This window comes from Paenibacillus tengchongensis, assembly GCF_008973665.1.
GTDB lineage: Bacteria > Bacillota > Bacilli > Paenibacillales > Paenibacillaceae > Paenibacillus_AQ > Paenibacillus_AQ tengchongensis.
This window is the reverse complement of the sequence record NZ_WACP01000002.1, coordinates 576,716-634,386: the sequence shown is the minus strand read 5'-3', so window position 1 is coordinate 634,386 and position 57,671 is coordinate 576,716. Positions and strand designations below refer to the sequence as shown.

General features: G+C 52.0%; 48 protein-coding genes and 1 riboswitch (2 of these 49 running past the window's edge). Of the genes, 15 read left to right on the top strand and 33 right to left on the bottom strand.

All coding sequences use genetic code 11. From position 1 onward, the window contains the following. From F1381_RS05600 to F1381_RS05550, 11 genes are all read right to left on the bottom strand, one after another. Positions 1 to 1,907 carry the 5' portion of a glycosyltransferase family 4 protein gene (locus F1381_RS05600; protein WP_151733829.1) on the bottom strand. The gene continues 475 nt to the left of window position 1, outside the view, so the window shows 1,907 of its 2,382 coding nt (coding positions 1-1,907); the start codon lies at positions 1,905 to 1,907; its stop codon lies beyond the left edge, outside the window. Between the two features lie 9 nt (positions 1,908 to 1,916). Then, positions 1,917 to 3,116: a glycosyltransferase family 4 protein gene (locus F1381_RS05595; protein ID WP_151733828.1), complete on the bottom strand. Its 1,200-nt coding sequence runs from the start codon at positions 3,114 to 3,116 to the stop codon at positions 1,917 to 1,919. Positions 3,117 to 3,128: 12 nt separating this feature from the next. Next, entirely contained in the window at positions 3,129 to 4,592 is a 1,464-nt protein-coding gene (locus F1381_RS05590) for a class I SAM-dependent methyltransferase (RefSeq protein ID WP_151733827.1), read from the bottom strand. Positions 4,593 to 4,595: 3 nt separating this feature from the next. Beyond that, on the bottom strand, positions 4,596 to 5,846 hold the full coding sequence (locus F1381_RS05585; RefSeq protein WP_151733826.1) for an ABC transporter ATP-binding protein: 1,251 nt from the start codon (positions 5,844 to 5,846) through the stop codon (positions 4,596 to 4,598). An 11-nt stretch (positions 5,847 to 5,857) separates the two neighbouring features. Then, a complete protein-coding gene (locus F1381_RS05580; RefSeq protein WP_151733825.1) occupies positions 5,858 to 6,634 on the bottom strand; it encodes an ABC transporter permease in 777 nt (258 codons plus the stop codon). A gap of 14 nt (positions 6,635 to 6,648) precedes the next feature. Next, positions 6,649 to 7,605 (bottom strand): GDP-mannose 4,6-dehydratase, encoded by a 957-nt coding sequence (locus F1381_RS05575; protein WP_151733824.1) that lies wholly within the window; start codon positions 7,603 to 7,605, stop codon positions 6,649 to 6,651. A gap of 30 nt (positions 7,606 to 7,635) precedes the next feature. Further along, positions 7,636 to 8,604 (bottom strand): GDP-mannose 4,6-dehydratase, encoded by a 969-nt coding sequence (gmd, locus tag F1381_RS05570; protein ID WP_151733823.1) that lies wholly within the window; start codon positions 8,602 to 8,604, stop codon positions 7,636 to 7,638. A gap of 74 nt (positions 8,605 to 8,678) precedes the next feature. After that, positions 8,679 to 9,755 carry a mannose-1-phosphate guanylyltransferase gene (locus F1381_RS05565; protein ID WP_151733822.1) on the bottom strand — a complete coding sequence of 359 codons (1,077 nt, stop codon included), beginning with the start codon at positions 9,753 to 9,755 and terminating at the stop codon, positions 8,679 to 8,681. After that, positions 9,752 to 11,047 (bottom strand): glycosyltransferase, encoded by a 1,296-nt coding sequence (locus F1381_RS05560; RefSeq protein WP_151733872.1) that lies wholly within the window; start codon positions 11,045 to 11,047, stop codon positions 9,752 to 9,754. The genes F1381_RS05565 and F1381_RS05560 overlap by 4 nt, the downstream gene beginning before the upstream one ends. A gap of 575 nt (positions 11,048 to 11,622) precedes the next feature. Next, on the bottom strand, positions 11,623 to 12,510 hold the full coding sequence (gene galU / locus F1381_RS05555; protein WP_151733821.1) for a UTP--glucose-1-phosphate uridylyltransferase GalU: 888 nt from the start codon (positions 12,508 to 12,510) through the stop codon (positions 11,623 to 11,625). Between the two features lie 207 nt (positions 12,511 to 12,717). Next, a complete protein-coding gene (locus tag F1381_RS05550; RefSeq protein ID WP_151733820.1) occupies positions 12,718 to 15,237 on the bottom strand; it encodes a U32 family peptidase in 2,520 nt (839 codons plus the stop codon). A 239-nt stretch (positions 15,238 to 15,476) separates the two neighbouring features. Between F1381_RS05550 and rfbA the strand changes: the two genes are divergently transcribed. Next, positions 15,477 to 16,355 (top strand): glucose-1-phosphate thymidylyltransferase RfbA, encoded by an 879-nt coding sequence (gene rfbA / locus F1381_RS05545; protein ID WP_151733819.1) that lies wholly within the window; start codon positions 15,477 to 15,479, stop codon positions 16,353 to 16,355. A gap of 20 nt (positions 16,356 to 16,375) precedes the next feature. Beyond that, the gene (gene rfbC, locus F1381_RS05540; protein WP_151733818.1) at positions 16,376 to 16,930 is read left to right on the top strand and encodes a dTDP-4-dehydrorhamnose 3,5-epimerase; all 555 of its coding nucleotides are present in this window, start codon (positions 16,376 to 16,378) and stop codon (positions 16,928 to 16,930) included. Between the two features lie 122 nt (positions 16,931 to 17,052). On the opposite strand, the gene uvrA is transcribed toward rfbC, so the two are convergent. Together uvrA and uvrB are read right to left on the bottom strand one after the other, a co-directional pair. After that, complete coding sequence (gene uvrA, locus F1381_RS05535; RefSeq protein WP_151733817.1) at positions 17,053 to 19,926, bottom strand: excinuclease ABC subunit UvrA; 2,874 nt, start codon at positions 19,924 to 19,926, stop codon at positions 17,053 to 17,055. A 518-nt stretch (positions 19,927 to 20,444) separates the two neighbouring features. Further along, positions 20,445 to 22,436 carry an excinuclease ABC subunit UvrB gene (gene uvrB, locus F1381_RS05530; protein ID WP_151733816.1) on the bottom strand — a complete coding sequence of 664 codons (1,992 nt, stop codon included), beginning with the start codon at positions 22,434 to 22,436 and terminating at the stop codon, positions 20,445 to 20,447. Positions 22,437 to 22,616: 180 nt separating this feature from the next. On the opposite strand from uvrB, the gene F1381_RS05525 reads away from it, so the two are divergent. From F1381_RS05525 to F1381_RS05515, 3 genes are all read left to right on the top strand, one after another. After that, positions 22,617 to 23,402, top strand: coding sequence for a flagellar motor protein (locus F1381_RS05525; protein WP_151733815.1), 786 nt, complete (start codon positions 22,617 to 22,619; stop codon positions 23,400 to 23,402). Further along, on the top strand, positions 23,399 to 24,277 hold the full coding sequence (locus F1381_RS05520) for an OmpA/MotB family protein (RefSeq protein WP_151733814.1): 879 nt from the start codon (positions 23,399 to 23,401) through the stop codon (positions 24,275 to 24,277). The genes F1381_RS05525 and F1381_RS05520 overlap by 4 nt, the downstream gene beginning before the upstream one ends. Before the next feature lie 74 nt (positions 24,278 to 24,351). Beyond that, positions 24,352 to 24,993 (top strand): hypothetical protein, encoded by a 642-nt coding sequence (locus F1381_RS05515; protein WP_151733813.1) that lies wholly within the window; start codon positions 24,352 to 24,354, stop codon positions 24,991 to 24,993. A 356-nt stretch (positions 24,994 to 25,349) separates the two neighbouring features. Here the strand turns inward: F1381_RS05515 and gcvH are convergent, their stop codons facing one another. Then, positions 25,350 to 25,742 (bottom strand): glycine cleavage system protein GcvH, encoded by a 393-nt coding sequence (gene gcvH / locus F1381_RS05510; RefSeq protein WP_151733812.1) that lies wholly within the window; start codon positions 25,740 to 25,742, stop codon positions 25,350 to 25,352. A 247-nt stretch (positions 25,743 to 25,989) separates the two neighbouring features. Beyond that, positions 25,990 to 26,088, top strand: a riboswitch (glycine riboswitch). 219 nt (positions 26,089 to 26,307) lie between these two features. Here gcvH and gcvT point away from each other — a divergent pair. From gcvT to gcvPB, 3 genes are read left to right on the top strand one after another with little or no spacing between them, the layout of a single operon-like run. Next, positions 26,308 to 27,432: a glycine cleavage system aminomethyltransferase GcvT gene (gene gcvT / locus F1381_RS05505; protein ID WP_151733811.1), complete on the top strand. Its 1,125-nt coding sequence runs from the start codon at positions 26,308 to 26,310 to the stop codon at positions 27,430 to 27,432. Continuing rightward, positions 27,429 to 28,781, top strand: a complete 1,353-nt coding sequence (gcvPA, locus tag F1381_RS05500) for an aminomethyl-transferring glycine dehydrogenase subunit GcvPA (protein WP_151733810.1) — start codon at positions 27,429 to 27,431, stop codon at positions 28,779 to 28,781. Before gcvT ends, gcvPA begins: the two co-directional genes overlap by 4 nt. Beyond that, positions 28,778 to 30,238, top strand: coding sequence for an aminomethyl-transferring glycine dehydrogenase subunit GcvPB (gene gcvPB, locus F1381_RS05495; RefSeq protein ID WP_151733809.1), 1,461 nt, complete (start codon positions 28,778 to 28,780; stop codon positions 30,236 to 30,238). Before gcvPA ends, gcvPB begins: the two co-directional genes overlap by 4 nt. An 88-nt stretch (positions 30,239 to 30,326) precedes the next feature. Here gcvPB and F1381_RS05490 read toward each other — a convergent pair whose 3' ends face one another. Beyond that, a complete protein-coding gene (locus F1381_RS05490) occupies positions 30,327 to 31,112 on the bottom strand; it encodes a helix-turn-helix domain-containing protein (protein WP_151733808.1) in 786 nt (261 codons plus the stop codon). Between the two features lie 261 nt (positions 31,113 to 31,373). On the opposite strand from F1381_RS05490, the gene F1381_RS05485 reads away from it, so the two are divergent. From F1381_RS05485 to F1381_RS05475, 3 genes are read left to right on the top strand one after another with little or no spacing between them, the layout of a single operon-like run. After that, positions 31,374 to 32,426 (top strand): ABC transporter ATP-binding protein, encoded by a 1,053-nt coding sequence (locus tag F1381_RS05485; RefSeq protein ID WP_151733807.1) that lies wholly within the window; start codon positions 31,374 to 31,376, stop codon positions 32,424 to 32,426. Further along, the gene (locus F1381_RS05480; protein ID WP_151733806.1) at positions 32,407 to 33,213 is read left to right on the top strand and encodes an ABC transporter permease; all 807 of its coding nucleotides are present in this window, start codon (positions 32,407 to 32,409) and stop codon (positions 33,211 to 33,213) included. Before F1381_RS05485 ends, F1381_RS05480 begins: the two co-directional genes overlap by 20 nt. Positions 33,214 to 33,232: 19 nt before the next feature. After that, positions 33,233 to 34,030 (top strand): ABC transporter permease, encoded by a 798-nt coding sequence (locus F1381_RS05475; protein ID WP_151733805.1) that lies wholly within the window; start codon positions 33,233 to 33,235, stop codon positions 34,028 to 34,030. A 223-nt stretch (positions 34,031 to 34,253) separates the two neighbouring features. Here the strand turns inward: F1381_RS05475 and F1381_RS05470 are convergent, their stop codons facing one another. The 3 genes from F1381_RS05470 to F1381_RS05460 are packed head-to-tail and all read right to left on the bottom strand — an operon-like array spanning position 34,254 to position 37,541. Continuing rightward, entirely contained in the window at positions 34,254 to 35,417 is a 1,164-nt protein-coding gene (locus tag F1381_RS05470; protein WP_151733804.1) for an ABC transporter permease, read from the bottom strand. Further along, on the bottom strand, positions 35,410 to 36,582 hold the full coding sequence (locus tag F1381_RS05465) for an ABC transporter permease (protein ID WP_151733803.1): 1,173 nt from the start codon (positions 36,580 to 36,582) through the stop codon (positions 35,410 to 35,412). The genes F1381_RS05470 and F1381_RS05465 overlap by 8 nt, the downstream gene beginning before the upstream one ends. A 17-nt stretch (positions 36,583 to 36,599) precedes the next feature. Further along, positions 36,600 to 37,541: an ABC transporter ATP-binding protein gene (locus F1381_RS05460; protein ID WP_151733802.1), complete on the bottom strand. Its 942-nt coding sequence runs from the start codon at positions 37,539 to 37,541 to the stop codon at positions 36,600 to 36,602. Between the two features lie 174 nt (positions 37,542 to 37,715). Between F1381_RS05460 and F1381_RS05455 the strand changes: the two genes are divergently transcribed. Together F1381_RS05455 and F1381_RS05450 are read left to right on the top strand one after the other, a co-directional pair. Next, on the top strand, positions 37,716 to 38,879 hold the full coding sequence (locus F1381_RS05455; RefSeq protein WP_151733801.1) for a sensor histidine kinase: 1,164 nt from the start codon (positions 37,716 to 37,718) through the stop codon (positions 38,877 to 38,879). A gap of 96 nt (positions 38,880 to 38,975) precedes the next feature. Beyond that, on the top strand, positions 38,976 to 39,626 hold the full coding sequence (locus F1381_RS05450; protein ID WP_151733800.1) for a response regulator transcription factor: 651 nt from the start codon (positions 38,976 to 38,978) through the stop codon (positions 39,624 to 39,626). A 125-nt stretch (positions 39,627 to 39,751) separates the two neighbouring features. On the opposite strand, the gene F1381_RS05445 is transcribed toward F1381_RS05450, so the two are convergent. From F1381_RS05445 to ftsE, 6 genes are all read right to left on the bottom strand, one after another. Then, positions 39,752 to 41,968 carry a methyl-accepting chemotaxis protein gene (locus F1381_RS05445; protein ID WP_151733799.1) on the bottom strand — a complete coding sequence of 739 codons (2,217 nt, stop codon included), beginning with the start codon at positions 41,966 to 41,968 and terminating at the stop codon, positions 39,752 to 39,754. Between the two features lie 515 nt (positions 41,969 to 42,483). Then, the gene (locus F1381_RS05440) at positions 42,484 to 43,788 is read right to left on the bottom strand and encodes a PDZ domain-containing protein (RefSeq protein ID WP_187355206.1); all 1,305 of its coding nucleotides are present in this window, start codon (positions 43,786 to 43,788) and stop codon (positions 42,484 to 42,486) included. 137 nt (positions 43,789 to 43,925) lie between these two features. Beyond that, positions 43,926 to 45,392 carry a S41 family peptidase gene (locus tag F1381_RS05435; protein ID WP_151733798.1) on the bottom strand — a complete coding sequence of 489 codons (1,467 nt, stop codon included), beginning with the start codon at positions 45,390 to 45,392 and terminating at the stop codon, positions 43,926 to 43,928. A 119-nt stretch (positions 45,393 to 45,511) separates the two neighbouring features. Beyond that, positions 45,512 to 46,804, bottom strand: coding sequence for a murein hydrolase activator EnvC family protein (locus F1381_RS05430; protein WP_151733797.1), 1,293 nt, complete (start codon positions 46,802 to 46,804; stop codon positions 45,512 to 45,514). 55 nt (positions 46,805 to 46,859) lie between these two features. Then, entirely contained in the window at positions 46,860 to 47,774 is a 915-nt protein-coding gene (gene ftsX, locus F1381_RS05425; protein ID WP_151733796.1) for a permease-like cell division protein FtsX, read from the bottom strand. Beyond that, positions 47,764 to 48,450: a cell division ATP-binding protein FtsE gene (gene ftsE, locus F1381_RS05420; RefSeq protein WP_151733795.1), complete on the bottom strand. Its 687-nt coding sequence runs from the start codon at positions 48,448 to 48,450 to the stop codon at positions 47,764 to 47,766. The genes ftsX and ftsE overlap by 11 nt, the downstream gene beginning before the upstream one ends. Positions 48,451 to 48,730: 280 nt before the next feature. Between ftsE and F1381_RS05415 the strand changes: the two genes are divergently transcribed. Then, positions 48,731 to 50,158 (top strand): VanW family protein, encoded by a 1,428-nt coding sequence (locus F1381_RS05415; RefSeq protein WP_151733794.1) that lies wholly within the window; start codon positions 48,731 to 48,733, stop codon positions 50,156 to 50,158. Between the two features lie 246 nt (positions 50,159 to 50,404). Continuing rightward, on the top strand, positions 50,405 to 50,812 hold the full coding sequence (locus F1381_RS05410; protein WP_151733793.1) for a CBS domain-containing protein: 408 nt from the start codon (positions 50,405 to 50,407) through the stop codon (positions 50,810 to 50,812). Positions 50,813 to 50,837: 25 nt separating this feature from the next. On the opposite strand, the gene F1381_RS05405 is transcribed toward F1381_RS05410, so the two are convergent. The 9 genes from F1381_RS05405 to F1381_RS05365 all read right to left on the bottom strand — a co-directional run. Further along, positions 50,838 to 51,455 (bottom strand): DL-endopeptidase inhibitor IseA family protein, encoded by a 618-nt coding sequence (locus F1381_RS05405; protein ID WP_187355205.1) that lies wholly within the window; start codon positions 51,453 to 51,455, stop codon positions 50,838 to 50,840. Positions 51,456 to 51,632: 177 nt separating this feature from the next. Further along, positions 51,633 to 52,040 (bottom strand): hypothetical protein, encoded by a 408-nt coding sequence (locus F1381_RS05400; protein WP_151733791.1) that lies wholly within the window; start codon positions 52,038 to 52,040, stop codon positions 51,633 to 51,635. 3 nt (positions 52,041 to 52,043) lie between these two features. Continuing rightward, positions 52,044 to 52,427 carry a hypothetical protein gene (locus tag F1381_RS05395; protein WP_151733790.1) on the bottom strand — a complete coding sequence of 128 codons (384 nt, stop codon included), beginning with the start codon at positions 52,425 to 52,427 and terminating at the stop codon, positions 52,044 to 52,046. 243 nt (positions 52,428 to 52,670) lie between these two features. Continuing rightward, positions 52,671 to 53,318 carry a type 4a pilus biogenesis protein PilO gene (gene pilO, locus F1381_RS05390; RefSeq protein ID WP_187355204.1) on the bottom strand — a complete coding sequence of 216 codons (648 nt, stop codon included), beginning with the start codon at positions 53,316 to 53,318 and terminating at the stop codon, positions 52,671 to 52,673. Next, positions 53,296 to 54,909: a pilus assembly protein PilM gene (pilM, locus tag F1381_RS05385; protein WP_187355203.1), complete on the bottom strand. Its 1,614-nt coding sequence runs from the start codon at positions 54,907 to 54,909 to the stop codon at positions 53,296 to 53,298. Before pilM ends, pilO begins: the two co-directional genes overlap by 23 nt. A gap of 16 nt (positions 54,910 to 54,925) precedes the next feature. Further along, on the bottom strand, positions 54,926 to 55,675 hold the full coding sequence (locus tag F1381_RS05380) for a prepilin peptidase (RefSeq protein ID WP_151733787.1): 750 nt from the start codon (positions 55,673 to 55,675) through the stop codon (positions 54,926 to 54,928). Between the two features lie 160 nt (positions 55,676 to 55,835). Next, positions 55,836 to 56,300: a type II secretion system protein gene (locus F1381_RS05375; protein ID WP_151733786.1), complete on the bottom strand. Its 465-nt coding sequence runs from the start codon at positions 56,298 to 56,300 to the stop codon at positions 55,836 to 55,838. Between the two features lie 148 nt (positions 56,301 to 56,448). Then, positions 56,449 to 57,654, bottom strand: coding sequence for a type II secretion system F family protein (locus F1381_RS05370; RefSeq protein ID WP_151733785.1), 1,206 nt, complete (start codon positions 57,652 to 57,654; stop codon positions 56,449 to 56,451). After that, positions 57,641 to 57,671, bottom strand: partial view of a type IV pilus twitching motility protein PilT gene (locus F1381_RS05365; protein ID WP_151733784.1) — the 3' end only. It continues 1,031 nt past the right edge of the window; the window shows 31 of its 1,062 coding nt (coding positions 1,032-1,062); its start codon lies beyond the right edge, outside the window; it ends in the stop codon at positions 57,641 to 57,643. The genes F1381_RS05370 and F1381_RS05365 overlap by 14 nt, the downstream gene beginning before the upstream one ends.

The window sequence follows — 57,671 nt, the reverse complement described above, 5'->3', positions numbered from 1 at the left end:
ATGAAAACGACAATTTTATCATCTCCTAAACCAAGCTTCTCTTTCTGAATCTTCCGCTCTTCAGCACTGGTATATTTATTGTTAGAGAGATCAACTCCATTGGGCACAAGCAAAAATTTATTATCAAAAACATTTTCATACAATTCTTTAAATTTGAATATATCTTCATTAGAGCAGGCCAAGATATAATTACTCTTCATAAGGGCCCGCTGTTCAAGTTCAAATAATTTCTCTAATAAACCTCTTGCCACTTTACCCTTAGGAAGCATATTCTCCTTTAAAGCGTATTCGACATTGTGAGCATCATAAATTACCATTTTCGACCCGCAATAGGGTTCGATCAAGTGAAAAAAGTAAGGGTGAGAAGCAACAAGTATATCTCCATCATCTAAATATCTCTTTGAGATTTCATTATATTGGGGTGTGTATTGCGATAACCTCTCCATGGCAATATCTGTGATAGGTATTCCAACTTCTTTTTCAATCATCCACTCTTGATCTTGATGTTTCTGAGTCTTAGGCACACTTATTTCTAAGAAATCATCACTTCCAGATTGGTAATACTGCCCTTTATCGTTCAAAGAGATTATTGTGACATTATAATCGTTCTTTAAATTGTAGTATAAGTTAAATATTCTTAGCTGCCCACCATGCTGTTTTGGATACACAGGATACGTGGATAAGACGACTATTTTTTTCTTGTGGATTTTTGAGACAGACGAAGTTGAAGCAGTCAACGGTCTTTCAGCATTAAGTAGGCTATTTATTGTATTACTCCAGGTTATGTGTTTTACTGCCTCGTACCCTTGCTCCCCCAGCTTCATTGCATATGGGACATCGCCGGCGAGTCTCTCTAACTGTTCTGAGATGCTCTCTGGAATGGGGTCTGCAACCAAACCTGTCTCACCATGCTTAACAAACTCCGTCGTACCTCCAGAATCCTTGCAAGTGATTACAGCTTTTTTACATTGCATAGCTTCAATTGTTGCAAGGCCATAGTCTTCATCGTAAGGAATATATATCACAGCTAATGCATCTTTGTATAACGATGCTAATCTTTCATTGTTAATGTAGCCAATAAATTCGATATTAGTACTGTCTCCTGCAATTTCTTTTAATCTAGCTTCATCAGGACCTGTTCCAGCAATCAATAGCTTGGCATTAGGGTTTTCAACCAACTTCATTGCTTTAACTACCAACTCAACTCGCTTTGCACCATCCAGCCTTCCTACGATTAGAAAATAATTAAACGCTCCTCCACCTAAACCTTCTAAAGATGTTGGAGGATAGATAACTTCAACGTTAGCCTTAAGGGGAAAATAATCTTTTCTGTTTTTTACCGTATTTGAAATAGATGTGTATCTTTGAATTCTTGAAGTATGCAGTGCCCAACCGTCCAGAAAATGAATAATGGCTCTAATGAAAGGGCCGGGGAATAAAAATAGAGATTCAGGGTATAGATGCTTTTCTTCGTATAAACGATCCAACAGCAAAAAAAATGGTTTTAGTTCATTATTCATATTCGATGTATCATTCATGTATTCAATAATGCCATTAACAAGTTCATGTTTAGTCTTGCCTATCTTCTCAGGCATATTCATGAAATGGTAAGTATCAAATAAGCCCCTGAGATGATGAGCCATATAAATCACATGATTATGATGGTTAACCATCCACGCCGGATATTTGAAGCTGATTACCTTATCAAAATGTGAAAGGTCTAATTCATAGAAACGTTTATAACTATGAATAAGTGGCCAAAAACCATTCTCTTCTGTCGGTATTTTAAATAATTCCACTTTGTGGTCTGTTATCTTGTCTATATGATAGTAGAGTCCAAGCATAAGCTTTTCGATGCCACCCACCGCAAAGGGTTTTGGACTAGGAGAGATGATGGCAATATTCATAAAAGCCTCCTATTTATTTATGGTTTCTGAAATTGTTCTCATTGCATTGTTCCAAGAATAAGATCTGCTTGTCTCATAAGCATTCTCGCCCATCTTTTTGGCTAATTGCGGGTTATTGGCCAATTTGTGGATTGCTTTAGCGAGAGCAGTTGAATTAGGTTCGACGAGAAAACCGTTGACGCCATCTTGTATCAATTCAGCATAGCCACCACCATCGGTGCAGGCAATAACCGGCTTTTTAAAACACATTGCTTCTATCGCCGTAAGACCATAATCCTCCTCATACGCAGGGCATACTACACAAAGAGCATTGGCATACTCCCTGAATAAATCTCTTTTGGATACGCGTCCTGTAAAAATCACATTTGATTTTAGCCCACTTTTTTGAGCTTTCTCAAGCAATTCAAGATGCTCTTTTTGAAAAGATCCATTGGACATTCTTTTCCAGACAATATCATCAGATAGTTCTACGTTCTGTCCGGAAGCAAATGTCAACAACTGATCAATTCGCTTAAGATCGTCTGTACGACCACCTTCGCCAATGATTCTACCTTGATAGCCCCGTAATTTCTTCATGGCCTTTGCAAATAATTCTGGTCGTTTAGGAAACTCATGTCTCCCAACCACTATTGGAGATTGATATTTGTTGCTCCCCTCATAATTGTAGATATCATTATCAATCCCAGCGTAAAAGACATCAACATTTGAACTGAGGTCATTGTATTTCTTAATTCTATTTTTAATAGTTTTGCTTCCAGCCAAAATTGTAGACACTTTTGACAAGCTCATAGAATCAATTCCTCTGATTACTTCTTGAGCTTTTTGATGAAATGGTTGATCTAGTCCAACTTCCTGTATCAGTTCAGATAAATCATAATGCACCTTACTGTGATGGTAGAATAATGCTATATGTCTAGGATGCTGAATAGCAAAGGATGGAGGCTGAGTACTAATTACTATGTCATATTTCGATAAATCGAGCCTCATATATTTCCAAAAATGGTTTATATAATTAAAAAAATCAGGGTTTTGTTTATACTCTTGCATACTTACTGGAAATGGTATATTTTTAATATTTCTTTCTGTAGCGTCAACATATACAAGTTCTACCTGATGCCCAATTCGTTCAAGTTCAGCTTTTATATGGTTTATTACAACTTCGAAGCCACCGGTGATTTTATAATCAGGTTTGACAATTCCTATCTTCATATTACCAGTCCTTTATTTGCGCGCTATTATGGCGTAATCTTGATCACCGAACAAAAGATCGTTCACTCTATCAATAGAGTTATTGAATTCATCGATATTCAAAATATGTTCTTTAGATGATTGAATATGAGGTATTGCCATTTCTTTTTCAACTCTGCCGGAAAAGACAATTTTAGCTTCTCTAAATCCCACTGATTCAACCAAAAATTGTACAGTGAGCGGATGCACAGGTTTTACATGCGTAGGATCCATGTAAAAAGATCTATTAAAAATGGCCAGAGTTTGCGGATTCGGCGTCTCCATAATAAGGAAAGACCCCGGCATCAGCTTTTTCCAGGCAAGGTCAACGAGTTGTATAATATTTTCAAATGGTATGTGCTCAATCACTTGACCTAAAAATATGCCTCCAATAGAGTTATCCTGCTGCTGTTGCAAATAAACAAGAGCATCTTGATTCTGAACCGGCAATCCAAGATCCTGACAGTATTCCACCATTTCTTGAGTCACATCAATACCTTTAGCAGAAATATCCTTGCTCAGCAAGAGCTCTAAAAATTCTCCTCGGCCACATCCAATATCAAGAACATTTTGTTTATTCTCGAAGTAGGGCAAGTATTTCAGCTGTCTATTTCGAATATCTTCATTAGTTCCTCTAAACCTATTTTCAAATAGCAGATAATCGAAATCCGGAGCGTCAGTTAAAGCAGTTGGTTTATCCTCATTTAGATTCAGTTCCATTGGCATTGGAGTAGTATCTTTAGAATAAAGCTTTTGAATTCTCCTAATTCTATAATTTTGAAAGTTAAGCTCGGATCTGAATTGCTGCTCACTATAATGAATTCTGCCATTTAACTCATCTAACTTCGAAAAAATCAAGTTATTCAGCGCGTTATTTTGATCATTGATCAGAGCTGAGCTCTGATCAAGTCTATTCAGAACACTAATTTCCGTTTTATCAATATCTATTTTAATGTTAGATAATTTCTCTTCAAATTCTTTCTCATATTTCTTAATAATTAATTCTTTTTGAACAAGTTTCTCTTCAAGAGAGTTCACTTTGTCCATTAATTCCTTCTGAACAACTGAAATCTCTTCAAGTTTGCCTTTCGCAACCACCAATAGATTACTTGTTTCATTAAAAGAACGCGCTACTGACCCATTGAATTCTGCTTGAGATTGAAATGGGTTTGCAACATACCACCGCAAAAATTTACGTATAAGCTTTTTTCCAAAAACAATAATTTTGCCAGTCCCCTTACGGTGGGAGGTAATCGGTTGCTCTGCACTTACATTCCACAGTAAGTTATTACGCTCCACTTCTTGTTTAAATCGAGTTAAATCCATAGTTTCATTTGAAGAAACATCCCATGTGTCTGGGGCGCTTTCAAGAATTATCTCTTTACCATTTGAGTGTTGTATTATTTGATTTTTTAGATGTTCCATTAAATCTTCGGTTGTTCTGAATTTGTTACCCATAAGTTACTGTCCTCCTTTATGCATCCATTGGTGCGGCAAATAAGCTATTCCGATTTCCTCCTCATAGGATTTAACATTAAAGGTTAGCGCTCTTGTAATATAGTCATATGGAGTCCCATTTTCGTGATGACAAGCAACATCCAAATAATATTCACCAGCCACAAGATTAAGATGCTCCACATAAAATTCAACGATACCCTTATCTTCTAAAGCAATTCTTTCATGATCAATATGGGTATTGGTCCCATAACAGCAGTAGCCATCCATCCTGTAAATCCCGATCCCGAAAACAGGTTTATCAATTACATAGTTAGATGCAGAATAGTGAATAGCTATAGTTAGCGGCTTGCCCTTTTCAAAAAAGTGTTTCTCCGCTCCAGTAACATCAAGCATTCTCACCCTCACGATTTCAGCTAACTTATTTCCCCAGCGATCACCGTCCTGGAAAACTTCTTTCACCTCTGCAACCTCGTCGGATTTGACATTCAATTTTGCTTCTTCATTTAAGCGTTTTTCTTCGCTGTCATTAAGAAAATCCATATAATCTCTAATTATTCTACGCGGTTCACCATGCGCTATTAATTTCGACTCGTGTATCCAATATAATTCATCACAAAGTCTTTCCATTACCCCGTTATCATGTGATACAAAAACTATAGTTTTACCTTGGTTCTTAAAGCTTTCTATCCGGCTGATGCATTTTTTTTGGAAGGCATTATCGCCTACAGCTAATATTTCATCAATAAGGAGAATATCCGGGTCGACATGAACTGCAATAGAAAAAGCTAATCTCATATACATACCCGATGAGTATGTTCTTACCGGATTCTCAATAAATGGGCCCAACTCTGCGAAACGGATAATTTCATCGATTTTACCGTCTATTTCTTTTCGTGATAAACCAAAAATGGACGCGTTCATATATATATTCTCACGTCCAGTAAAATCCATATGAAAACCCGCCCCAAGCTCTAAAAGACTGGAGACACGCCCTTTAATTTCAACCTCACCCTTGTCCGGCTGTAAAATTCTAGTAAGTATTTTCAGCAATGTACTTTTACCTGAGCCATTTCTGCCTACAAGTCCAATCATTTTTCCTTGAGGTACATCGAACGATATGTCCCGTAATACCCACTTTTCTTGAAAGACTCCTTTGCTCCTATAAATGATACGATCCTTCAAAGTCGCAGGCTTGTCCTCAAATATTTTAAATTTTTTCGAGACATCTGACACTCTGATTGCAATGTTAGACATTAGATCCACCTCTAAATTTCTTCAATAAATCTGAACTTTAGTTTTGCAAAGATTCGTTGGGCGACAATGAGCAATACAAATGAAAATAATCCTATCATTGAAAGTGTAAACATATCAGGTGTTTGATTATAATAAAAAACATCGCGATATGAAGCCATGAGCATTGCTATAGGGTTAAAGTCAAATAGCCACCTGGCTCTCTCAGGCACCGTTGATAATGGAAATAATACTCCAGACAAATAAAACAAGGCATTAACTATTATGACCAACATATGCTCTAAATCTCTAAAGAATACAGTTAAAGAGGAAACTAAAAATGTGATAGCCAAAGTAAGTATCACTTGAATTAGTAAAATCAAAGGTAAATAAATATAATTCGTATTTGGGTAATAACCATAAATACTTAACGCAGGAATTAATATTACAAGCCCGTAGATATAATTAACCAGGCCTCCCATAACAACCGATATAGGAAGTATCTCATGCGGAAAATATATTTTCTTTATTAGGTTTCCTGAATTCACAATTATGGAGGAGCCACTTAAAATTGTAGTGGAGAAAAAGTTCCATGAAAGAAGCGTGCTGAATAAGAACAAAGGATAATTATCCACCTGCATTCTTACCACTATGGAAAAGAGTACCGAATATACTACCAACATCAGAAGTGGATTAAGAAACGTCCATAGAAATCCAAACACCGAACCTCTGTACCGGGTTCTCAAATCCTTAGAAACTGAGTTTTTCAAAAACTCCCGGTAGTTATAAACATCAATCCAGTCATTTATCATTATAATGCCTCACTCTATGTTTCATTTCTTATACTAATCAGTACATCACGGAGCGTCTCGTTCAACTTTATCGTCTGCGTCCAGCCCGTTAAGCTTTTTAGCTTAGTATTATCACCGGTAAATACAGGGATGTCCAAAGGCCTTAGTTTATTTTGATCTACTACCACTTCAATGGATGCCTCCGTTAAGGACAAGAGTGTATCCAGAATACATTGAATAGAGATAGCTTTGCCAGAACACACATTAATACTTTCTCCCCATGCCAAGTCATTTTGTTGGTTCAACAGAAGAGAATAAGCGCGAACTATATCACGTACATCCGTAAAATCTCTTTTCGCACTAAGATTACCAACAGATATAACTCCATTCTGGTTTCCCTTTTCGATTTGGACAATTTGGTTGGAAAAGTCAGAAACTACAAACCCGAGGCGCTGCCCAGGCCCGATATGATTAAAAGGTCTGGTATGAGTAACTTTAATCTGATAGGCTGAATAATAATGCCTTGCCAGCATGCTAACAGTCGCCTTGGAAATTCCATACGGTGATGTCGGCTTAAGTATGGTTTCTTCTGCAATGGGAACCCCTTTAGAATCAAAGCCCCCATACTCTTCCGAAGAGCCTACCGTTAACACTCTAACTGAGTCTCTAATCTCGCTCTGTAGGATAGCCTCCATTAAATTCATTGTGAGACGTATATTTCCATGAAAGGTGCCGACTTTATCCGTCCATGAGTCTTTAACCGAACTTTGACCAGCCAAATGATATACAAAATCTGGACGAACTTTATTTAGGAGATCCACTATAGCGGTGACATCATTGAAATCTAAGAACATTACTTTCATTTCTGGAACATTATTTATCTCACCGGCATTATTTCGAGATGTACCATAAACCTGAAGTCCTTCATCTACCAAGTAGCTTGCCAAATGCTGCCCCACGAACCCAGTTGCGCCTGTTATCAAAGCCTTCATTAGTAAGCTCCTTTAAACCAAAATTATGACTCATTTTAGTTTGGATATTCTTTCGAGATCGCTGTCAACCATCATCTTCACCAACTGCTCGAAGCCAACCTCAAGTTCCCATCCCAGCTTTTCTTTAGCTTTCGAGCAATCCCCCAGTAAAAGGTCTACTTCCGCCGGTCTAACAAACTTTTGGTCAATTACAACGTAATCTCTCCAATTCAATCCTACATGGCTAAATGCAATATCCACCAATTCTTCGATAGTATGTGTTTCCCCCGTTGATATTACATAATCGTCAGCTTTATCTTGTTGTAGCATCAGCCACATTGCCTTAACGTAATCTCCGGCAAAGCCCCAGTCCCGTTTAGCATCAAGATTCCCCATCCGCAGTTCGTTCTGGAGCCCCAGTTTAATTCGGGCAACACCATCAGTTACTTTGCGGGTAACAAATTCAATCCCGCGACGTGGAGACTCATGATTAAACAGAATACCTGAACAAGCATACATATTATAACTTTCTCTGTAATTCACAGTGATCCAGTGACCATATACTTTCGCAACGCCATACGGGCTGCGCGGATAGAATGGCGTTGTCTCTTTTTGAGGAGTTTCCATAACTTTACCGAACATCTCACTGCTTGATGCTTGGTAGAATCTAGCCTCAGGTTTGGTCAACCGGACAGCTTCCAACATATTTGTAACGCCGATACCCGTTGCTTGTCCTGTAGCAACTGGTTGAATCCATGAGGTTGCTACAAAGGATTGAGCCGCCAGATTATAGACCTCGTCAGGATCAGCAATACGAACAGCATTAATTAAAGAGCCTAGATCGAGTAGATCACCGTCAATGAACTCGATATCGTTCTGAATGTGCTCAATATTCTCCAAAATTGGCACACTCGTTCTTCTCCGCAAGCCAAAAACCTTATAGCCTTTAGAAAGTAACAACTCTGCTAAGTAAGATCCGTCTTGTCCTGTAATCCCTGTAATCAAAGCACGCTTAGTCATTTTCTGAATTCCCCTTTGTGATTGTATAAATAAAAGCAGCAAAATTAATGGATTTTTTATAGATACAGTCCAACCTACAGATACTGTTCTAACTTTTGCATTCGCAGCTCTTTAAGCAAGAGCTTGATTTCTTGAGCTTTATCTTTGGAACAAATCAATGTTACATCCTCAGTATCAACAATAATCAAATTCTCAACACCCAATGTAGCAATGAGCTTTCCATTACTTTCGATGATGCAATGTTTAGTGTCTAGATTTAAAATATTCCCCTTGATTACGTTCCCATTTTCATCAAGTTCGCTGATCCGGTCTAGAGCAGTCCAGCTTCCAACGTCATCCCAACCAAATACACAAGGAATAACATATATATTGCTAACTTTCTCCATGATTCCATAATCAATGGATTGATCAGGCATTTTCAAAAATTCGGAGCGTATAACTGCTTCACAGTCCTCCGTTCCAAATGCGGTTTTCATCGATTCTAATATGTCATGCATTTCAGGCATTAATTCTTGTATGTAGCTTCTAATTGTATTAATTTTCCAGACAAAAATGCCGCTATTCCAGTAGAAATTACCGGAATCAAGATACGATTGCGCTGTTTCAAGATTTGGTTTTTCTACGAATTTGTTCACCTTGTGAACAGACAAATCATTAAGAATACGTGACTGATTAGAGCTCTCTATGTAACCATAGCCTGTCTCCGGATAGGTTGGTTGTATACCTAAAGTCACCAAGTTACTGTTATCCTGAGCCACTTCAACTGCGGTCTGCAATATCTTAATAAATCCATCCTCATTTTCAATGATATGATCGGAAGGAATAACAACCATTGTACTATCAGGATAACGCTCTTCAATAATTATTGATGCGAGCCCAATACAAGGCGCCGTATTGCGGCCAACCGGTTCAATAATAATGTTCTCATGAGGTAAATGAGGAATCTGCGCCTTTATCAATTCGGCGTATAATTCGTTAGTGACTATAAAGATCTGACTTATATCAATTAATTTTTCCAACCGGGCTATAGATTGCTGAATCATAGATTTATTACCGGAAATATTTAAAAATTGCTTAGGAAGGTTTGTCCGGCTCTTCGGCCAGAAGCGTTCTCCTTTGCCTCCTGCCATAATCACACAAGTAATTGTCATTTTAATCCTCCGAATTTCCATAAAGATATATAATCCAATCTTTCTTTAATAAGTTCGCCCACCGCTCGTGGTGAGTAGAACCTTTTTATACGTTCTTGGCCTTTAGACGAAATTTCTTTATAAAAGTCATTATCATCATAAAGCTTATACATATACTTACTCGCGTGCTCCACATCCGGCTCAGCCCAATGTTGATATGCTTTATAGGGGCCGTGATCTTCATTTAGCTGGATCAGTGAGTATTTGACCAGACATGAGTTGCTAAAATCCATAAAATCGATATTGGAAGACCAGTTGGTAGCTATAACCGGTTTCCCCAAATACATAGCTTCAGCCAAGCCAAGCCCGAAGCCTTCGCTTCTATGTAAGGATACATAGCAGTCCACAACGGAGAGAAGTGCATTCGTATCATTTCGGGACAGGGTTTCCTCGACGAGATGTATATTTTGATAATTCCCGATGAGCTGATGGAGCTCTTCAAGCTCCTTCAATCCTGCCCTCGCGCTGTTTACTTTAATTACTAGGCCAACTGAAAGATCATCTGGCAGAAAAGTTTGCTGGAATGCTTTTATAGAAGCTTGAGGATTCTTTCTAGCCTGGTAACTTTTCAGGTCATACATTGATAAGAACAAAAATGCTTCCTTGGGCAAGTTAAAGTATTCACGGTCACGCTTGTCAGGTATATTCACCTCAATACTATGAGGAATCTTCACCACTGGAACAGGGCTTTTCTTGGCAATGGAATCAACTACAAATGTTGAGGGCGCCCAAATTTCATCTACCAAGTTAAAACTTTCTGACCACTCATCAGGAAAGTCTGGCAGTTCCCAGTGCCAGAATCCAATATTATAACGATCCTTAAATATTTCATTTCCAAATTGCGCGTATACCTCTATCATTTGCTCTGCATTGATGTGAAATATATTAACATTGTATTTTGGATCTGTAATTTCCTTATCAACCCAAGTATTATCATTCATACTTGCTGAATTTGTACCAACAAAGTTAATAATGCCAAATGGGATTTGAACAGCATCAATACTTTTTGCAGCAATTCTACAGGATTCGCCTATACCCATCTCTGCTCTGGAATACCCAATAAGGTTAATACCAGTAATATCTTTGGTTGCGATTGTTTTTGTACTCTTGTTTTCAACGGGAAATGCTGTTTTAAGAAGCCGCTTCTTTACACCCTGTCTAGTATTAAGAGGCAGTATTTTTGCCGCTAGCGGCTTCATTTTAACAGCCAAAAAATAAACCTTTTTATATAGAAACGGTCTAATACCTGCCATCGTCAACAACCAGTCTCCCATTGTATTTCATTAATTAAAGCCTCCAGCCTCCATAATGATGTTCATTACTTAATAAGGAAAAAGAATTATAAACGTATCCAAACTAGTATACGGTAAATACGCTCTACAGTCGAGAAATGTTGAAAAAATATCCATTTAAACACTCGCGTCTGTACCCCTGCCGTCTCTAGCAAAGCGTGTCTTGGCTCCGCATAAACTGACGATAAATATGCTTTTTGCCAGCGCTTATATACCGCAGTATTCATTATAGCGTTATATCTCTTGAAGCAAAAGCAACTAAATGTTGTCATTCCGGTCTTCGCGTTTACTTCATGCATCTAAATTCGTTGCCCCCGGAGTTGTGAAATGGAGACAATCGCAAACATGCAGATCAATGGTTAGCAAATAAGGCCTGCGACCTCACTGCTAAAGTGAATCCGCAGGCCATTGCTTTTGTAATTAAAACATTATAGGCGCCGGCATCTGTCTGGATCGGCTTTCGATACTCTTGCCGTCAGCTTCATACATTCGAGCTGGTAGCCATCAGAACCAGCGTTCAAAACTGTCTCGTCAGCTTACTTAGCAGCTTCTTTTGTCTCCTTCTCAATCACTTCCTGCAGATAATCCAGCAGCCCTTCCTTAAGCTCCTCATGCTGTAACGCATAATGAATGGTGGTCTGGATGAAACCCATTTTCTCCCCGACATCATGACGGTTGCCTTCAAAGTCATAGGCGATAATCCGCTCTACTTCGCTTAACCGCGCGATGGCATCGGTAAGTTGAATCTCTCCACCGACACCGACCTGCTGCTCTTCCAGCATGTCGAAAATTCGCGGAGTCAGAATATACCGGCCGAGGATGGCCAGGTTGGAAGGAGCATCCTCTCGCTTCGGCTTTTCCACCAGGCGGTTGGCCTTGTATACCCGATCTGCCAGTGGAGCACCGTCCACCAGGCCATATCTGGAGACCTCTTCCCATGGCACTTGCTGTACGCCTACGATTGAGGACTTATATTGATCGTATACTTCAATCATCTGCTTCAGGCAGGGTTTATCCGCTTCGACAATATCGTCGCCCAGCAATACTGCAAACGGCTCATCTCCGATGAACTTGCGTGCGCACCAGATAGCGTGCCCCAGGCCGCGCGGTTCTTTCTGTCGGATGTAGTGAATATCCGCCATTTCAGAGGATTTGCGTACGGACTCCAGCAGCTGCCATTTTTGTTTCTCGGCCAGGTTGAATTCCAGCTCAAATGAATTGTCAAAATGATCCTCGATGGCGCGTTTGCCTTTACCGGTAACGATAATAATATCTTCGATCCCCGATGCAACGGCTTCTTCAACAATATATTGGATGGTAGGCTTATCGACAATTGGAAGCATTTCTTTAGGCATCGCCTTAGTCGCAGGCAGAAAGCGAGTGCCTAGACCAGCTGCGGGTATAATCGCTTTACGGATTTTCATCTCATAGCTCCTTCTAATCTTCTTGTCACCATTTCCGAATCAACCAATGTAAAATGGCATAATTGTTTTAATTATAGCAGTTATCATCGGTAATTGGCAGATCATTTGTATAAATTAGTAAACGACTGATATGTACTGCCGGATATTTAAAAGCCGTGTGATTCAGGGAGTTCATCCCCCTTATCACACGGCTAATATCAACCCAAGTTATTTCGCATTCACCAGCTGCCCGCGCGTAACCCCGAGCTGATTGGTCGCCTTCAGCGTCTTCCAGACCTGTGTTCCCGAAATCTCCCCACGGAGCGCCCGTCTGTACAGGCTGATCACCTCAGCAACCTGTTCCGGAGTCTCTTCCAGGAATTCAACCCGGTAGGAGGATACGCCAAGCTCTTTGAAATTGTTCAAGTATTCCGCACCTGACTGCTCGACGGCGTTGTAGACGGTGTTGCGGCAACCTTCGTCCACACGTACCGGATGGGACATGCCGATGCGGTCCTGCAGGGAAGCGCGATGGTCTTCGCATGGACGGCCGCAGTTCGTGTAATCTGTACCTTCACTGAGGAAGGTGCAGTAGACACAGTGTTCGGTGTGGAACATCGGCAGATGCTGATGGATGACAACCTCCATCCGCGAGGTGTCACTATGTCCCAGCAGATCGACCATCTGTTGAATGTTCAGATCGTAGGACGGCGTAACCATATCGCAGCCGGCCTCCAGGAACAGATCGACCGCCTTATGGTTGGCGATATTCAGCGAGAAGTCGCCGATCAGGCGCGGATGTACGGCATCCGGCTGCTCCTGGCGGCGGCGCAGGTAATAATACAGCGCGCCGGTATTGCGTACCAGCACGGCATCCGGCTGCAAACGCAGGATGTTCGCGTGGTAGCCATTCTCGCCGGGCATATGAATCCGTGGCGTCGCCAGCGCGATTGAAGCGCCGGCCGCCCGTACGGCGTCCACCGCCGCCGGGAACTGCTTGATGAACTCGAAGTCGGCGTAGATGCTCTTCACGCCGGCCTCGAGCGCAGCCTGCACCTGCGGCAGGCTGCGGCACAGCGCGGTGAGCTCTGCTTCACCGCGCACGGCGGCGGCGCCCCGGTGGGCAGCGTCGCCGTACACCTCAGCCGCCCGTTTCACGTAGACGGGCGGCTTCGGGCGCTCGCCCGCAAGCAGCTCCACCGCGCGGCGGCGGATGCTGTTCAGCTCGCGCATCGGCACGATCACGTCACCTTCCAGCTCCGACGTAAGTCCCTCGAGCTGGAATATCGTGCCGCCGAGGCGGCCGAACTGCTCTTCCAGCAGAACGGCATCCATCGGACGCTTCTGCGCAGTATCCAACGGCAGCTCCGAGTCGACCTGGACCGTAATGCCCTTCTGCACATCGGTCCACCACGTGGACAGCGGCTCGCCGGCCCGGCCGGAGACCTGGACATGCACCGGGAAGACGCGGTACGGCTTCTCGGTCTCAAAGGTCTGGCGCAGCGCCTTATCCAGCGCCGGGTCATTCGTCTTCCAGATGCGGTCCCCGACATGCAAGCGGCGCAGGTCAACGTCATTGCGGCCAGGCACAATGTCAATGATCCAGCCTTCTCCGGCTTCGCCTTCCAGCTTCACGCCTTTGCGGCGCAGATCGTACACGCGGCCGCCTTCTTCCTTCTTGGTCGGATCGCCGGCGTCAAACACAATACCGTCGCCCCGCTTCAGCGGCGCATTGATTTTGCAGACAACACCGTCGCGGAGAATCTGCTCAACTGTGCCCAGATAGACGCCCCGGCTTTTCGGGAAGCTCCCGTCCACCAGCTTCTTGTTATTCGTGCCTTCCAGGAAACCGTGGGTAAAACCGCGGGAGAAGCTTTGCTGCAGCTCACGCATTTCCTCTTTGGTCGGCTTGGACCATTCCCCGTCAAAATAACGGTCGATCGCTTTGCGGTATTTGCCTACTACGTTGGCTACATATTCAGGACTCTTGAGTCTGCCTTCAATTTTGAAGGAAGTGACGCCCGCTTCAATTAATTCTGGCATCAGATCAATGGCTGCCAAGTCTTTAGGCGAAAGCAGATAAGCGATGTCACCCATCGGCTTCACTTCACCGTCCACCATCAAGTCGTATGGAAGGCGGCACGCCTGGGCGCATTCCCCGCGGTTCGCCGAGCGGCCACCCCACATTTCCGAGGTCAGACACTGACCCGAGTAAGAGACACACAGTGCCCCGTGTACAAATACTTCCATCGGCAGGCGGGCTTGCTCGCCGATCGTCCGGATTTGCTTCAGGTTGTTCTCGCGGCCAAGCACAACGCGCTCAATTTCAAAAGGCTTAGTAAACTCGACCGCCTCCGGAGAGGTAATGGTCATCTGCGTAGAACCGTGAATCGGAAAATCGGGCGAAATCTCGCGGATCATTTTTACCAGACCCAGATCCTGTACGATAACTGCATCTACACCGGCATCCACACAAGCATCGATCAATTCCTTGGCATCCTGCAGTTCATTTTCAAAGACTAATATATTGAAGGTCAGAAACCCTTTTACACCATAGCTGTGCAGAAAAGCCATAATCTCCGGCAGCTCGTCCATCCGGAAATTATTCGCTCTCGCCCGGGCATTAAACTTCTCTACGCCAAAAAAGACGGCATCCGCCCCGTTGGCCACCGCCGCACGCATGCAGTCCCAGTCCCCGGCCGGAGCCAGCAGCTCCACGTCTTCCCTGCGTATGTCTTGCTTGTTCATTTATATCCTCCTAAACCGCCGCAGTGGCGGGTCATTTCCATACCTGTAACTTATTAATTGTATCAAATATCACAGTGGTCTACCAGTAATTTAGCAAGCTTTGGTTATCTATTTCTAACCTTCCATCTGGAAAGTCCTTTCTTCAATGGACAGATCAAGAATCCGCAGCGTAAAATATCAAGTGTAATCAGGATATACCCATACCGGAATTCATATCATGCAAGGAGAGATCGTTCTGTATGAAAGGCATAATTCTTGCGGGAGGAAGCGGTTCCCGTCTTTATCCTCTTACGATGGTAACGAGCAAACAATTGCTGCCGGTTTACGATAAGCCGATGATTTACTACCCGTTGTCTACCCTGATGCTGGCAGGCATTAGAGACATTCTCATAATCTCTACTGAAGAAGATACACCGCGTTTTGAAAACCTGTTCGGCGACGGTTCACACTTTGGGATTTCGCTGCAGTACACTGTTCAGCCCAGTCCGGACGGGTTGGCGCAGGCGTTTCTTTTGGGGGAGTCCTTTATTGGCGATGACTCTGTCGCCATGATCCTTGGAGATAACATTTATTATGGGAACGGCATGACCAAACTTCTCAAAAAAGCAGCCGCGAAAAAACACGGTGCCACTGTATTCGGCTATCACGTAACGGACCCCGAACGCTTCGGCGTAGTCGAATTCGATGCCGACGGCAAGGTGCTTAGCGTAGAGGAGAAACCTGAGCATCCAAAATCCAATTACGCCATTACCGGGCTCTATTTCTATGATAACCGCGTAGTGTCTCTGGCTAAAGAAGTTAAGCCATCACCTCGGGGCGAGCTTGAGATCACTTCGATCAACGAAGCTTATCTGAAAATGGGCGAGCTGGACGTGGCCCTGCTGGGCCGCGGCTTTACCTGGCTGGATACCGGAACGCATCAAAGTCTGGTTGACGCGACCAATTTTGTGCGGACTATTGAAGATCATCAGGGCATCAAGATCTCCGCGCCGGAAGAAATTGCATATATTAACGGATGGATTACGAAAGAGCATCTGCTGGAATGCGGGCAGAAGCTGAGCAAGACCGGGTATGGACAATATCTGATCAAGGTAGCCACCGGGAAAATCCAATATTAAAAGCGAAGCGAGTGACTGCGATGAAATTCACCCAAACGAATCTGGAAGGCGTTCTGGTTGTTGAACCGGCCGTTTTCGGCGATCACCGGGGCTGGTTCATGGAGACTTACAGCGAAGCGAAGTTCCAGCAGCAGGGGCTGAAGCTACAATTTGTACAGGATAATCAGTCCTTCTCGGCTGCCAAAGGGACACTGCGCGGGCTGCATTTTCAGACTGATCCCAAAGCCCAAACGAAGCTTGTCCGCTGCACACAAGGAGCAATCTTTGATGTAGCCGTCGACATCCGCCGGGGCAGTCCTACTTACGGCCAGTGGTTCGGGATTGAACTGACTGCAGAGAATAAGAAACAGCTGCTGATTCCCAAAGGCTTTGCCCATGGGTTCATGACACTGACGGAGGATGTAGAGGTCCAGTACAAATGCGATGAGCTGTACGCACCGGAATGCGACGGCGGCATTCTGTGGAATGATCCGGAGATCGGCGTAGAATGGCCTATGGACATTCAGCCGGTATTGTCGGCCAAGGATGAACAGGCACCTTTGCTCAAGGATTCCAAGCATAATTTTGTGTATTAGCAAAAATAATCCCCCGCTCAGCCCCCTTGATCTGAGCGGGGGATTATTGTGTTTACGTATGGGCAGACCCCCTACGCGGCAAAAAGGCCACGGCATTGTGCCGCGGCCTTTCTTATTTTTCGTTACACTGATTTCGTCGGCTCCAGCTCCAGCGCCTTCGTCCGCTCCGTATCACGGAGCAGGATAGGCTTCAGGTAGCGGCCGGTGTAGGATTCCTCCACCGTAATCAGCTTCTCCGGTGTGCCGGTCGCCAGCACCGTGCCGCCGCCGCTGCCGCCTTCCGGTCCCATATCAATGATATGGTCGGCAGTCTTAATAACATCCAGGTTATGCTCGATCACCAACACAGACTCGCCGGAGTCTACCAGCCGGTGCAGCACTTCAAGCAGACGGCCGATATCATCCACATGCAGACCTGTAGTCGGCTCGTCGAGGATATACAGCGTCTTGCCGGTGCTGCGGCGGTACAGCTCGGAAGCCAGCTTCACGCGCTGCGCTTCGCCGCCGGACAATGTCGTTCCCGGCTGGCCAATCTTAATGTAGCCCAGACCGACGTCAAGCAGCGTCTGCAGCTTGCGGTGAATTTTTGGGATGTTTTGGAAGAATTCCGTAGCATCCTCCACCGTCATTTCCAGCACATCGGCAATGCTCTTGCCCTTGTATTTCACTTCCAGCGTCTCCCGGTTGTACCGCTTGCCCTTGCAGACTTCGCAAGGAACGTATACATCGGGCAGGAAGTGCATCTCGATCTTGATGATGCCGTCGCCCTTGCAGGCTTCGCACCGGCCGCCCTTGATATTGAAGCTGAAGCGGCCCTTCTGGTAGCCGCGGATCTTGGCTTCATTGGTCTTGGCATAAAGATCGCGGATATCGTCAAATACGCCGGTGTATGTGGCCGGATTGGAGCGTGGTGTGCGGCCGATCGGCGACTGGTCGATATCGATGACCTTGTCCAGATGCTCCAGGCCGCGGATTTCCTTGTGCGCACCCGGACGGACCTTAACCGCACGGTTCAGCTGGCGGGCCAGACTCTTGTACAGAATCTCGTTGACCAGCGACGATTTGCCCGAGCCGGAGACCCCGGTCACCGCAGTGAATACACCGAGCGGAATCTTCACATTGACGTTCTTCAGGTTGTTCTCCTTGGCGCCGCGGATTTCAATCCAGCGGTCATCCGTGGCCCGGCGCTTGAGATTGACCGGGATGAATCTGCGTCCGCTCAAATACTGTCCGGTCAGCGATTTCGGATCGTCCATTATCTCCTGCGGCGTACCCTGGGAGATGACCTGTCCGCCATGTATCCCCGCACCCGGTCCAATGTCGATAATATAGTCCGAGGCCAGCATCGTATCCTCGTCATGCTCGACCACGATCAGCGTATTGCCGAGATCGCGCATATGGCCGAGGGTGGCAATCAGGCGGTCGTTGTCCCGCTGGTGCAGCCCGATGCTCGGCTCGTCGAGAATGTATAACACGCCCATCAGGCTGGAGCCGATTTGCGTGGCCAGCCGGATACGCTGCGCTTCTCCGCCGGAGAGCGAGCCCGCCGAGCGGCTGAGCGTCAAATAATTGAGCCCTACGTTGACGAGGAAGCCCAGACGGCTGCTGATTTCTTTGAGGATCAGATGCGCAATGGACTGTTCCTTCTCGGTCAAGCTGATATTCTTGAAGAATTCCTGGGCATCTCCGATCGACAAATCGGTTACGTCAGCCACATTGCGGTCGTTGATCGTCACCGCGAGAATTTCCTTCTTCAGACGTTTGCCTTTGCAGGTATTGCAAGGCTTGGCACTCATAAATCCTTCAATAAATTCACGGATGCCTTCTGAAGCTGTCTCGCGGTATCTCCGCTCCAGATTCGGCACGATTCCTTCAAAGGCCACAAGCGCATCCTTGCGCTGGCCAAAATCGTTCTCATACCGGAAGCGGATCTTCTCACTGCCGGTTCCGTACATCAGCTTGTTCATCTGCTCCGGAGTCAGTGTACTGACCGGAACATTCTGCGGAATCTTGAAATGCTCGCAGACCGATTTCAGAAACTGCGGATAATAGTTCGACGTGCTGCCTGTCCAGGCCAGAAACGCCCCTTCTTCCACCGATTTCTCCGGATCGGGGATAAGCAGTTCAGGATCGACCACCATATTCATGCCTAGGCCGTCGCATTCCGGGCAAGCGCCAAACGGGCTGTTGAACGAGAACATCCGCGGCGCCAGCTCCTCGATACTGAATCCGCACACCGGGCAGGCGAAGTTGGAGCTGAACAACAGCTCCTCCTGGCCGATAATATCAACCAGAATCTGGCCGCCCGACATCTTGAGCGCCATTTCCAGGGAATCCGTCAAGCGGGTCTGGACATCTTCTTTAATCACAATACGGTCGACTACCACTTCTATGGTATGCTTCTTATTTTTCTCGAGTTCGATTTCCTCGGTAACTTCCCGCAGCTCACCGTCCACCCGTACCCGGACAAAGCCCTGCTTGGCGATGTCGCTGAAGACACCCTTGTGCTCACCCTTGCGGCCGGAAATCACCGGCGCCAGAATCTGCAGTCTCGTCTTCTCGGGATACTGCATAATCCGGTCCACCATCTGCTCGACGGTCTGCGAGGTAATCTCAATCCCGTGATCCGGGCAATGCGGATGGCCGATCCGCGCGAACAGCAGCCGCAGATAATCGTAAATCTCGGTGACGGTACCTACCGTAGACCGCGGATTGCGGCTGGTGGTCTTCTGGTCGATGGAAATCGCCGGCGACAAGCCGTCAATCGAATCGACATCCGGCTTCTCCATCTGACCCAGGAACTGGCGGGCGTAGGCAGAGAGGGATTCGACATAACGGCGCTGGCCTTCGGCATAGATCGTGTCGAAAGCCAGCGAGGATTTGCCCGAGCCGCTAAGTCCCGTCAGCACGACGAAGCGGTCACGCGGAATCGTCACGTCGATGTTCTTGAGATTATGCGCTCGCGCGCCTTTGATTACTATGTTTTCATTCGCCAACGGATACAACCTCCCAATGTGAAATACCAAAATCTTTTGAATTATTTTCGATCCCTCCCAAACCCTCCCTTCCAAGGGAGGGCCCCAAGGGCTGCGCCCTCTGGACACCCGCAAGGTTGGCGAAGAAGTTACGGCGGGACGGATTTAGCTACTGTGTGCAATGGAGCGCTTATCCCTGACGGGACCGCTGATCTTTCGGCGTCCTGGGTGGGTGTTGCACACTTCGTGTGTGCAACGGAGTGCTGTCCCTCCGGGATGCGCACAATGTTACTTGTAAACCAAGTGCTGTAGTTGCACATTTCGCGTGTGCAACGGTATGCTGTCCCTTCGGGATGCGCAACAAAAGGTATCGGCTCTCCCTCCGGCATTAGCCGGAAAGCTGGCGGCCGCTGTCCCTGCGGGATGCGCTGGGTGAATCAAGATGCCGACCATCTATTTTTATAAGCATAAAGCCAAAAGAGGTAAAGGGAACGGCCTCTTCTAGCACCGTTCCGTTGCTTAAACACTCATATGCCCTCTTACTCAGCCTGCAGCTCCAGCAGGGCGTCGCGCAGCTCGGCGGCGCGCTCGAACTGCAGGTTCTTGGCGGCCTCCTTCATCTCGGCCTCCAGTCGCTGCATCAGGCTGCGGCGGTCCTTCTTGCTCAGCTTGCCCTCCACGCCGGTAAGATAATCGGCCTTGGATTCAGCCACCTTGGTCGCCTCGATAATATCGCGGATCTTCTTGTTGATCGTCGTCGGCGTAATACCGTGCTTCTCGTTGTAAGCCTCCTGAATGGCGCGGCGGCGCTTGGTCTCCCCGATCGCCATCTCCATCGACTCGGTAATCCGGTCGCCGTACATGATGACCTTGCCGTCGGCGTTGCGCGCCGCACGGCCGATCGTCTGGATCAGCGAACGCTCGGAGCGCAGGAAGCCTTCCTTGTCGGCATCGAGAATCGCCACCAGTGAGACTTCCGGCAAATCCAGGCCCTCTCTCAGTAAGTTTATACCCACGAGGACATGGAACGTACCGAGACGGAGGTCGCGGAGAATCGCCATCCGCTCCAGCGTCTTGATATCGGAGTGCATATAGCGCACCTTGATGCCGATCTCCTTGAAGTAGTCTGTCAGGTCTTCAGACATCTTCTTGGTCAGCGTAGTGACCAGTACCCGTTCATCGCGGGCAACGCGCTCACGAATTTCGTTGATCAGATCATCGATCTGGCCTTCGGTCGGGCGAACGTCAATGATCGGGTCCAATAGACCCGTCGGACGGATAATTTGCTCTACCATGGTATCGCAATGTTCCATTTCATAAGGTCCCGGTGTAGCGGAGACGTAGACGATCTGATCGACCTTCTCTTCAAACTCCTCAAACTTCAGCGGACGGTTATCCAGCGCCGAAGGCAGGCGGAAGCCGTGCTCTACCAGCACGGTCTTGCGCGCCCGGTCACCGTTGTACATGGCCCGGATCTGCGGCAGGGTCACATGTGATTCGTCAATGACGATCAGCAGGTCCTCGGGGAAGTAGTCCATTAAGGTATACGGTGTTGCCCCCGGTTCACGGAAGGTCAGCGGTCCGGAATAGTTCTCGATCCCGGAGCAGAAGCCGACCTCCTTCATCATCTCGATATCATACCGTGTCCGCTGTTCCAGCCGCTGGGCTTCCAGCAGCTTGCCGGCGTCGCGCAGCTCCTTCAGGCGGTCCTCCAGCTCACGTTCAATATTGACCAGAGCGACCCGCATCGTCTCCTCCTGGGTAACGAAGTGGGACGCCGGGAAAATAGCGACATGATCGCGTTCCCCGATCAGTTCACCGGTCAGCACATCGATTTCCGTAATCCGCTCGATCTCATCCCCGAACAGTTCCACGCGGATGGCATGCTCGCCCTGGGAGGCCGGAAAAATCTCCACCACGTCGCCTCTTACCCGGAAAGTCCCGCGTACGAAGTTGATGTCGTTGCGCTCGTATTGAATGTCTACAAGCCGGCTCAGCAGCTGGTTGCGCGGCTTCTCCATTCCTACGCGCAGCGACAGCAGCAGGCTGCCGTACTCCTTCGGCGAACCGAGGCCGTAGATACAGGATACGCTGGCTACGATAATGACATCGCGCCGCTCGAACAAGGAACTGGTCGCGGAGTGGCGCAGCTTGTCGATCTCTTCGTTGATGCTGGAATCTTTCTCGATGTAGGTGTCAGAGGAGGGAATGTAAGCTTCTGGCTGGTAATAATCGTAGTAACTGACGAAGTAATCGACCGAGTTGCTGGGAAAAAACTCCTTGAATTCGCTCGCCAGCTGCGCCGCAAGCGTCTTGTTATGCGCAATAACCAGCGTAGGGCGGTTAAGCTTGGCGATGGTATGTGCGATGGTAAACGTCTTGCCCGTACCGGTTGCGCCCAGCAGCGTCTGATGCTTCTTGCCTGCCCGTATGCCTTCCACTAGCTCGTTTATGGCATTGGGTTGGTCGCCCTGGGGTGTATACTCCGACTCCAGTTTAAAAGTCTTCGTACTGACGACAAGATCACTCATTTGCCCGTCTCCCCTCTATCGTCTAAAATATACAAATATATTATAATTGTTCTCTGATTGGTTCCTGTCCATACGAAACCCGGAAAACAAAAGGATAGGAATATTTGTTCCCGTTTATTATACAGTGTAGACTACAGTGTTGCAAACTCTATCTTAGAGAAACGTTAGGAGTCTGAACTCATGGATATCATCACCCTTATCGGCCTGCTCGCCGGGCTGGCGGCCCTGGTCGGCGGCTTCCTCCAGGAGGGCGGAAGCCTCTCCGGGCTGCTGCAGCCGAACGCCGCCCTGATCGTGTTCGGCGGCACGCTGGCCGCGGTGCTGGTCAGCTTTCCGGCTTCGCGGCTGCGCACGGTTCCCGCGGCGCTGCGCATGGCTTTTGGCCGGCGGCAAGACGACGATGAAGCGAAGGCCGAAGAGCTGATCGCCATGTCTGCAGTTACCCGCCGTACCGGCGTGCTGGCGCTGGAGAAACGGGCCGAGGAGCATCCCGATCCGTTCACCCGCGAAGGGCTGCTTCTTATTGTCGACGGCAACGATCCAGGCCAGGTCCGGCAAATTCTGGAGCTGGAGATGGATGCGGTAGAAGCCAAGCATGAAGGCTATGCCAAAATTTTTGAAGCGGCCGGCGGCTACGCCCCGACCATGGGCATCATCGGCACCGTGATGGGGCTGATCCATGTGCTCGGCAGCCTGAGCGACCCTTCCACGCTGGGGTCCTCGATTGCCGTTGCCTTTACGGCGACGCTATACGGGGTAGCCAGCGCTAATTTAATTTTTTTACCCATTGCTTCCAAGATCAAATCCCGCAGCCAAAGCGAACTGAGCAGTATGGAGATGCTGATGGTCGGCATTCTCGCTCTGCAGAACGGCGATCACCCGCAGCTGGTGCGCAAAAAACTGAATTCCTTCCTGGGCGCGGCTGCTTCGGCTGAGCCGGATTCAGAAAGACGGGACCGGCGATGAGGCAGCGGGGCCGCAGACAGCGGCGACGCGCGGACGGGCGGGACAACCAGGAACGCTGGATGATTACCTACGCGGATTTGATTACGCTGCTGCTCATTTTCTTTGTGGTCATGTATGCGATGAGCAGCCTGGATACGGAGAAGTACAAAATTGTCACGGGCTCGCTATCGGAGACCTTCAGAACCGGAAATCCGGTGCTCGAAGGCGGCAGCGGCATATTGGACGGTGAACAAGGACTCGAAGGCAGCGATCCGGGGAATGCGGACCATGCCGGCAGCGCCGGGGAGGATCAGGGAAATGACAACGAAGGCGGAGAAGCCGGCGGCGGCAATGCAGCCAGTCCAGGTGAAGCCTCCGATGACCAGGATCAGCCTTCGGCGCGCGAGCTCGCCTTCCGTGAGCAGGAAGCGAAGCTGGCCGCACTGATGGATGTGATCACCCGGTATGTGCAGGACAATGAGTTGGGCGATCAGATCTTTGTCGCCGACAAGCCGCAGGGTATTGCCATTACGCTCAGCGACCGGTTTCTGTTTGACCTCGGGAAGGCGGATTTGAAGGCGCCGGCCTTGCCGGCGCTGCGGCAGCTGTCCGGCCTGTTCAGCGATATCGGAGCCATCGTCAGTATCGAGGGCCATACCGACAATACGCCGGTATCCGCAGGCTCGCAGTACAATGATAACTGGGAGCTGTCGGGAGCGCGCGCGCTGTCCGTATTGCGATTTTTTCTGGAGAGTGAAGGGTTAAATCCGGAGGAATTCCAGTATGCCGGTTATGCGGACACCCGGCCCGCCTATGATAACGGAACGGCAGAAGGCCGGCAGAAGAACCGCCGCGTAGAGATTATTGTGCTGCGGCAGCTGCAGGAAGAGGAATAGAAGCATCGTCATTCAGCTCAGAAATCGGCAGAAGCGGTAGACTTATTATGCTGGATAAGGAGCTTGAACGGACTATGCATATCAAGGATGAAACTCCCCGCAGTCCTGCCCGGTTATTCGGTGCGCTGCGGCTGCTGGCCGCACTGGTTATCGTTATGTTCGCGCAAGGATTCATTTCGTTTCTGCTTGGCGCTTTTTCGGCCATATTCCTGTTCTTCGGCGAAGGCCTGGCTGCCCGCGGCTGGGATTCTTCGCCTCTTTTTCCCTGGCGGGATCTGGCTCCCCTTGCCGCGTCCTGTCTCATCCCCGCTGCATTATATGCGCTGTGCTGGTTCGGTGTATGGTGGATGCAGTTTGAAGCGGCGGAGGATCGCCGGATCTCCTGGTTTCCGCTGAGACTGGCGTTTGCGTGCATCCCTCTGGTATTGCTTATCCTGCAGATCAGCCCGGAGTATAATCCGGATGCCATGATTGCCTATGGAGTCGGACATGCCACACTTATCGTCTGCATGGGCTGGTCCGCGGTCATCCTTTACCCTTTTTATTCGGCGGGAGTCTATTACTTTGTGCTTAAGCCGGATATGCGCCTGCGCAGAAGGTACCGCTTACTGATCCTGCTAGTCTTATTCGCGCTACTGGCGCTGCCGCTGCTCCGTGTACTCTGGGAAATCGCCCCGACCCTGTACCCTTCGCTACTGGAGTATCCGGACCGCTAAGCCCTTTTGAAAACATACAAGTAAACAAAACAAGACAGACCCCGCCCTTCCCGCGAAATCTGCCTTGTTTTTCTTGTGGGCCCATCCCAAATTAAGGGGAAAAACTGCCTCTAATTTTGCTGAAATGTCCGATTTGGATAAACTTCACTGAATTAGAGGCAGAATATGCCACTAATCTGCTGAAAGTAGACCCTAGGCTGAAATTAGAGGTACAAAAATCCTCTATTCCTGCATCGGCCGATTTCGGCGCTCTTTAGCATAGCCCGGGTCCGTGCCCAAGCTCTAAACGCCCATGCTTAATAAAGCTAGCGCTGATTCAGGTGTTGGGCCTGAGAAGTATTTTGACCGCTGTAAAACTATTCCGTCACCAGCTTGCGGTAAGCCGCCGCATCCAGCAGACCGCTGGCCGCAGCCGCAAATTCCCCGTCGATCTCCAGCTCGAAAATCCATCCGCCGCCGTACGGCTCATCGTTGATCAGCTCGGGGCTGGCTTCCAGCGCCTCGTTGATTCTGGTCACTTTTCCCGAGACCGGTGAATATAATTCGGAAACCGTCTTGACGGACTCAATGCTTCCTACGCTGTCGCCTGCAGCAATCGCTGCGCCGATTTCCGGGAATTCCACGAACACAATATCACCCAGCAAGTGCTGGGCATGATCCGTAATCCCAACACGTACTACGCGTCCTTCACCCTGCTGAGCCCATTCATGCTCTTCGCTGTACAGCAGGTTATCCAGCACTTCACTCATTCTCTCGCGCCTCTTTTCCGGAATGGATATGTAAATTCAGTTATAGACTAAGTGATCGCTTGGTCCAATGTCAATATAACTGACAGGAAAATAAATTTTGTCAGCTTTTCGACTTTTTTTATGTTGACAGTAGGAGCCGTTACCCGGTTTAATGGAGTCAGCAGAAATGAACCCCGCAAAGTTAAGCACATGCTGACGGGTCTAATCCCGAGTGTGTTAAGGGGACATAATAACATACGGTTTGCGAATGAGGGTACAGGGAGAGACTGTCTCACATGAAGACAGCGCCGAAGGAGTAAGCCCGGTGAAGGGTGAATCTCTCAGGCAAAAGGACCTGTGCCGGACGCATCTCTGGAGAGCATCAGACTGCAGGAGCAGGATACTGGTCACCAACGGGGAAACCTGCCTATTGCTTATGCAGGGTAACTCTCAGGTACAAAGGACAGAGCGGAAAGCTGATTATGCGCGTGAGCGTGCATCTTTGGCATCCGCCTGTCCTTTTTATTTTGTTCCGGCCGGCAAGCACCCGGCCCAGATTCCCCAAACCGATTAAGGGAGTGACCCCATGGACGTCTTGAAAAAAACGCCTTTTTATGACTATTATTCCGCCTTTGCCGAAGCGCGCTGCATCGATTTCGGCGGCTGGGAGCTACCGGTGCAGTTTACCGGCATTGTGAAGGAGCATGAAGCGGTCCGCAGCCGGGCCGGCCTGTTCGATGTCTCGCATATGGGCGAGTTCATGGTCCAGGGCAGCGGCGCGGAAGCGTTCCTGCAGAAGCTGACCACCAACGACGTATCCAAGCTGGCGGACGGCGCGGCGCAGTATACGCTGATGTGCTACCCCAACGGCGGCGTAGTCGACGACCTCCTGGTGTACCGGCTCGGCGAAGAGCGGTATATGCTTGTCGTGAACGCCTCCAATATCGACAAGGATCTCCTGTGGCTGCAGGAGCATCTTGCCACCGAGTTCAGCGGCGTCAGCCTGACCAATGTCTCGGACGAGACGATTTTGCTCGCTTTGCAAGGCCCCCTGGCCGAAACGGTTCTGCAGACCGTTACCCCTTCCCCGCTGAGCGAGCTGAAGCCCTTTCACTTTATCGAGAACGCCGAAGTCTGCGGCGTGCCTGTATTGCTCTCCCGTACCGGTTACACCGGCGAGGACGGCTTTGAACTGTATGCTTCCTCCGGCACAGCGGAAGCGCTCTGGAACGGACTGCTCGCTGCAGGCGCTCCGCACGGCCTGACTCCGGCCGGCCTCGGCGCCCGCGACACGCTTCGCTTCGAAGCGAAGCTGCCGCTCTACGGCCAGGAGCTGTCGGCGGACATTACGCCGCTCGAGGCAGGCGTCCAGTTCTTCGTGAAGCTGGACAAAGGCGACTTCATCGGCCGCGATGCCCTGCTTGCGCAGAAGGAAGCGGGACTCCCCCGCCGCCTGGTCGGCCTGGAGATGATCGACCGCGGCATCCCGCGCTCCCATTATCCGGTCTATGCGGAAGGCGTGAAGATCGGCGAGATCACCACCGGGACTCAGTCGCCAACGCTGAAGCGCAATCTCGGACTGGCGCTGCTGGATACGGCCTATACCGCCATCGGCACCGAGGTTTACGTGGAGATCCGCGGCAAGCAGCTCAAGGCGGCCGTAGTCAAAGCACCCTTTTACAAAAAGAGCCAAGGAGTGAACCCGCAATGAAGCACCGCTATCTGCCCATGACCGAGCAGGACCGCCAGGAGATGATGGAGACGGTCGGCATCCGGTCCATCGAGGAGCTGTTCGCCGATATCCCACAATCGGTCCGTTATCAGGGAACCCTGCCGATGTCGGAAGCGCTCGATGAATATGCCCTCCTGCGCCACATGAAGGAGCTGGCGGACAAGAACGCCAACTTCGACACCCATGCCAGCTTCCTGGGCGCCGGCCTTTATGACCACCACATCCCGGTCGTCATTAACCATGTCATTTCCCGTTCGGAATTCTATACCGCCTATACCCCTTATCAGCCGGAGATCAGCCAGGGCGAGCTGCAGGCCATCTTCGAATTCCAGTCCTATATCTGCGAGCTGACCGGCATGAAGGTCGCCAACGCGAGCATGTACGACGGGGCCACCGCTTTTGCGGAGGCGGCTGTGTTGGCTGCGGGAGCGACCAAGCGCAAGAAGCTGGTCGTCTCCCGCACCGTGCACCCGGAGGCGCGCCAGGTGCTGGCCACCTCAGCCCGTGCGCTGGGGCTGAGCATTGTCGAGGTCGGTTACCGGAACGGCGTAACCGACCAGGCAGAGCTCGCCGCCGCCATCGACGGCGAGACGGCCGCTGTGCTGCTCCAATCGCCGAATTTCTTCGGGGCGATTGAGGACCTTGCGGCCATAGAGCCGCTGATTCACGCGGCCAAGGGCCTGCTCGTCGTCAGCGCGAATCCGCTGGCGCTCGGGGTGCTGGAGGCGCCGGGCAGGCTCGGCGCCGACATCGTGGTCGGCGATGCGCAGCCGCTCGGCATCCCGGCCTCGCTCGGCGGGCCGACCTGCGGCTTCTTCGCCGTCGCCGAGCATCTGATGCGCCGCATGCCGGGCCGCATCGTCGGCCAGACGGTCGACAGGAACGGCAAACGCGGCTTCGTGCTGACGCTGCAGGCGCGCGAGCAGCATATCCGCCGCGAGAAGGCGACGTCGAATATCTGCTCCAACCAGGCGCTGCTGGCGCTGTGCGCATCGGTCTACCTGTCCGTCATGGGCAAGGAGGGCATGCGCGAGGTCGGCGGATTGAACATCCGCAAGAGCCGTTATGCCGCAGATAAGCTCGCCGGAATCAGCGGCGCCGAAGCCGCCTTTACCGCACCATACTTTAACGAATTCGTCCTGAAGCTGCCGGAGGGCACAAATATTGCAGACATTAACGCCAGGCTGCTGAAAGCCGGCATTCTCGGCGGCTACGACCTCGGCCGCGATTATCCCGAGCTGGCCGGACATATGCTGATTGCCGTCACCGAGAAGAGAAGCAAAGCCGAAATCGATCAATTCGTAAGCGTACTGGAGGGCTGTCTATGAAACCGGAACAAAGTCTGATCTTCGAGCTGAGCCGTCCCGGACGCTCGGCCTACTCCCTGCCGGCCTGCGATGTTCCGCAGGAAGAAGCCATTGAGAGCCTGATTCCCGCCGGACTGCTGCGCAGTGAACCGGCCGTACTGCCGGAGGTGTCGGAGGTAGATGTCATCCGTCACTACACCGCCCTCTCCCGCCGCAACTTCGGCGTCGACAACGGCTTCTATCCGCTCGGCTCCTGCACGATGAAATATAACCCGAAGATCAATGAAGATGTCGCCCGCTTCCCCGGACTGGCCAAGATCCATCCGTACCAGCCGGAAGAGAGTCTTCAGGGCGCGCTGGAGCTGATGTATACTCTGCAGAAGGACATCGCCGCCCTGACCGGCATGGATGCGGTCTCCCTGCAGCCGGCCGCCGGCGCCCACGGCGAATGGACCGGGCTGATGATGATCCGCGCCTACCATGAGAGCCGCGGCGAGGCCCGCACCAAGGTCATCGTGCCCGATTCCTCGCATGGCACGAACCCGGCCAGTGCTGCGGCAGCGGGTCTTGATACCATCACCATCCCGTCCAATGACAAGGGCATGGTCGATCTGGAAGCGCTGAAAGCGGCTGTCGGCAGCGACACCGCCGCCCTGATGCTGACCAACCCGAGCACGCTCGGACTGTTCGAGACGCAGATCGTGGAGATCGCGTCCATCGTGCACGAAGCAGGCGGCCTGCTCTATTACGACGGCGCCAACTCCAATGCGATTATGGGCATTACCCGCCCCGGTGATATGGGCTTTGACGTCGTGCACCTGAACCTGCACAAGACGATGAGCACTCCGCACGGCGGCGGCGGTCCTGGCGCCGGACCGGTCGGCGTAAAGGCGAAGCTGATCCCGTTCCTGCCGCAGCCGACGGTTGCCCGGAATGAAGACGGCAGCTTCTCACTGCATACAGGCGGGCCGGAATCGATCGGCCGCGTGAAGGCTTATTACGGTAACTTCGGTATCCTGGTGCGGGCCTATGCCTACATCCGTACCTACGGTCCGGAGGGGCTGCGCGAGGTGTCCGAGAATGCGGTGCTGAACGCCAATTATATGATGCACCGGCTCGCGCCTTATTTTGAAATCCCGTATCCGGGTGTCTGCAAGCATGAGTTCGTCATGTCCGGCCGTAACCTGAAGCAGTACGGCGTGCGCACGCTGGACGTGGCCAAGCGGCTGCTCGACTTCGGCTACCACCCGCCTACTGTGTACTTCCCGCTGACCGTTGAGGAATGCATGATGATTGAACCGACCGAAACCGAAAGCAAAGAGACACTGGACGGCTTCATTGATACGATGATCCAGATCGTCAAGGAGGCACAAGAGACGCCGGAGATCGTCATCAACGCTCCGCATACGACCGAGATCAGCCGGCTCGACGAGACGCAGGCGGCCCGCAAGCCGGTGCTGAACTGCGCCTGCGGTTAAAATAACCCGACAGCAACGGGTGTGCTCTCCTTAATAAGGAAAGCACACCCGTTTTGTTTACTCCGTATAAAGCTTCTATGTATCTGCTTCAGATTTCATCAGAGGGCCGCACCAGTCTTTTGACAAACTGCGACCGGTCGTTCACCTTCATTTTTAAATAGATGCTCTTCACCATATTCCGCACCGTCCCTTCGCTGATCCCCAATTCGTTGGAAATATAGAGCGCACTCTTCTCAAGGGACCATAGCTGGGCCACATCCCGCTCCCTCCGCGTCAGCCGGTACTGGATAAAGACAATTTCCTGGTTATATTGCTGCAGATCCGGTGTAGAGCTCATCCATTTGCCCGCAATGCTGGAGACGATCTGCCGGACGAACGGAATGGCGAATTCGATCTGCTGCCCCTGGAGAAAAGAGATATCCAGATAGCCCCGGACGCTGCCGTCCAGCTGAACCGGAGCACAGACACAGTTCCAGCGCTGCAATGCCGGATTCGAATGCTCCTCCCCCTTCACCACGGCGAGCCGGTTCATCTCCATGGACAGAGACACGGCATTCAGGCCGGCGGTATCCTTGGCCAGACTCTTGCCGATACCGAAGCCCATTTGCTCCATTTCGGCCCGGATGTCCGCAGAGGAGCTGGAGAATTCCAGCAGCCGGCCGGAACAATCCGTCAGAAAGAAAGCATACGGAATGGAAATATACTGCTCAATTCCGGCAATCTCTTTGCGGATCAGCTGGATCATGGCATGATGGTAGGCATGCTGCAACGGATCGGCGGAAGCACTGATCTTCTGGGCGGAAGCCGGACTGGAATGAAAGGTCAGATCACTTGGCGTACACCAGGCTTTGCGGTCTATATATGAAGTATTCAACGATATCCCCCTTGCAAGACCATGGTTTGACGTAAACAGCGAGTAATATTTCCATTATGTATTTATATGTAAAAAAATTCACTGTAAATTTTACCGCAATCCTAAAGTAATGTAAACTTCCTGCCCAACCTCCAATCATTCCGTGAACATGCGGCAAAAATAATATCTTTCCCGCTAAAAACCGCCAGCTTTCGACACCCTGCGAGTGCTATAGTGACGAGGCACGTCTTTTGGATGAATGAGACAGAGGAGGTTTTTATCTTGAGCATTATCGAAGCCCGGGGACTGTCCAAGTCCTTCATGCAGGCTGTCAAAGAACCGGGGCTGAAGGGCGCGTTCAAGCATCTGCTGGTCCCGAAGCATGTCGAGAAGGTGGCGGTGAAGCCGCTGAACCTCAGCGTGGAAGCCGGAGAAACGGTAGCGTATGTCGGACCGAACGGCGCTGGCAAATCGACCACGATCAAGATGCTGACCGGCATATTAGCCCCCTCGGCAGGAAGCATTTCTGTAAACGGTATCAATCCTTACAAAAAAAGGATGGAAAACGCCGCCCAGATCGGCGCAGTCTTCGGGCAGCGGACCCAGCTGTGGTGGGACATCCCGATTGTCGAATCGTTCTCGCTGCTAAAGGACATTTACCAGATCCCCGAGGCCGTATACCGCCGGAATTTGGAGCAATTCACGGAGCTGCTGGGTATGGATGAATTCATCCACCTCTCCGCCCGCAAGCTGTCGCTGGGGCAGCGCATGCGCGCCGATCTCGCAGCCGCACTTATACATAACCCGCCGATCCTGTACCTGGATGAGCCAACCATCGGCCTCGATGTATCGGTGAAGCAGAAAATCCGGGAATTTATTAAGAAGATCAATGAAGAGCAGCAGACCACGGTCATGTTGACCACTCATGACCTCGGCGATATCGAGGACCTCTGCAAACGCCTGGTCATCATTGACCACGGGTCCATTATTTATGACGGCAGCCTGAGCGAGGTCAAGTCGCGTTTTGCCCGAAACCGGCTGATCTTCTTCCAGATCGCCGAGCCGCTGCCGCTCCTGCTGGAGCAGCTTGCGGCCACGCCGGGCATGAAGCTGGTGCAGCAGAGCGAGCTGGAATTCTCCGTGGCATTCGACCGGTACGAATACACAGCCAGCGACGTTGTCAGCCGCGTGATGCGCCAGGGCGAGGTCGTTGACTTCCGGATGGAGGAGACGGGCATCGAGCAGGTGATTAAAGCGGTCTACGACGGCAATCTGGAGCTGAGTCACTCCGGAAACGGGGAGGTGGCAGAACGCCATGCCTATAGCCAGGCTTAAAATGTACCGCAGCATTGCCAATCGTTCGCTGCAGAATGTGCTGGCATACCGCAACTCCTATGTCATCAACTTTTTGGCCGGAACCATCAATCTGCTGGCGATCTATTTCCTGTGGAAAGGGATCTATAGCGGCCGTACGGAGGTCGGGGGCTATACCTGGGACCAGATGAAGACCTATTTGCTCATCACTTATCTGGCTAACTCGGTGCTGTCCTGGTATTCCGAGACGGCCATCTCCGGCAAAATCCTCGACGGCAGCGTGGCGGTCGACCTGCTGAAGCCGATTGACTTTCAGAGCGCACGCTTCGCGGAGACGCTGGGCTCCAGTCTGTTTGAGGGCGCACAAAGCCTGATTCTGATCACCGTATTCGCCCTGTGCATCACCGGCATTGCGTTTCCGGGCTCCGCCCATGTCTATGTTCTGTTTATAATCAGTCTGCTGGGGGCGGTGCTGGTTAAGTTCGGCATCGTATACCTGGCGGCGCTGGTCTGCTTCTGGTCCACCGGCTCCATGGGCATTGTCTGGACCCGGATTGCGCTGACCAATCTGCTGTCCGGGGCACTGGTACCCCTGGTCTTCTTTCCGGACTGGCTGGAGCGTCTCGCACTGATGCTGCCGTTCCAGAGCATTATCCATACGCCGACGATGATCTTTCTGGAGCAGGCCGGAACCTGGGAGAGCCTCAGGCTGATCGGCTTGCAGTGGTTCTGGGGCATCCTGCTCTGGCTGGCCGGCAAGGCCATGTGGAGCTGGGCGGTCCGGCAGGTGACGATTCATGGCGGTTAGATCACGGGGAGGGAGAACCATGTCCTTAGGGCGGATGTTTTATTTGTACCGGAGACTTTATGTGCAGCAGCTCAAAGCCATTCTGGAATACAACAAGGACTTCTACATCTTAATGTGCTCGGCAGCGCTCACCCAGGTGCTTGGATTTATATTCTTATGGGTGATTTATGACCGTATTCCCGATATTAACGGCTGGCAATTCTGGGAGGTCACATTTATGTACGCGATGATCTTTCTGACCGAAGGCGTGGCTTCCCTGTTCTTCGAGGGGACCTGGCGCATGTCCAGGCTGGTGAACTTCGGGGAGATGGACCGCTATTTGCTGCGGCCGGTGCCGGTGGTGCTGCAGGTGTTCTGCACGGGGATCGGCATCAACGGCCTCGGCAACCTGCTGATCGGCGGCGTCATCGTCTGGCAGTCGCTGGCGCGCGGCCATGTGGATTGGACAGCGGGCAAGGCTGCGGTGGTTGTACTGCTGCTGGTGACCGCCGTTATTATCCGGGTGGCGATCAACCTGGCCGGCAACTCCGCCGCCTTCTGGATCCGCAATGCCGGCAACGCCTTTCCGCTGATGGTGCATAATTTGGCCGACCTGGCGAAGTACCCGATTACCCTGTTCCCGCAGGCCATCCGGATTTTGATTTCCACGGTGCTGCCTTATGCGTTTATCAGCTTTTTCCCCGCCACTTACATTTTCGGCAAAAGCGAATGGTCCGGCTGGTGGATGCTCGCTCCTGTAGCGGCCGCAGGTATGGCCCTCGCTTCCTATGGCATCTTCCGCTTCGGCCTGTCGCGTTATGAGAGTACTGGGAACTGACCTCTGACCTCTCATGACGACGTGTTACCCCATCGTCTCATCAAAATGAAATCTGTGTATGCACCTTTCGTTGCCTTGAAGTCCAAAGGCTGAAGCGGTCCATGCAAAACAGCCATTCCTGAAGGAATGGCTGTTTGCGTCTCATTTGGCGGAGGGCTATCAATTTGTAATGCCGGCCATCATACGCTCGGCGAAGTAGGCATTGGTGAAGCAGCTGTTCGGTTTAGGCGCCGATTCCGGCCTCGTTCGGGCGCAGCACCGAAGAGCCAAGCACCAGCAGAATCGCCGCCATCAGCCCCAGCACGGCGAACGGCTGCCAGAGCACATCCCAGCCGCCGCCGGTCGAAGCCATGTCCACGGCCTGGATCGCCCATTTCTGCGGGACGAAGTTGGCCGCTTTCTGCATGTAATCCGGCATGACGGACAACGGCCAGAAGCAGCCGCCGAGCATGCAGGTCGGGGTAAGAATCAGCATGTTGATCATTCCGGCATTCATCGGATTGCGTACAAGACCGGCAATCGTGGCGGCGATCCCCATCGCTACGAGCATAAATGTCGCCAGTACGAGGAAATAGAAGGGCATGGATACCTCATAGTCGTAACGGAGCACCCATTTGCCGAGCGCCAGCACGACGAAGATCTGAATGAAGCCAACCAGACAGCTGCCGAGAAAATTGCCGAGAGTGATCTCGTAAGCACGCACCGGAGCGCTGTACATCCGCATCATGGTCCGCCCCGTCCGGTCCCTCAAGATTTGCGTTACCGTACTGGAGACCAGGTTCATCAGGAACATCAGGGTAAGGCCGGTAGCAACCCCAAGCGTCTCCCGGGGATACAGATCATAATCGGTACGGATGCTGCCCACATGATGCTGCCCGGCCTGTTCCAGGACTGCAGCGAATTGTGCCGTCTGCGCCGCAGCGCCGTCTGGACCCGCAGCTTGGATCAGCTCTGCGGCCGCCGTCATTTCAGAGACGATCGTATCGATGTTCATCTTGACCAGAATGGAATCCTCGCTTGTTCTCAGCTCATACAGGCTGAGCTCCGGCCGCGTCCCCTGCAGCATCTCCTGAGTGTAGTCGGCGGGAATCCAGATTCCGGCCATTCCTTCCTGGGCAATGACCGCTTCTTTCAGCGCCGCCTCATCCCCAGCTTCTTTCAGGGTGTAGCCTCCGGTCTTCTCCAGTTCGGTAAGCAGATGGCTTCCTGCGGTGCCCGTGTCCTGGCTGCCGTACAGCAAGACCGGATTGCTGCCCTCCATTCCCCCGGTGATGAAGATGATTCCTGCCACCACCAGTGCCGGCACCAGAATATGAATAAGGATTCCCTTGCGGGAGCCGATCGTCCGCTTCACCATATTCCAGGCAATCGCCATTATTTTATGCATGGTACCCCACCTTCCGGTATGACAAAATGGCCGCGCCAAGCAAACCCAGTGCGATCAGCGACAGGACCCACAGATTCGGCAGCAGCTGGGACAGTCCCGAGTGCAGCATCATGCGGATCATGGAATCAAGCGCCCAGTGGTTGAACGTGAAGCTCCCCACGCTGTTAATCCATGCATCGGGAAGCGGCGTCATGCCGCCGCTGAGAAACGTCATGCCTACGGTGACGAAATTGACCACAGTGTTGGCGGTCGTATGCGTCTTGCAGAACATCGAGACGATGACCGAGAATGTCATTGATATTAAAATCATCAGCAGACAGAACAAGGCCAGCAGCCACGGCCGGTTGCCCCAATACACGCCAAACAGCAGGTTACTGAGGATTATAATCGTGGCGCATTGCAGCGCCGTTACGATACCGACGCCCAGCATTTTCCCCGTAAATAATTCGCGCCCGGTGACCGGCATGGAGCTGATCCGGTACAGCGTGTGCCGGTCCTTCTCGCCGAAGAGCGATCCGCTTACATCGAGGCCGCTGTAGAGCAGAAACATCAGCAGCATGGAAGCCGCATAATATTGCGATGCCGTGTAATTCCGGCCCCCGTTGTTTAAATCCCCCAGCTTCACTGCCGTTTCCTGGCGTGCCGGTTCAGCCAGGGCCGCGGCCGCAGCCTGCGGACCCAGCACCTGCACCGCCGACTGCCGGTAGTTGATCGAGCCGAGAAAGTTATCGAACACCGTTCCGGCAACGGTATTGTCCATCCGTTTCTTGCCTAAGATATATTCCAGCTGTGCATCCTGTCCGCTCTGCACGTTCTTGTCGAAGTCCTGCGGCACAATGACCGCATAACCGTACTTCCCGCTCCGCAGGCCATTCTCGGCCTCCTCCCGGCTGGAAGCTTCCGACGGTATAATGTAATCGGTCAGCTCAGGCGACTGTACAAAATCCGCTACCATAGCCGCATTGCCTGCTTGCCCGCCTTCATACACCATGGCCACCCGGACCGGGTCGATGCTCTCGTCGCTCTTGACGCCAACTACTCCCGAGAGCGCCGTACCGAGCAGGAAAATGAGCACCAGCGGCAGCAGAAAGGTATTCAGTATTACTGTGCGGGAACGAAACAGCATCCGCAGCTCATTCACCGCAATGGTCCATATATTATTCATCCTTCTTGCCCCTCTCTCTAATCCCGTAAGGTCCGCCCCGTCAAGCTGAGGAACAGCGTCTCCAGATCCGGCTCTTCAATCTGCAGGGAGGCAATAACGCCTCCGTGCTTGGCAAAGATAAATAAGATGTCCTGCAGCTCGCTCTGCGAAGACGGCAGATATAGCTCCACAGTATCTTCGAGGGTCTTCACGCGGTTGATCCGCGGATGCAGGCCGAGCTCGTCAATCAGCTCCGGAGCAAGCGGACCGGCGCCGGATTTGATAACGATTTTCTCCTCATGGGCCACTCTCTCCCGCAGCTCCTTCTCCGTGCCGCAGGCGATGATATGCCCCTTATCCATAATGGCCACCCGGTCGCAGATCGCTTCGACCTCCTCCATGTAATGGCTGGTATAAATAATGGTCGAGCCCATCTGATTCAAGGTCTTCACCGACTCGAGGATATGGTTGCGGGATTGCGGGTCAATGCCGACGGTCGGTTCATCCATGATAATCAGCTTCGGACGGTGCATAATCGCACAAGCGATATTAAGCCGCCGCTTCATCCCGCCGGAGAAGGTGGAGGGTTTATCCTTGGCCTTGTCGCTTAATCCCGTAAATACCAGCGCTTCCTCCACCCGCTCCTTCAGCAGCTTCCCCCGCAAGCCGTACAGTTTGCCGAAGAAGGCCACATTCTCGGCCGTGCTCATCGTTTCATACAGGGCCAATTCCTGCGGAACTAGCCCGATACGTTTCTTGACGTCCAGCGGATTCGATTTCACCGACAGGCCGTCGATGCGGATCTCGCCGCCGTCGGGCGCCAGCAGCCCGCAGATCATGTTGATGGTGGTGCTTTTGCCTGCGCCGTTCGGGCCGAGCAGGCCGAAGATTTCCCCTTCCTCAATCGTGACGTTGAGATGATCCACCGTTAATTTCTGATCGTACCGCTTCACAACATTGCTCAGTTCCGCAATTGCCATCTGAACATCGCTCCTGTTCCTGTTCTACTATGTATTTCATTGTAAACCGGCAGGGGTGCCGGCGAAGGTAGCCTGCGTCATGTTCTGAAGGTGACGAAAGTCATCTCCTGCCGGGAAGGAAGAATATGCTAAGATGGACTTATCGCTATGGCATACCACAAAGGATGAACTCCCTTGAACCGAGAATTTGCAATGCTGCGCTACGGGCTTATCATTTTTCCGGCCGTTCTCTCCATATATGCATATACCTACGCCAGTTATGAGCTGTTCACGCTGCATTTTCTGCTGTTGCTCCTGCTTGTAACCGTACGTGCGCGGATTCCGAAAGTAATGCCTGTACCTGCCGCCGCCTGTGAGCTGTTTCTTTCCTCCTGGCTGTGCTACCATTACGGGTTCCTGATGATTTTCCCCGCCGTTTCCACGCTGCTGAGCTATTCCGCTCTGCGCGAACGGCGGGTGTCCGTCGGTCTTTCCTGTCTTCACCTGCTCATGCTTAATCTGGCCTTTGCGGTCAATCAGAATGGTCTGCTGGAGTGGGGGGCGATGAATCTGACGCTGCTGCTGGCGTGGGTGCTGAACGGTCTCTTGCATAAAACCGGACGCGGACGCGAAGAAACGCTGCTCCTGTATGACGAGCTGCGCCGGAAGCATTTCGAGCTGGATGAGGCCCGGACGCAGCTGCTGCAATTTACCGCCCAGATCGAGAATGCTACCCAGACTGAGGAACGTGTCCGGATCTCCCGCCAGCTCCATGATGATATCGGCCACCGGCTGATCCGGGTCAAAATGATGGTGGAAGCGGCCATCCATACGCTGCCTGTCTCGCCTGAAACAGGGATGGGCATGATGAACCAAATCCGCGATCAGCTTGCCGCCAGTATGGACGAGATGCGCGCCGCCGTTAAACGGATTCATAATGATCCCCGGCATGAAAAAACCTATGATCTTGACCGTTTGCTGGAAGAGACGGGACGTGATACCGGCATTAAGACGGCTTACCATGTGCAGGGCATGGCTTACCCGCTCTATCCAAGTATTCAGGTGGTGCTTTATAAAAATGCCCGGGAAGCCATTACGAATGCGCTCAGACACGGCAAAGCGGACTCCATATGGATTACACTGGCCTACCGCGAGACGGAAGTTGTCATGGAAATCGCCAATAACGGTGTACTTCCGGGCCGTGAGGCGCTTGGACGGCTGATGGACGGGGGCGGCATGGGCATGCGGGGGATGCAGGAGCGGGCCAGCCTGATCGGCGGCACTGTCGAATGTACAGGAGCTGCGCCGTTCACGGTTGTGACCCGGTTGCCGGTCTTCAGCCAGCAGGAGATTGTGTAGCCTGCATTTAGTGAATAGGCTCCGCAGTCTGGGACTATGATTGGTATATAAATGGAGAGCTAGACATTTCTGTAGGTTAAGGAGGTTGTTCCAGCCATGATTCATGTCGTAATCGTTGACGACGATCCTTTTATCCGCGAGAGCCTGAAGGTGCTGGCCGGACTTGATCCGCAGATCCAGGTGACCGGCGCGGCAGGCAACGGCCATGAGGCACTGGCGCTGCTGCAGGAGCAGTCCCCGCCCGATGTCATCCTGATGGATATCCGCATGCCGGACTGCGATGGGGTAGAAGGCACGCGTCTCATTAAGTCTGCATTTCCGCAGGTCAAGGTGCTCATGCTTACCACTTTCGACGATGATGAATATATCATCGAAGCCCTGCGCAACGGGGCCAGCGGCTACCTATTGAAGAATATCCCTCCGGACCGGATCATCCAGGGGATCAAGACGGTGCACGAAGGCAATATGCTCATTCACCCGGATATCGCCCGCAAGCTGACCGGCTTCCTGCAGCCTGCCTCCCGCCCGGAGGCAACGCCTCCGCTGGAGAGTTACGGGCTTACCAAGGCAGAGCAAACAATCGTCGCCTCCATTGCCGAAGGCCATACCAACAAGGAGATCGCTGCCGAGCTGTTCCTCAGCGAAGGCACGGTTAAGAATTACATCACCGAGATTCTCGGCAAGCTCGGCCTGCGCGACCGCACGCAGATCGCGATCCTATATTGGAAGCAGCGGCAGGGGCAATGAGGATCGCAGCGGGACTTCTGCTGATGAGCAGTATTGATCCGTCCGAAAATAAACATAAAGAAGCCACTGCCCAAATTGGAGACAGTGGCTTCTTTATGTGGAACTGATCTTGGATCTGGCGAATTCTATACTTTGAATTTCGATACAACGCTGGTGAGATTAAACGCAAGGCCGGCTAACTCCTGCGAGGAAGCCGCAATGGCTTCCATAGCCGCCAGTTGCTCCTCTGCCGCTGCCGAGGTCGTCTCCGCTCCTTCAGCCGTCTGTTTGGACATCCCCGCCAATTCCGTTACGGTTGCGGATACTTGCTGTGTGCTGGCCGACATTTGTTCAGCCACTGCGGATATCCCCTGAATCTGATCCACGATATGTGACGTGGACCGTTCAATGTTGCCGAAGCTCATTGTCGCTTCTTCACTGATTCGAAGACCTTCATTTACCTTGCTCCGGACTTCGCTGTTCATATATTCATTGGATTCGCTGATTAACGAGAGCATCCGTCCCAGCGTCTTACCGATATCCTTCGCCGTCAGCTTCGCCTGGTCAGATAACTTGCGGACCTCACCGGCTACAACGGCAAATCCGCGTCCGTGCTCTCCGGCTCTTGCCGCTTCAATGGAAGCATTCAGCGAGAGCAGACCGGTCTGGTTGGCGATATCGGTGATGGCTTCGCTCATTCTGCCGGCATCTCCGGACAGCCTGGACAATTCCTCCATCAATTCACCTGCTCTCGCGACGGAGCCCAGGATCTGATCCATCTGCTGACGGACACCGTGAATAGTCCTGCTGCCTCCGGCTACTTCTTGCTCCGTCCGGCTTGCGGCATCCACAATGACACCCGCTGATTCGGCAATTGCGCCCACACCCCGGGCCATCTCTTCCATCGCGTTTGCGGCTTCACCCGAAGATTCAGCACTGCTGATAGCGGCTTCCGCTGTCTCCTGTGTAGTCTCAGCAACATGTTTGACAGATTGGGCGGTCTGGTCCGTGCTTTCCTTGATCGCCTGGGAGAATTCGTTCAGCATACCAGAAGTCTCATTAATCTCGGTGACTACCCTTTGAACGGATTCCGCCATTTGATTGAAGTCCGAGGCTAACTGGCCGAATTCGTCCTTAGTTTGGAGGTGGACTCTTGCCGACAGATCACCTTCGCTGATCTCGCGCACCCCTTTTCTGAGCTTGGTCAAGGCAACTAGAAACGACCGTAGGATGATGAAAATCAAAATTCCGGAGAGCAGCATGGCAGCCCCCATGACCATTAAGCTCTTATAGAGGATTGGCCGGGCCGCAGCCGTGTATTCACTTGTGAAAATCATGCCGGACATTTTCCATCCGGTCATAGGCTCAGTACTGCTATAAACCTCCAACTCCAAGTCACCATATGGCACGATCTGTGAGGACACCGGAATTTCACCGGCTGCAGCAGGCATTCCATCCCCGTTCATTTTCCCTGACGTTGTAAGCTCTCCTTGCGGTTCAACTGTAGCATCGGCAGGCGGCTGCGCAGCCGTGGAATCCGCAGCCTCCGGTTGCCCGGCCGGTGCTTCAGAGCCTGTTACCTGCTCGCTCTGCCCCTCGGAGGAGGAGGCCGCGAACACATCACCCACTTTCATACCCAATACATCAAATACTGCAGCCGATCCCGCAACGATTTTATTGGATTCGTCCAGAATGACCAGAATTCCACTCTCGCCGATAGAGACACTTTTGAATGAATCCACAAACCGGTCCAGATCAATATTCAAGGTCATGCTGCCATGCCCATCCGGCATAGCCTTGGCAAGGGTAATAATCCATTTACCTGTAGAAACATTCTGTGTCGGTTCTCCAATATAGATTCTGGAGGTGTCAGCCATAGATTGTTTGTACCATTCCTGCTCTCGCGGATCATAGCCTTCAACTTCATCATCCGAAGAGTCGATGTACGCCCCTTCATCATTACCGATGATTATACTGCTGATCTCAGGATGTGAACTTATAATGATATCCAGGAAATTCACTGACTGTTCTGGAGTATCAGCTGCATCGGAGCCGAACATTTGCACATACTCATCGAGGTTATTCATAATCGGCAACATGTATTGCCCAATATTCGTGCGGGTCAGCTCCATTGTATTGATACTCGTTTCCCGGATTTGGGACCGGACTTCATCCTTTGCGCTTTTATAAGAAAAGAAGGTTATCGCCAAGCTCGGAATCAGAAGAACGGCAAGAAAAGAAACGATCATTTTGCCCCTCATCGTCTTGGTTTCCCGGACAGCACGTTTGCCCCAAAGCTTTAGCTTGTCGTTTACGCCTGCCCCCGCAGTCTTTTTGAATTCATTGTTGGTTTTACCTTCCATTCTGTTTCCCCCTGAAATTCTGTCATACTATCTTTTTCGACATTTTTCTTCCCAGAATGAATTTCTTTATTACATACTATGGTATTAATTCGACATAATTCACGTTTATTTCATATTTTTCGTCACGGAAAATATGCCGTTTGCTTCTAAAGGGGCTGACAGCGTCACACTATGGCTGCTTGCGGTAGACATGAAGAGGTTTTTCCATTGAGGCAGCTACATTGGCTCAATCCGCTGTCTGGAATATTTCCGCGGGGTTCAGCATACAGCCACAGCGGGTGAACCGTTGTTAGGAGAGGGCCGTGCAGTGGTTACTTGGAGAACTGAACGAGGATCGTCGGTTCACAGCCTGAACAACTCTTGTTTATCCAGTGGAGATGAGGCTGCTACCTTTGTAAAGAAGTAATTCTGCATGAATTAACCTTTCTGAATAAATCTACTGTCTCGGAGCCAGCTTCAAAATAAAAGCTGCGGCCGGCAAGAAGCCCTTGCCGGCCGCAGCTTTTATAATGGAATCAGCCTTTAGCCGGCTTCTGCGCTGGCTCGGCCGCCGCTCCCCGGCTCAGGCCGTCCTGAGCCGGACGGCGCCGCAGCGTTCCGGTCCTGCGCCCGATGATGCCGAAGATCCCCGGCGGCTTCGCCCCGGCGGTAATCAGCTCCTCGCTATGCGGCGCCAGGATCATGCCGAGCTGGTGGTGATCGCCGTCGTAGATCGCGCGCTGGAGGTACTTGCTCTCGCCCTCCAGGTTCTGCACCTCCAGCTTGCAGAAGGCCGGATTCATGCGCAGCGCTTCATGCAGCGCTGCGGCGTCGGTCAACAGGACACCGTTGACCTTCAACAGCACTTCGCCCGGCCGGATACCCAGCTCCTCGGCCGGGCTGCCCGGCAGCACCGCCAGCACCTTGCGGCCGGCGGGAGGGTGTACGAAGGCCGGGCTCAGGCCGCGCTCTTCGAGCGCGCCGTAGTGGAACAGGCCTTCGCGCAGCAGCACCGCGAGCAATGCCGCCGGCAGCGTGAGCGGGCTCCACCAGGCGGCCAGCGCCGCGGCGCCGAGCAGGACCAGGCCGGACAGCGCCAGCCGTCCGGCGATGCGGGCGGCCTTGCGCGCAGGCAGCAGGCCCTGGGTCACGTCGCTGAAGCCGGTCAGCACCGGCAAAGCGACCAGCCCCAGGCTGCCGCCCAGCAGCGGCTGCCAGGGAAGCTCCCCGCCGCCGGCCCCGGCGGGGAGCAGCAGGAACAACGGCAGAGGCCAGAAGGCCTCCAGCCGGTAGGCGCCGACCACCTTGCCGCGCTTGCCGGCAAGGAACAGCGGCGTGGCCAGCGCGGCGCCCTGCCAGCGGGCCAGCAGCGCCTCGCAGAGATGGAGCAGCGCCGCCAGCACCAGCAGCGCCGGTATGTCCATTGCCCGCAGCGCGCCGGCCACCGTGCCCGGCCAGCCGCTGCGCAGGCTGTCCGGGAAGAACGAAAGCACGAACTGGGCGATGCCCAGCAGGCCGACCGCATAAGCAAAGCACAAATAGCGTACGCGAAACAGCATGAGGACAAGACTTACGGCCCAGATGAGGCCGACGGCGGCCGGAGGCAGCGAAATCCCGAGCCCGGCCGCAGCCGCGGACAGCGGAAGCGCTACTGCCAGACCCGTCCATAGGCTCCGCCAGGTCTCCTTACCCCAGCTGTGCAGCTTAACATGAATCATCTCCCGCTCGGAAGCAAGCTGTCTGCGGTAGTACAGCATAATGAAAAGAATTGCAATATAGTAATAGGGCTGGATCAGCAGCTTCAGTGCCGCCGTCCCCCAACTTGCCAACCAATCAGTCATCACAGTCAAACCGTCCGTCACACTCCTTCACTCCGGTTAATTATGATCACCCTATCCGACATGTTCAAGCCTGCATCCGATATGTACACCATTTCCATAGTGATATCTAGAAAAAAAGAAGGCTGGGTCTCAGCCTTCTACTTGTTCGACGCCGCCGCACCGATCTCCTTCCGGATCTCGGCAATCGCCGCATTCCGCTGGTTATCGTTGGCCGGGTCCTGAATCACCTTGATCAGCGCTGCCTCCAGCGCCTCCGCCGTCTTGGCGTCAATGACGCCGGTAGCGGTCAGCTTGGAAGCCGTCTGGAACTTCTTGACCGCATTCTTCGTGGCGGTATCGAAATACCCGTCCTTGCGGCCCGGCTTGTAGCCGAGTCCTTCCAGCATGACCTGCGCGTTCTTGACATCCGTGCTGTTCATATTGAACTGCAGGGTGTTGCTCTTGTTAATCGGCGCCACCGCGAAATAATCCGGCTGCGCCACAGCAATGTCGGGTTCAATGCCCTTGCCGTGAATCCAGGTGCCGTCCGGCGTCAGCCATTTGGCAATCGTGATCTTCAGCAGGCTGCCGTCGCCGAACTGCTTGTCGAAGCTGGTCTGCACCGTGCCTTTGCCGAAGGAATGCTCACCGATCAGCTTGGCTCCTGCCGACTGCTGCAGCGCTCCGGCGAGAATCTCGGAGGCGCTGGCGCTGCCCTTGTTCATCAGCACAGCCACCGGATACTTCTTACTGGAGCCTTTAGAGGTACTGACCTCGCGCTGCTTGTTCTTGTCTTCTACCTGTACGATCGCTTTGCCGGAAGGAACGAACTGCTCCGCCATTTCGATGACGATCGGCAGCACGCCGCCCGGGTCGTTACGGACGTCAATGACGAGTCCCTTCATCCCCTGCTTCTCCAGATTGGCCAGCTCTTCCTTGAAGCGCTCCGCCGTATTCTGCGAGAATTGGGTGACCTCGATGATGCCGACACTGTCCTCCATCGTTGCGTACACGGTCTCCAGCTTCACATCGTCGCGTACAATCGTGAACTTGAGCGCCTCTGCCGAACCGGAGCGCTGAATCTCCAGAACCGCTTCGCTGCCCTTCGGGCCGCGAATCTTGGCGACAGCATCATTCAGCTCCAGGCCTTCCAGCGTTTCGCCGTTGACCGAAAGAATAATGTCCTTGGCCTGAATTCCCGCCTTCTCGGCCGGGGAGCCCTTGATCGGGGAGACAACAACGACTTTGCCGTTCTCCGAGGATACCTCGGCGCCGATGCCGGAGAAGGAGCCTTCGATGCTCTCCTCGAATTTCTCCGCTGTCTCCTTGCCCATATAGTTGGAATACGGATCGCCCAGCGCTTCCATCATCCCGTTGACCGCGCCGTCGATCAGCTTGTCCCGGTCCACTTCTTCATAATAATTGCCCTCGATCAGACTCAGGGCCGTGCCGAGCTTCTGCGCTTCCTTGTCCTCCAGCCCGCCCGTACCCGGCAGAACTGCCGCCAGCCCTTGCCCGGCGGCTTGTCCGAACACATTGGCATAGCCGGTCACGCCCAAGGTCAGCAGGCTGCCGCACAGCAGCGCGGCCACGATCATTATGGCCGCAGTGCTCTTCTTCAACATGATGCTCCCACCGTCCCTTCATATCCTCTGACACCCAAGTAAAAGTCCCGTTCGCTTGAGGAACGGCATCTCTTCCAGTATATGCCGGAGGGGAACTTTATATTTATAATCGCCTAAATTTACAGATACGGCATAGGATCAACAGTAACGCCGTCTACACGCACCTCAAAGTGCAGATGCGGTCCCGTCGAACGTCCGGTCGATCCCGATTCGGCAATGACTTGTCCGCGGTCGACCTTGTCGCCTGCCGAAACTCTCAGCCCGCCTTCACGGATATGTCCATAGAGCGTCCATACGCCGCCGCCATGGTCAACAATGACGCAATACCCATAGCCGCTCCACCATTCGGCGACCAGCACTGTCCCCGAGTCGGCGGCGTGAATATTCGTACCCTGCGGCACGGCAAAGTCCACGCCCGTGTGCATCTTGCCGACTTCGCCGGTCACCGGATGCGTCCGTTTGCCGTAACCCGAAGAAATCCGCGCCTGGCCTACTGGCAGCAGGAACGGACCGTTCCCGCCGATATAAGAGGAGGAAGCCGGGGCGCTGCTAGCCGCTGCCGCCTTCTTCGCTGCGGCTGCCGCTGCAGCCGCTCTGCGTGCCGCTTCAGCCTTGGCCGCCGCCGCTTTGCGCGCAGCTTCTTCCGCCTTCAGCTGATTCTTCTGCTTCTCCAGCGTGGAACGTTCACTGGCCAGTTGCACAAGCTTGGCCTCCTGCTCCGCACTGATTTCGCCGTTCTCCTGAATCTCATCGTCATAATAGGCGATCAATTCCTGCTTCTCAGCTTCCTTCTCCTTCAGCAGGCTCCGCTGACCTTCAAGCTCCGTGTACAGCTGCTTGGCCTGGGCATATTGCCCTTCGAGTTCCTGTTTCTTCTCGATCACAATCTGCTTGTCCTGCTTATGCTGCACGAGCAGGTCCTGGTCCTGATCCACGATCATCTTGAGCGAATCGGCCCGGTCCAGGAAATCGGTAAAGCTCTTGGAGGAGAGCAGGACATCCAGATAGGAGACCGCTCCGTCCGTATACATCAGGCGGACACGGGATTCCAGCAGCTTGCTGCGCGCCTCGACGCGCTCTTCGGCTTCATCCAGCTCGGTTGCGGTCGCGGTCAGCGACTCCTCCGTGCTGGCGATTTTGGCGGACGTCGTATCCATCTTGCCCTTCACTTCTTCAATTTGCGACAATACATATTCCAGATTGAGCGTAGTCTTGTTCTTGTAGTGCTGCGCTTCCTGCGTCTTGGCAGCCGCCTGCTCCTGCGCGGCCTTGGCCGCCTGCACTTCCTGCTGCAGCTTCTTCAGCTGCTGGTCGATTTCCGCTACACTTGTCTTCTTGGCATATCCGTCAGAGGGTCCCCACAAAGCGACAGCCAGCAATGAAACAGCTAATCCGGCGGCAATCTTTTTCAACTCGCGCTCCCCATCCTTTGATCCAAATGTATATATAAATTCGTCATAAAGTCCCTTAAACCTTCAAAAACTTGCGAATCGACACCGTACTTCCCCAAATGCCGATCAACACGCCGAGTCCAACCAGAAGTCCGCACAGATACAGCCAAATATCGGCAAAAGGCACCAGCGAGAGGCCCAGCATCGGGTCCCCCTGTACGGAATTGGTCAGTGCGGTATAGCCCAGATACAAAATACCCGAAGTGACGAGCGACCCGACCAGACCGATCAGCGCCCCTTCGACAAAAAACGGCCAGCGGATAAAATAGTTCGTCGCCCCCACCAGCTTCATAATGCCGATCTCCTTACGGCGGGCCAGTATGGTCACCCGGATCGTATTGGATATGAGGAACATGGAAATCAGGGCCAGGCCGGCGACAAAAATAAGGCCGATGTTGCGCACCGCGCGCGTTATTTTGAACAGCGTCTCCACGGAGCCCTTGCCGTAATTCACTTTGTAAATCGGCTGCTCAGGATGATTCTCATTGAGCGCCTCAATCTTCTCCGCCACAAACGGCACGGTCGTCGGCTGGATCACTTCCACCAGCAGCTTGTCCGGCAGCGGGTTATTGTCCACATCGAAGCCTTCCAGCAGCTCGGCTGCATCCGGCCCCATATCCTCGCGGAATTCCTTCAGCCCCTGCTCCTTGGAGATGAACTCGATCTTGCTGACCTCCGGCATGGCACCGATTTCGTTCCGGACGGTATCGATCATGCTCTGGTCAATATTGAGCGCCAAGTGAACGTTGATCTGCACCTGGCTGTCCGCCTTATCGGCGATCGAATTCACGTTCAGCACCAGTAATATGAACACGCCCAGCACAAAAAGCGAGACGACAATGGAGGTGACGGATGCCACTGACATCCATCCGTTGCGGAATACGTTCTTGAACCCTTCCCGCACATGCCGCAAGAAGGTCCTAAAATTCATAGCCGTATTCCCCTCTCTGCTGGTCTCTGACGATCTGTCCGTGCTCAATCGCCAGCACCCGCTTACGCATCTTGTTTACGATATCGCGGTTATGGGTCGCCATGACAATGGTCGTCCCCCGGAAATTAATCTCGTCCAGGAGCTGCATAATGCCCCAGGAGGTCTCGGGGTCCAGATTGCCGGTAGGCTCGTCCGCCACAATGACCGAAGGATTGTTGACGATGGCCCGGGCAATGGCAATCCGCTGCTGTTCACCGCCCGAGAGCTGGGAGGGTTCGCGGTTCGCTTTGGCCCGCAGGCCCACCAGATCGAGCACTTCATTGACGCGCTTCTTGATGATCTTCTTCGGCGCTTCGATCACGTCCATCGCAAAAGCGACATTCTCATATGCCGTCATCTTCGGCAGCAGCCGGAAGTCCTGGAACACTACGCCAATGTTGCGGCGGACGTACGGAATTTTGCGCGGCTTCAGCTTGCCTATGTTAAAGCCGCCCACGGAAATCTGTCCCTTGGTCGGCGTCTCTTCTCTATAAATCAGCTTCATGAACGTGGATTTCCCCGCGCCCGAAGGCCCGACGACATACACGAATTCATTGCTGTCAATCTTGACGGATACCCCTTGGAGCGCATTGGTTCCGTTGGGATAGGTCTTCCATACATCCTGCATTTCTATCATGAACTCTACCACTTCCCGGTTGTGACTTGTGCGCATAGAAGCCGCCACGTTAGCGACGGAATGCGGCTCTTTCCATAAAATGCATAAATTGCAGACGTATCTATTGTAACAAATTCGTAACCGCTTGAGTACCCGAAAGTTTTACCGATTCTTTACATATACATTTATTAAGGCAAGCATCTACTTCATTATATCGGGTTGCGGAAGCCGTTTCATAAGCTTGTATTCTATACCTGCTCCGCCGGAAGCGCAAATTTGAAACCCTGAAGGAGAATTGACTATGACCAAAATCCATGCCGCCCTCATCGCATTCATCAGCCTGCTGCTGGCCGCTTCACTCGTCTATGGGGGGCTCTACTTATACGGCAATTCGCCTGTTCTGCCCAAAGGAACGGTGCTCGGCGGCTGGCCGGTCGGAGAATTGCCCGCACAGGAGGTGGCTGAGGGGGCGCAGGCCCGGTTGAAGGCGCTGGAAGCCGTTCCGCTGGTGCTGAGAACACAGAACGGGGCAGAGCTGACGCTTACGTTACGGGAAGCGGGGATTGCTTATGAAGCGGAGGACTTCCTGCGCCATCAGGGAGAGCTGACCTCCGGCGGGCTGCTGGATCGCGTGCGTGTCCGGCACAGCTTCCCCCGTCACTGGGACATCGGAGTCCATCTGGAGCTGGCCGGACTGAAAAACCGCCTTAGCCCCTCCTGGGAGCAGGAGAACTTCGGCGCTCCCGTGAACGCCACCCGTCAGATTACCGCAGATGACCGTATCGTTTATACGGAGGAGACGACCTCGTTTGCCGTGGATTGGCCTGCGCTGGAGCAGGCTTTGCGCGCTGCCGTTCCCACCCGGCTGCAGGACCTGGCAAAGCTCCGGGGTCTAGAGATCCGGCTCGATATCCCTCTGACGGTGAAAGAGCCTCCGGTTACGCTGAAGCTGCTGAAGGAGCAGGGCGTGGAGCGGCGGATCGCCCAGTTCAGCACCTCGCTCGGCACGAGCGGCCCCGGCCGCACCTACAACGTGGAAGCCGCCGCCAAAGCCGTGGACGGCACGGTGCTCCCGCCTGGGGCCGTCTTCGATTACGGCAAGGCGATTGAGAAAGCCCAGGCAGAGTACGGCTTCCGCGAAGCGCCGGTCATCGTCAACGGGAGGCTGCAGCCGGGCACGGGCGGCGGAATCTGCCAGGTTTCAAGCACGCTTTACAATGCCGCCCTGCACGCGGGCCTTGAGATCGTCGAGCGGCGCAATCATTCCGTCCCGGTCAACTATCTGCCCAAAGGCCGGGACGCCACCTTCGCCCAAGGCTATATCAATTTCCGTTTCCGCAACAATACCGGCAAGGTGCTGGTGATCAAGACCGTGGTCCAGGGCCGCAGCCTAACGATTAAGCTGTTTGGCACCTTCCCGAGGAACGTCACTTATCATGTGGAATCCCGCACGGTGGAGGTGCTGCCGCCAACCGACAGGTACGTTAGCGATCCTTCGCTGCCGAAGGGCGGTACCCGGGTGCTGCAGGCCGGCAAAACCGGCTACATCGTCGAAACCTATATCACTAAATTCGTCGACGGCAAAGCCGTGGAGAAGAAACAGCTGTCCCGCGATGTCTACCACGCCCAGAAACGGGTCATCGCCATCAACCGCGGCGGCATGAGCCGCACCGTACAGCCGGAGCCCGTCAAAAAGCCGCTGGTGGAGGATGGCATCAAGGACAGCTGAGGTGCAAGTGGCCCGACAATAGACAACGGCTGTGCCTTGACCTGGTGACAGGAGGCACAGCCGTTTTTGTATCGCATAATGTATTGAATTACCGTTCCCGTAATACTCATTGCAGCTTGTGGATGCACAGCATTCGGTCCTATGCTTAGTCCTCTATTTTTACATTCCACTGACCTTCGCGGTTATTGCCGTTAACGGTAGTGCTGTAAACTGGAGGGACACCTAATACAGAAAGGATGATCCATCATGAGTACCGTAGCCGTAAGTCCGCTCTCTGCCTTTCTCCGCAGCGCCCCGGCCGTGAAGACCTCCCAGACCTGCCGCGAGACACTGCGCGTAATGTTCCAGCATCCGGAGTCCAAATGCATCGTGGTCTGCAGCAGCGGCAATGAGCCCGTGGGACTGCTGATGAGCGAACGCTTTTTTCTGAAGGTCACCGGACGGACGGGCAGCGATATGATCTACCGCGAGCCGGCATCGAAGCTGATGAACCGCCAAGCGTTGACGCTCGACCTTTCCACCCCTGCTGAAACGGCGCTGGCCGCCGCAATGAACCGCCACGAAGCCATGAGAAATGACAGCATCATTATTACGGACCAGGGCAAATATGCCGGCGTCGTCTATCCTGCGGACCTTATGGGCAGCGTGGAATAACACGCTTTAGCCCCGGCCGTTAGCCTTATCCCCGTCTAAAAAGAATATCCGGCGACATGTCAATCCGCCAGTATCCCTCCACCTTCTTCAGCTTTACTACGGAAGTTACGATCTCCCCCTGCACGCCCACAACCGGGATATCCAGCTCGAATACGGCAGTGGCGGCATTCTTCGAAATCATTCTCGCTGTAGCCTGTTTATAATCCAGCGGGGTACCCACATCGGCATTATACTGTGCCATCCGTCCCTGGAACTCCAGGAACTGGGATTGTGCATAGAAGGCTGCCGCATTGTGCGTGAATGCCCGCTTCACATAATTCATCAATTGCTGCTTGGTGCCCAGATCACTGGACAGGTAGCGGAACTCCATCCCATTGTATGTCAAAAGCTCCGGTTCAAACACTTTGCCGCCTTGGCTGGTGTACGTGTAAATCTTCTCCGCATGAACCACCAGCGGAATAATGCTCCGTACCGTCAAATTATTAATAGTGGCCGGACCTTCCTTGCCTGTCGGCGCGGCAACAGCCGCTACCGTCTTCACGCCCTCTACAGCGCTTACCGGAGCCGCCAACGCTCCTCCTGAAGCGCCGATCAATCCCAGTGACAACGCCATTACCCCGCTCAGCCATTTCTGCTTGTTCATTTTGTCCATTCCTCCCGGTAGTGTAGTCCCTTGGCATCATTGTGCAACACCCTGCATTGCAGCAATTGGCTCGATATAACTTACGATCGGCTGTAAGCAAAAATACCCACTCCAGCCGGGAGGAGAAACGGGCCGGATGGGGTGGGAAGCAGAAAATTAAAATTTTACTTACAGAGCTCAATTTTTAGCTGCATATCTTTTCAACATTTCTTTTTTAAACGAACTTACCCTTCGCGTTGCAAGCATGTAGACTTTTTCTTTGTCTCTTGGACCAATTGCTATAATCTCCATACGTACAGCACCATTTGCTAATTCCACTGGCCGGTACACGATGCGTATACTTAAGGCCTTTGGCTTTATCTTTGTAAAACCAAAAAGAGCACCTAAAAGCGGCTCCCCATATCCATCAGGTTTAATTAGGGGACCTTTTTTTGCTTGAGCGACTATAAGCGCTAGTATTATATTTATTTCTTTTTTGAAACCCTTTAAATCACTGGCCGCATCCTCGCCCATTGCTACTTCTATGTTTAAACCCGCAACAGTAAGTAACTGCTTTAATTTTAGTTCAATATCCTCTGGTGACATCTCCTAAATCTCCACTTCATCACTAAGCTTTATAATCTCATCCACATCAATGTCTTCAATTCCTGCTTGATGTATAGCTTGAGCTAAAGTGACATTAGGATTAAAGGCATGAAGTCGGGAAATTGCCATTTCTTCAACTAATTGATCAGCAGCATTCGAAATAGTATCCCTTAGTTCAAGCAGTTCCTGCAGAAGATCCACATCAATAATTGCACCTAACGCATCCTTATTCCTTGAATTTTGGACTAAATAGATGTCTCCGCTTTTTTTATTGGCATAAGAATCAAGTATCTCGGAAAGCTTGTTCGTTCGAGTGATTTCAGTAATAGAAAGAACGTTATGTTTATAAAATTCAATCATCGAAGATGTTATTTGTTTTGTCTCCACAGTCTCGCCCTCCATTATTAGCGACCATAAGTATAGAAACTATTCTTATCATATATAATATGCAACTGGCGTGTAATTATATACACATTATATAGCACACTTCATTTTTACTTCAACCAATATTTCCAATCATTATATAGAAATTGGCTTTTGACCACAAAACCCCAGACGGTCTACTTCATATATATTTTTCCTTGAGCAGCACACAAAAAATCCGCCCCGGAGGGCGGATTAAAGGCAGTATCATGGTTGATCCTGGTTAAACGCAGTTACCTGCTCCGGCGCTTCTTCGTTTGCAGGCGCATCCTCAAAATAAGCGGTGAAGGTAACGTTCGCTGTAATGATATTCGAACTTCCCTGAGCATTATCACTGCTTGATGACCGCTGGAACGAATACGTGTCTACATTGACGATGCGGGGCATCGTCTGCAGTGCAAGCAACCAGCTGAGAATTCCAGGGTAGTCCCCTTCCACTACAGCCGTCATGTTGAGCTGCTTCACTGTCGGATAAAGCGCCGTACTGGAGCCCGTCATCTCTTGGATGGGGTTTGTGTCGCCGACACTGAAGCTGATATCTTTCAGACGCGTTCCGGTAGCGGACCCGATTGCCCGCAAATCCAGAATCAGCTGCTCGCTGTTATCTCCCTTCGGAAGCTGGGCGAGCAGTTCCGCCTGCTCGGCCTGCTGGGAAGTGTCGTTCATCTTCTCATCGATCTTTTTCTCCAGTAGGCTGTTCTGCTCATTCAATTGGCTTAGCTGCACTTCCTGATCCTTGATCTCCCGGCTCGATGGCTGCACACCGAGCATGAAGAAAGCGAACAGCAGCAGGAAGAGGATCAGCAGGCCCAGCACAATCGGCGACCGGTATTTATTCAGTTGTTCCACTGCCATCTTCCTCTCCTGCGGCATTTTGCCCATCTGTACCGGCAGCCGCCGGCTTGATGAGACTCACATGATAAACAGCGGTATAGGAACCGTAAGCCGAGGCTGCGCCGGACTCAGCCGCTGTGTCGCCCTCCGTCAGCTTCTGGATTTCCGCACTGACCGTGAAGGACATTTTGCGCAGATTGGCCAGATAAATGGAGGCGGCCTCCATGCTTGAAACCCTTACAGTCAGATCAATGGAGGTAAGGTACGTATAATTGACACTGCGCATGATGCTGCCTTGCGGCAGCCCGTAAGCCAACTCTGTCATCACGGCTACGATATCCATTTTATACGCCATAATTTCATCGACAGCCGCTTTCCGGTTCAGCACGCCTGAGGTTCCGTTCAGCTTCGCCAGTTCGGCCTGCAGCATCAGCGAGCGATCCGATGCCCCCTGAATTTGCTGTTCATTATCGGCGATCTGCCCTTTGTTCGACACGTAGAAGTAGCCGGTTCCCAGTGCAACAAGCAAGAATACGCCGGCAAGCCCGGCAGCAACGTAGGGAAATAGCACCGCTTCGCGGTCTTCTTTAGGCAGTAGATTGATTGACAAATATTTACTGCCCCGCAGAGCAGCGCCGGCCGCTACCCGGTAATCATTCAGTTCGGGATCGGTAACAGCACCGCCGTCTGCGGAGTATTCCAGACCGATCGTAGTTACCTCCAGCTCCGTCAGGGACTGTTTCAGTTCCTCCAACAACTGGCGGCGGATCTGCTGGGGACCGGCAATCAGCACATTCTGGATTCTGGTGGTCCCGTCATGCAGACTGTACTGGTAGAAGTTGAGCATACGCGAGATTTCAGCGGTGATCTCCACCATTTGACCGGAAGTCAGCAAATTATCGGCGAATTCAGACGCAGCCGCCGCTTCCCTGGCATATCCTCTGTCCGGGTGAAAAGCCGGCTGCACTCCGCTGTTCAAATCCATTTGGTTAATGGTCCGGATAAACACCGGGTTTCCGCTGCGGAACATATATACGTCGAGTGTGGTCTGCTCGATGTTGATCAGCATGGTTTCCTCGAACAGCGCTTTCTGTCCGAGTGCGAGGCTGCGGGCCAGTGCGGTTGTTGCAATCTCTACGCTGCTTACACGCAGGCCCGCCCCTTCCAATATATCGATATAATCCTGGATCGGCTTACGGGGCGCAGCGAACACGAGCAAATGGCTGGTCTCTTCATCGACATCGATCGTGACGTAATCATATACCGGGCTTTCAAAGGGCAGATGCAGCCCCGTCTCCACCTCCAGCTTCACAAGCTGCTCCACTTGCTTCGGATTCGTGCTTGGGATGCTCATTTTGCGGATGATGATCTGAGAGGGCGGAAGAGACAAGGCGACCCGGCTGCCGCGCAGCTTCTCCTCTTTGACCCACTGCTTGACCCTTTCCAGCAGGGCTTCGCTGTCGGCGACCTGATTCTCCACAATCATGCCCGGCGAAAGCGGGAGGTACCGCTTCTTGCGGACTTCCCACGACTTTTTATTTTTCAAGCTGATGTAGCGGATTCCCGTCTGCTCAATCGCAAGACCGGCCGCAGAATTCTGAAGTCCAAGCATATGAGCAATAATCCTCCTAATGGATAAGCGAGAGATACCCGCCGATAATCTGTGAGCCATAACCGTAGGCAAGCAGCGCTCCCGCAGCCAGCCAAGGGCCGAATGGGACCCGCTGTCCGCGTTTTACGACACCTGTCAACTGCAGCGTGCCGCCAACCAGCGTTCCCAGAAGACAAGCCGTGAAGAATGCCAGCAGTACGCCGGGAAAGCCGATGACCAGCCCCAGCAGCGCGAACAGCTTCAGATCGCCCATGCCCATCCCGCCGAACCAGGCGAACGGCAGAATGATGCCGCCGCCGATAACCGCGCCCAGTAAATACAGCCACCAGGGACCTTCGGCGTTCAGCAGGGTGAGCACAAGCAGGAGCGGTGTAAAAAAGAGCAGCACCTTATTTGGAATCAGCATATATTTCATATCCGCCACTGTCACAATCACGGCCAAGCTCGACAGAGCGATTGCCGTTATTCCCCGGATCGTGAGCCCGAACTCCAGGTAAGACCACAGGAACAGCAGTCCGGTCGCAAGCTCCCCGAGCGGGTACAGCACGGACACCTTGGCCCCGCAGTGCCGGCACTTCCCCCGGCTGGCCAACCAGCTGAACACGGGCACCAAATCCCGCGCCTTCAGGCGTGTCCCGCACCCGGTGCAGTGCGAGGGCGGCGAATTAAGCGACTCCCCCGCCGGTACCCGCAGCGCAACAACGTTATAAAAGGAGCCCAGCACCAGTCCGAGCAGCGTGATGTAAATGGCGATAATGATGGTCATGGGCAGGTTCCTTTGTGTGGGATGTGAGGTTGTCAGGATTTAGAAAAACACGGATCTCATACTCTGACAGAATAACTCATGGTTAAGCTGCTGTGGTGTTTAAAAAAGGAATCGGAATGGTCCGATTCCTCAAGAGAATAATTAATCCCAAAATAACATTTTAGTTTTCTGCTTTTAAGATATTAGTAGCAGGAAATTGGAAAGTATTAGCGGAATCTGAGCCTGTATATAATGTAACCGCACCTGTTGTTGTATTTGTAGGGTTGGCCAGTTGACCGTTAGCATCGAAATGAACGTTTGCATTGGTTAATTGTGTTTTATTGCTTGGCAGGAGTGTTTGTGGGTCGATATATCCTTTAGTTGTCAATTCTGTAAGTGTAACATCTTGGTTTGCGAATATTCCGTTTTCTTCTGCCGTAATGTATAGCCGAGCGGCATCATAAAACTGACGAGCAGTCGCCAAGTTAGAGTCCGCTCTAGACTTATTTATAATTCCACCAATCATGGGTATCGCAATAACCGCAATAATCCCCAGAATTACGATAACCGCTAAAAGCTCGATCAGCGTAAAGCCCTTCTGTCCTTCTTCTTTATTCAATCTCTTCTTAATCGCGTTCGCTAACATTCGATTTCCTCCTAAAAATAGTATTTATGAATGAGTGGCTGCCTACTTACGATAGATTGTTGCTCACGTTGCTCTCTGATTTCTTCATTCGTCAGCACGAAGGGTCCTTTCCTTTCGCCCGGCGTCACCCCTCTCACAGTTACATTTATCACATATTGCTATAAATACTAAACATCGGCAGCATAATCGCCGCTACAATAACCCCAACAACCCCCGCCAGAAAAGCTATCAACAGCGGCTCCAGCAGTGACTTCAGCCGGTCAACGGTATTCTCGACGTCCAGCTCGTAGAAATCTGCCACTTTGGACAGCATATGGTCGAGTGCGCCGGTTTCTTCACCAATGGCGATCATCTGCGTGACCAGCGGTGGAAAGACCCAGGCTTTCTTCAACGGCTCGGACAACGGCTTCCCCTGTCTAAGCGAATCACTGGCACTTCGGATATACTGCCCAATTACTTTATTGCCAGCAATCTCCTCAACAATGGTCAGCGACTGCAGAATGGGTACAGAGCTGGCGTACAGTGAGGAAAAGGTCCGTGTGAACCGTGCGATCGAGCCCTTCTGGTTTAGCATTCCGAACACCGGCATCTTCAGCTTGGCATAATCCAGTGCATAGGCACCTTTTTCCGTGCGTTTCGCAATTTGATAAGCAGCAATTATTATGACAAGTCCCAAGGCCCAGAAGTACCACTGTCCTTGAATACTTTTACTTAATGCAAGCACCATCTTCGTAATACCCGGAAGCTCGGCATCCATGGACTCGAACATCGTTACGAACTGCGGAACGATTGCCCACAGCAGATAAACTACCGCAGCTACCGCCATCACTGCGACGGTGATCGGGTACATCAGCGCCGATTTGATTTTCTCAGTCGTCGTATGCTGTTTCTCGAAATACATCGCCAGCCGCTCCAGCGTGCCTTCCAGATCACCCGATTCCTCGCCTGCCCGCACCATACTGACGAACAAATTCGGAAAAATCTTCTTATGCTCCTGGACGGCTTGCGAGAAAGATATCCCGCGCATTAGGCTGGAGCCAACGTCCTGCAAAGCTTTGGCCAGCGGCTTGCTGTCCGTCTGATCCGCCAAAATCCGGGTTGCATCAACGATGGATACGCCCGCCCGGATTAAAGTCGCGAACTGGCGGCAGTAGATAATGAAATGGATCGTTTTGACCGGATTCCCGATGTAGATTTCCATCGACAGAATGGAATTCTTTTGTTCATTCAGCGAAAATACGGTGAGCCCCCGCTTGCGCAGCTCCTCCATCGCCGTGGACTTGTCCAGCGCGGTCAGCTTGCCCTTGAGCGGCTTGCCGGCTGCCGTCTTGACCTCATATTCAAATTGCGGCATCGGCTTTCACCTCCGCC

What these genes read in the sequence shown, in the direction of transcription:
- F1381_RS05405 (WP_187355205.1), bottom strand. Translation starts at nt 51,455, where the DNA reads ATGAACAAGCAGAAATGGCTGAGCGGGGTAATGGCGTTGTCACTGGGA.
- rfbA (WP_151733819.1), top strand. Translation starts at nt 15,477, where the DNA reads ATGAAAGGCATAATTCTTGCGGGAGGAAGCGGTTCCCGTCTTTATCCT.
- pilO (WP_187355204.1), bottom strand. Translation starts at nt 53,318, where the DNA reads ATGGCAGTGGAACAACTGAATAAATACCGGTCGCCGATTGTGCTGGGC.
- F1381_RS05590 (WP_151733827.1), bottom strand. Translation starts at nt 4,592, where the DNA reads ATGGGTAACAAATTCAGAACAACCGAAGATTTAATGGAACATCTAAAA.
- F1381_RS05480 (WP_151733806.1), top strand. Translation starts at nt 32,407, where the DNA reads ATGCCTATAGCCAGGCTTAAAATGTACCGCAGCATTGCCAATCGTTCG.
- F1381_RS05370 (WP_151733785.1), bottom strand. Translation starts at nt 57,654, where the DNA reads ATGCCGCAATTTGAATATGAGGTCAAGACGGCAGCCGGCAAGCCGCTC.
- uvrB (WP_151733816.1), bottom strand. Translation starts at nt 22,436, where the DNA reads ATGAGTGATCTTGTCGTCAGTACGAAGACTTTTAAACTGGAGTCGGAG.
- F1381_RS05595 (WP_151733828.1), bottom strand. Translation starts at nt 3,116, where the DNA reads ATGAAGATAGGAATTGTCAAACCTGATTATAAAATCACCGGTGGCTTC.
- ftsE (WP_151733795.1), bottom strand. Translation starts at nt 48,450, where the DNA reads ATGATAGAAATGCAGGATGTATGGAAGACCTATCCCAACGGAACCAAT.
- F1381_RS05515 (WP_151733813.1), top strand. Translation starts at nt 24,352, where the DNA reads ATGCATATCAAGGATGAAACTCCCCGCAGTCCTGCCCGGTTATTCGGT.
- F1381_RS05470 (WP_151733804.1), bottom strand. Translation starts at nt 35,417, where the DNA reads ATGCATAAAATAATGGCGATTGCCTGGAATATGGTGAAGCGGACGATC.
- F1381_RS05450 (WP_151733800.1), top strand. Translation starts at nt 38,976, where the DNA reads ATGATTCATGTCGTAATCGTTGACGACGATCCTTTTATCCGCGAGAGC.
- F1381_RS05560 (WP_151733872.1), bottom strand. Translation starts at nt 11,047, where the DNA reads ATGGCAGGTATTAGACCGTTTCTATATAAAAAGGTTTATTTTTTGGCT.
- pilM (WP_187355203.1), bottom strand. Translation starts at nt 54,909, where the DNA reads ATGCTTGGACTTCAGAATTCTGCGGCCGGTCTTGCGATTGAGCAGACG.
- galU (WP_151733821.1), bottom strand. Translation starts at nt 12,510, where the DNA reads ATGAAAATCCGTAAAGCGATTATACCCGCAGCTGGTCTAGGCACTCGC.
- F1381_RS05565 (WP_151733822.1), bottom strand. Translation starts at nt 9,755, where the DNA reads ATGACAATTACTTGTGTGATTATGGCAGGAGGCAAAGGAGAACGCTTC.
- gcvPA (WP_151733810.1), top strand. Translation starts at nt 27,429, where the DNA reads ATGAAGCACCGCTATCTGCCCATGACCGAGCAGGACCGCCAGGAGATG.
- F1381_RS05375 (WP_151733786.1), bottom strand. Translation starts at nt 56,300, where the DNA reads ATGTTAGCGAACGCGATTAAGAAGAGATTGAATAAAGAAGAAGGACAG.
- F1381_RS05550 (WP_151733820.1), bottom strand. Translation starts at nt 15,237, where the DNA reads ATGAACAAGCAAGACATACGCAGGGAAGACGTGGAGCTGCTGGCTCCG.
- gmd (WP_151733823.1), bottom strand. Translation starts at nt 8,604, where the DNA reads ATGACTAAGCGTGCTTTGATTACAGGGATTACAGGACAAGACGGATCT.
- F1381_RS05445 (WP_151733799.1), bottom strand. Translation starts at nt 41,968, where the DNA reads ATGGAAGGTAAAACCAACAATGAATTCAAAAAGACTGCGGGGGCAGGC.
- F1381_RS05465 (WP_151733803.1), bottom strand. Translation starts at nt 36,582, where the DNA reads ATGAATAATATATGGACCATTGCGGTGAATGAGCTGCGGATGCTGTTT.
- F1381_RS05520 (WP_151733814.1), top strand. Translation starts at nt 23,399, where the DNA reads ATGAGGCAGCGGGGCCGCAGACAGCGGCGACGCGCGGACGGGCGGGAC.
- gcvT (WP_151733811.1), top strand. Translation starts at nt 26,308, where the DNA reads ATGGACGTCTTGAAAAAAACGCCTTTTTATGACTATTATTCCGCCTTT.
- F1381_RS05460 (WP_151733802.1), bottom strand. Translation starts at nt 37,541, where the DNA reads ATGGCAATTGCGGAACTGAGCAATGTTGTGAAGCGGTACGATCAGAAA.
- gcvH (WP_151733812.1), bottom strand. Translation starts at nt 25,742, where the DNA reads ATGAGTGAAGTGCTGGATAACCTGCTGTACAGCGAAGAGCATGAATGG.
- F1381_RS05475 (WP_151733805.1), top strand. Translation starts at nt 33,233, where the DNA reads ATGTCCTTAGGGCGGATGTTTTATTTGTACCGGAGACTTTATGTGCAG.
- F1381_RS05525 (WP_151733815.1), top strand. Translation starts at nt 22,617, where the DNA reads ATGGATATCATCACCCTTATCGGCCTGCTCGCCGGGCTGGCGGCCCTG.
- F1381_RS05435 (WP_151733798.1), bottom strand. Translation starts at nt 45,392, where the DNA reads ATGTTGAAGAAGAGCACTGCGGCCATAATGATCGTGGCCGCGCTGCTG.
- F1381_RS05400 (WP_151733791.1), bottom strand. Translation starts at nt 52,040, where the DNA reads ATGTCACCAGAGGATATTGAACTAAAATTAAAGCAGTTACTTACTGTT.
- F1381_RS05380 (WP_151733787.1), bottom strand. Translation starts at nt 55,675, where the DNA reads ATGACCATCATTATCGCCATTTACATCACGCTGCTCGGACTGGTGCTG.
- F1381_RS05575 (WP_151733824.1), bottom strand. Translation starts at nt 7,605, where the DNA reads ATGAAGGCTTTGATAACAGGCGCAACTGGGTTCGTGGGGCAGCATTTG.
- gcvPB (WP_151733809.1), top strand. Translation starts at nt 28,778, where the DNA reads ATGAAACCGGAACAAAGTCTGATCTTCGAGCTGAGCCGTCCCGGACGC.
- rfbC (WP_151733818.1), top strand. Translation starts at nt 16,376, where the DNA reads ATGAAATTCACCCAAACGAATCTGGAAGGCGTTCTGGTTGTTGAACCG.
- F1381_RS05580 (WP_151733825.1), bottom strand. Translation starts at nt 6,634, where the DNA reads ATGATAAATGACTGGATTGATGTTTATAACTACCGGGAGTTTTTGAAA.
- F1381_RS05410 (WP_151733793.1), top strand. Translation starts at nt 50,405, where the DNA reads ATGAGTACCGTAGCCGTAAGTCCGCTCTCTGCCTTTCTCCGCAGCGCC.
- ftsX (WP_151733796.1), bottom strand. Translation starts at nt 47,774, where the DNA reads ATGAATTTTAGGACCTTCTTGCGGCATGTGCGGGAAGGGTTCAAGAAC.
- F1381_RS05415 (WP_151733794.1), top strand. Translation starts at nt 48,731, where the DNA reads ATGACCAAAATCCATGCCGCCCTCATCGCATTCATCAGCCTGCTGCTG.
- F1381_RS05440 (WP_187355206.1), bottom strand. Translation starts at nt 43,788, where the DNA reads ATGACTGATTGGTTGGCAAGTTGGGGGACGGCGGCACTGAAGCTGCTG.
- F1381_RS05585 (WP_151733826.1), bottom strand. Translation starts at nt 5,846, where the DNA reads ATGTCTAACATTGCAATCAGAGTGTCAGATGTCTCGAAAAAATTTAAA.